The organism is Pseudomonas caricapapayae, from assembly GCF_001400735.1.
In the GTDB taxonomy this organism is placed as follows: domain Bacteria; phylum Pseudomonadota; class Gammaproteobacteria; order Pseudomonadales; family Pseudomonadaceae; genus Aquipseudomonas; species Aquipseudomonas caricapapayae.
In genome coordinates this window covers 1-56,505 of record NZ_LJPW01000139.1, presented here as the reverse complement: position 1 = coordinate 56,505, position 56,505 = coordinate 1, and the positions used below count along the sequence as shown (strand labels likewise).

Here is a 56,505-nt window from a genome sequence, read left to right as displayed (position 1 = left end):
GATACGCTTTCTGTTGCAGGGTCGTGCCCGAGGGACCGGGCACGAACTGCCTGTTCAGTCGATCTTTTCGAACTTCAGATCCCAGACGCCGTGGCCGAGCTTTTCGCCACGGCGCTCGAACTTGGTAATCGGGCGTTCGGCCGGGCGGGGTACGTACTGGTTGTCGTCGGCCTGATTGCGATAACCGGGCGCTACGCTCATCACTTCCAGCATGTATTCCGCGTACGGCCCCCAATCGGTGGCCATGTGGAACACACCGCCAACCTTCAACTTGCTGCGTACCAATGCTGCAAACTCGGGCTGCACGATGCGGCGCTTGTGGTGACGGCTCTTGTGCCACGGATCCGGGAAGAACAGCATCAGGCGATCAAGGCTGTTATCCGCGATGCAACGGTTGAGCACTTCAATGGCGTCACAATCGTAGACGCGTACATTGGTCAGCCCCTGGGTCAGCACGCCATTGAGCAGCGCGCCCACGCCAGGAGAATGCACCTCGACACCGATGAAATCGTGCTCGGGAGCCGCTGCCGCCATTTCCAGCAACGAGTGGCCCATGCCAAAACCGATCTCCAGAGTGCGCGGTGCAGAACGACCGAATACCTGATCGAAATCCACCGGCGCCTCAGTCAGAGAAAGGCCATACAAGGGGCGGCCCTGATCAAGGCCGCGCTGCTGACCTTCGGTCATGCGACCGGCGCGCATCACGAAACTCTTGATGCGGCGGTGCGGGCGCTCTTCGCCCTCTTCTACAGCAGGCGACTCTGGGTGCGGTACGTGCGAATCAGTCATCAACGGGCTCTTACTTGATCAGGCCATCCAGCGGCGAAGACGCGCTGGCATAGAGTTTTCGTGGCATACGCCCGGCAAGGTAGGCCAGACGACCAGCAATTACAGCGTGCTTCATGGCTTCGGCCATCATGACCGGCTGCCGGGCATGGGCGATGGCCGAGTTCATCAACACGGCTTCACAGCCCAGCTCCATCGCGATAGTGGCGTCGGACGCGGTGCCGACACCGGCATCGACCAGCACAGGCACTTGGGTTTCTTCAAGAATGATCTGCAGGTTGTACGGGTTGCAGATCCCCAGCCCGCTGCCGATCAGTCCGGCCAGCGGCATGATCGCGATACAGCCGATTTCCGCCAGCTGGCGGGCGATGATCGGGTCATCGCTGGTGTAAACCATTACGTCAAAACCGTCCTTGACCAGGATCTCGGCGGCCTTGAGCGTTTCGATCACATTCGGGAACAGGGTTTTCTGGTCGGCCAGCACTTCGAGCTTGACCAGATTGCGGCCGTCGAGCAGTTCCCGCGACAGGCGGCAGGTACGCACAGCCTCGGTCGCATCGAAGCAGCCAGCAGTATTCGGCAGAATCGTGTAGCGGTCGGGTGGCAGTACGTCCAGCAGGTTTGGCTCACCCGGGTTCTGGCCCAGGTTGGTGCGACGTACGGCCACGGTGACGATCTCGGCACCCGAGGCCTCGATGGCCAGACGGGTCTGTTCCATATCGATGTACTTGCCGGTGCCTACCAACAGGCGCGACTCGAAGGTCCGACCGGCCAGAACGAAAGGCTTGTCGCTGCGAACATTGCTCATCGGAAATCCTCATTACGGGCAGATTGGGGGTGGGCGCAGTGCGAATTGCCGACTAGCCGCCACCAATGGCATGAACCACTTCGACCTGATCGCCCTCACGCAGGACGGCTGTCACATGCTGGCTGCGCGGCACGATATCCAGGTTCAGCTCCACCGCAACCCGGCGTCCGGCAAGGTCCAGGCGGGTCAGTAATGCCGCGACGGTTTCACCATCGGGCAATTCAAAGGGTTCACCGTTCAACTGAATGTGCATGCGGGAGCAGCCATCATTTTTAGGGGGCGAGCATTCTAGCCCGATCAGCCGGTATGACCAAGGCAAAGCCACGCCATTCGTCTCAAGCACGGCCTGCCGTTCAAGCCTTCACTCAAGGAGCAGAACCCAGCCTCCAGGCCGCCAGCCCCAGCATCGACCAGCCGAACAGAAATGCCAGGCCACCGAACGGGGTGACGATGCCCAGCTTGCTGAACCCGGTGAGGGTCAAGGCATAGAGGCTGCCGGAAAACAGCAGAATACCGACTGCGAAGGAAAACCCGGCCCAGGTGATCAAGCGGCCGGGGATGTGCGTTGCCAGTATCGCCACGCCCAGCAGAGCCAACGCGTGAATCAGTTGATAAAGCACGCCTGTGTGAAACACCGCCAGGTACTCGGCACTCAAGCGCTCCTTGAGACCGTGCGCCGCAAATGCGCCCAAGGCCACACCCGTAAAGCCGAAGAACGCGGCAAGCATCAAAAAGCTACGAAGCATCAGGAACTCCAGTGAAAAATCGTCGAAAGGCGCAGGGTCTGTATAATGGCCCGCTCAACGGGTTCGGCCAAGCCATCTCTATGCTGCAGTCTATTCTTCGTCGCATCGTCAAAGCCCTGCTGTGGTTCGCCGCGAGCAGTGTTTTCGTGGTTTTGATCCTGCGCTGGGTACCGCCACCGGGTACGGCGCTGATGGTCGAGCGCAAGGTCGAATCCTGGGTCGACGGCGAGCCCATCGACCTGCAACGCGACTGGGAGCCGTGGGACAAAATTTCCAATAACCTGAAAATCGCGGTCATTGCTGGCGAAGACCAGAAGTTTGCCGAGCATTGGGGCTTTGACGTCGATGCGATTCAGGCCGCCATTCTGCACAACGAGCAAGGCGGTTCTATTCGCGGGGCCAGCACGTTGAGCCAGCAGGTGTCGAAAAATCTGTTCCTGTGGTCCGGCCGCAGCTACCTGCGCAAGGGGCTGGAAGCGTGGTTCACCCTGCTTATCGAGCTGCTGTGGTCCAAGGAGCGCATCCTTGAGGTGTACCTGAACAGCGTTGAATGGGACGAAGGCGTGTTCGGGGCCCAGGCTGCGGCGCAGCATCACTTCCGCACCAATGCCAGCGCGCTTTCTGCCCAACAGGCCAGCTACCTGGCTGCCGTCCTCCCCAACCCTCGCCAATGGAGCGCCAGCCACCCGAGCAGTTACGTGTCTCGCCGTGCAGGCTGGATTCGTCAGCAAATGCGTCAGTTGGGTGGTGATGAATACCTGCAGGGGTTGAACAGCAGCCGGAGATGGTGAGGGCTTGACGCGCGCTCCGCGTCGCATAGAGGACGCAGAGCGCCGCACGATAGCTGATACACAACCAAAAACGCCCCGATCATCTCGGGGCGTTTTTCGTCCGGGTAGCCTTACGCGGCTATCGACGTCTTGAGCTTGTTCATCGCGCTTTTTTCCAGCTGACGAATACGCTCGGCAGAGACGTTGTACTTCTGCGCCAGGTCGTGCAGCGTGGCTTTTTCCTCTGCCAGCCAACGCTGGTAGAGAATGTCACGGCTGCGTTCGTCGAGCACATCCAGCGCCTGATGCAGATTGGCGGTGGAGTTGTCGGTCCAGTCGGAGTCTTCCAGTTGACGCGCCGGGTCGTAGCGGTGGTCTTCCAGGTAATTGGCCGGCGACTGAAAGGCGCTGTCGTCATCCGCTTCGGCAGCCGGGTCAAAGGCCATGTCGTGGCCCGTCAGACGGCTTTCCATTTCACGGACTTCACGCGGCTCGACGCCAAGGCTTTCTGCGACGCGATGGACTTCATCGTTGTTCAGCCAGGCCAGACGCTTCTTCTGGCTGCGCAGGTTGAAGAACAGCTTGCGCTGCGCCTTGGTCGTGGCGACCTTGACGATACGCCAGTTGCGCAGGATGAACTCGTGAATCTCGGCCTTGATCCAGTGCACGGCAAAAGAAACCAGACGCACGCCCATTTCCGGGTTGAAGCGCTTCACGGCCTTCATCAGGCCGACGTTGCCTTCCTGGATCAGGTCAGCCTGAGCCAGACCGTAACCCGAATAACTGCGCGCGATGTGCACGACGAAGCGCAGGTGAGCGAGGACCATTTGTCGGGCCGCGTCCAGATCCTGCTCATAGTAGAGACTCTCAGCCAGTTCACGCTCCTGCTCGGGCGTCAGCAAGGGGATGCTGTTGACCGTGTGCACATAGGCCTCAAGGTTCGCACCCGGGACTAAAGCATAAGCAGGTTGCAAAGAAGTGGTCATACGAAAAAACCTCCAGCGCACATGTGATGTGCAGTTCAGCACTAGCCAGATTGACCCGGAACCGCTAACCAAGTTCCTTGATTTTCAGAGGCCAGTCTGGTGAAACAATAATTTGGCTCTATCGGGGTGCCAGCTCACGCAAGTGGCGGGCGACCGCAATCCAGGCACCGATATACCCTAACAGAACCGCTCCAAGCAAGAGCGAAAGACCATCGCCCATCGGAACGCCAGCCAGCGCGAAGTCACTTCCATAGAGACCCGCCAGCCCGACGACCGCTCCGTTCAGCCAGTTCAGGCCATAAGCCAGAACGCCCCAGGACAGGATTCCTGCCCCGAAACCATACAGCGCGCCCATATAGAGGAAGGGCCTGCGTACGTAACTGTCAGTGCCACCCACCAGCTTGATGACTTCGATTTCAGTACGGCGGTTTTCAATGTGTAAACGTATTGTGTTACCAATTACTAACAGCAAAGCCGAGACCAGCAGAACCGTCAAGCCGAAGACGAACCGATCACCCAGCTTGAGGATAGCGGCCAGCCTTTCGACCCAGACCAGATCGAGTTGCGCCTGCTCGACTTTAGGCAGTTCCGCCAAACGCGTGCGCAAGGCTTCCAGTGCAGGCTTGTCGACCTCATCCGGGGTTACCAGCACCACGCCCGGGAGCGGGTTTTCCGGCAATTCCTTGAGTGCTTCGCCCAGCCCGGACTGCTGCTTGAACTCACCCAGCGCTTGTTCGCTGCTGATGTACTCAGCGTCTGCCACGCCGGGCATCGACTTGATCTCGTCACGTAAGCGAGTGCCATCAGCGGTACTTGCATCCATTTTCAGGTAGATGGAAATCTGCGCTGCGCGCTGCCATGAACCGCCCAGGCGCTCGACATTGCTCAACAGCAACGACAAGCCCATCGGCAGGCTCAAGGCAATCGCCATAACCAGGCAAGTGAAGAAGCTGCCAATGGGTTGCTTGCCCAGACGTCGCAGGCTGTCCACCAGACTGGACCGATGGCTTTCCAGCCAGGCCGACAACAACGCGTTGAAATCCGGGCCGTCATCATCGTGATCGTGGCGCTGCTTTTTCTTTTTCGGCGGCACTGGATCGGCGGCTTTGGGCGCAACGCGCTCCGACACCTTGGGGCTGCGTGTAGCACTCATACTCCGGCCTCCCCGTCACCGATCAGACGACCGCGCTGCAGGGTCAGCATGCGATGGCGCATGCGGGCGATCAAGGCAAGGTCGTGACTGGCAATCAGCACGCTGGTCCCCAGCCGGTTAATATCTTCAAACACACCCATGATTTCCGCTGCAAGGCGTGGATCGAGGTTACCAGTCGGTTCATCGGCCAGCAGCAGGGCCGGGCGATGAACAATGGCGCGGGCGATCCCGACACGCTGTTGCTGCCCCGTGGAAAGATCACCTGGATACAGCTCGGCCTTGTCGGACAGTGCCACGCGCTCGAGGGCCGAATCGACCCGCTTGGCGATCTCGGGTTTGGACAGGCCGAGGATCTGCAAGGGCAATGCGATGTTGTTGAACACCGTGCGATCAAACAGCAGTTGATGGTTCTGGAACACCACGCCGATCTGACGACGCAGAAACGGGATCTGTGCGTTGCTGATCTGCCCAAGGTCCTGACCGGCCAGCATCAGCTTGCCGGTGGTCGGACGCTCCATGGCCAGCAACAGGCGCAGCAGGGTGCTTTTACCTGCACCGGAATGACCCGTGACGAACAGAAATTCGCCGCGACGTACTCGAAAGCTCAGTTCATGCAGCCCGACATGTCCATTCGGGTAGCGCTTACCGACCTGCTCGAATCGAATCATGAACGCTCCCGCTCCGCAAACAGTGCCTGAACAAAAGGTTCGGCCTCAAAGGTACGCAGATCATCGATACCTTCACCGACGCCGATATAGCGAATCGGCAAGCCGAACTGCTTGGCCAGGGCGAAAATCACGCCGCCCTTGGCGGTGCCATCCAGCTTGGTCAGCGCCAGCCCGGTCAGCGTGACCGTCTGGTTGAATTGCCTGGCCTGGTTGATAGCGTTCTGTCCGGTGCCTGCGTCGAGGACCAGCAACACCTCATGGGGGGCGTCGGCGTCCAGCTTGCCGATCACACGGCGAACCTTCTTCAACTCCTCCATCAGGTTGTCTTTGGTGTGCAGACGGCCGGCAGTGTCGGCGATCAGCACGTCGATACCGCGAGCCTTGGCGGCCTGCACAGCATCGAAGATGACCGAAGCAGAGTCGGCACCGGTGTGCTGGGCGATGACCGGTATGTGATTACGCTCACCCCAGACCTGCAATTGCTCGACGGCTGCAGCGCGGAACGTGTCACCCGCCGCCAGCATGACTTTCTTGCCTTCCAGTTGCAGCTTCTTGGCCAGCTTGCCGATGGTCGTGGTCTTGCCCGCACCATTGACGCCGACTACCAGAATCACGAACGGCTTGTGTTCGGACTTGATGACCAGGGGCTGCTCGACAGGCTTGAGCATCGCGGCCAGCTCGCCCTGCAACGAGGTGTACAGCGCCTGGGCATCGGTCAGCTGCTTGCGGGCGACTTTCTGGGTCAGGCTCTGAATGATGACCGACGTGGCTTCAACGCCGACATCTGCCGTCAGCAGGCGGGTTTCGATTTCTTCAAGCAGGTCATCATCGATAGCTTTCTTGCCCAGAAAAAGGCTGGCCATGCCTTCACCGATGCTGGCGCTGGTTTTCGACAACCCCTGCTTGAGGCGCGCGAAGAAACCGACTTTGGCGGCTTCAGGCTCTTGTACCGGGACCGGGGCTGGGACCGCAGGCACCTCCGGAACAGCTTGCACAGGCTGTGGCACTGCCTGCGCAACGACTGGCTCCGGTGCAGGCCGGACCAGCACAGGCTCAGGAATATCGACCGGCACGATATCGACTGCGGGTTCCGATGCGACGGGCACAGGTGCTGTGGTTGCGGGTGCGGGTGCGGGTGCGGGTGCGGGTGCGGGTGCGGGTGCAGCATGACTCTGCGCTGGAATAGGCGGAGTAACATGCGGCTCGCGCTCGTCACTCAGTGCTACCGGCTCTTCAGTTACCGGCAAGGTCAGCCAGGGCTGAGGCGACGGCGCACCAGGCTCGACAGGGGCTTGCGGCGCAGGTGCAGCCGCCTGGGCGGTGCTCCCGGATGCGGATTGCGAGGCAACAGGAGGCTCAACCTGCGGCGTTGTCACAACCTGGTCAGGGACCGGATCGGGTTGCGTCGGGGATGATTCTTGCGGCGCTGGCTCGGTTTGCTGCGGTTTCTTGCGCAGCCACCCGAACAGGCCTTTCTTCTCTCCAGCCTCGGCTGGGGTCTTCTTGTCGTCGTTGGAACCAAACATGGAGGACGGCTATCTCAAGGTTGCGGGACGCCAGAGGGCGACCCGGAAAAATTCTGACATGCAAAACAGACTGCGTTTAGGACTTCTTGTTCACTCAACGGCCGCTTGTCCAGCTACCTTTACCTGCGTTTCAGACAGGTTTCACTCGCAATTGGCCAGTGAAGGCTGTCTCTGAAGCAAACGGATCAGTATCCTAACACCCCCGCGCCCGCCGACGCTAAGTTCACGCGGGCCGTTCTACAGGTTCAAACTACGAATGAATGCTTTAGCCCGCCGCGCCGCAGGCCTGCTGCTCAGCACAGTTTGTCTGCCTTTGACAGCATTGGCTGCCGATCCGCAACCGACCCATGAATTTACCCTCGACAATGGCCTGAAGGTTATTGTCCGCGAAGACCACCGCGCCCCGGTGGTGGTTTCGCAGATCTGGTACAAGGTCGGCTCCAGCTACGAAACGCCGGGCCAGACCGGCCTGTCCCACGCGCTTGAACACATGATGTTCAAAGGCAGCAGCAAGACCGGCCCGGGTGAATCCTCGCTGATTCTGCGCGATCTGGGCGCTGAAGAGAATGCGTTCACCAGCGATGACTACACCGCCTACTATCAGGTGCTGGCCCGTGATCGCCTGAGCGTCGCGCTGGAACTGGAAGCCGATCGCATGGCCACCCTGAAATTGCCTGCCGACGAATTCAGCCGCGAGATTGAAGTCATCAAGGAAGAGCGCCGTCTGCGCACCGATGACAAGCCGATAGGCAAGGCGTTCGAGCGCTTCAAGGCAATGGCCTACCCCGCCAGCGGCTACCACACGCCGACCATTGGCTGGATGGCGGACCTGGAACGCATGAAGGTTGAAGAGCTGCGCCACTGGTACGAATCCTGGTATGCGCCGAACAACGCAACGCTGGTGGTGGTCGGTGATGTGCAGCCGGACGAAGTCAAAGCCCTGGCAGAACGCTTCTTCGGGCCGGTCCCGCGCCGCGACATACCGCCTTCGAAAAAGCCACTGGAACTGGCAGAGCCGGGTGAGCGCAAGATCACCCTGCACGTCAAGACCCAACTGCCCAGCCTGATTTACGGCTTCAATGTGCCGAGCGTCGCGACCGCTGAAGATCAGCGTTCGGCAAACGCCCTGCGCCTGATTGCAGCACTGCTCGACGGCGGTTACAGCGCACGCATCCCCTCACGCCTGGAACGTGGCGAAGAACTGGTCTCCGGCGCCTCGTCGCGCTATGACGCCTTTGCTCGCGGCGACAGCCTGTTCATGATCAGCGCCACACCCAACCAGCAGAAGAAGAAGACCCTGGCCGATGTAGAAGCCGGTATCTGGCGTCTGCTCGATGAGCTGAAAACCAAGGCACCGTCCGCAGAGGAACTCGAGCGCGTGAGAGCCCAGGTCATTGCCGGCGTGGTCTATGAGCGCGACTCGATCACCAGCCAGGCAACCATGATCGGAGAACTGGAAACCGTCGGCCTGTCCTGGAAGCTGATGGACAACGAGCTGGAAGCGCTGCAGAGCGTGACCCCGCAAGACATCCAGAAGGCTGCCAACACTTATTTCACCCGTGAGCGCCTCAGCGTTGCACACGTTCTGCCTGAGGAGAAAGCCAAATGATCACGCGCAATGCTCCACGTCATGCGCTGCTTGGCCTGATCCTGGCCGGTTCGCTCGGTGCCCTTGTCGCCCTGCCAGCCGCTGCCGACACTGCCACACCTGCCGAGCCGGGCGCTCCGGCGCTGGGCAGCAACCTGCAAACCCTCAAGGAACTGGACGGCAAGGCTCCGGCCCGTCGCGCCCTGAATATCCAGACCTGGAACACCGCCGAGGGCGCCAGGGTGCTGTTCGTGGAGTCCCGCGAATTGCCGATGTTCGACATGCGCCTGACATTTGCCGCAGGCAGTAGCCAGGACCAGAAATCCCCCGGCATTGCCCTGCTGACCAACGCCATGCTCAACGAAGGCATCAAAGGCAAGGACGTCAGCGCCATCGCTCAGGGTTTCGAAGGTCTGGGAGCCGACTTCAGCAACGGTTCCTACCGCGACATGGCCGTGACGTCCCTGCGCAGCCTGAGTGCTGCCGACAAACGCGACCCCGCCCTGAAGCTGTTCAGCGAAGTCGTGGGCAAACCCACCTTCCCTGCCGACTCTCTGGCGCGCATCAAGAACCAGTTGATCGCCAGTTTCGAGAGCCAGAAGCAGAACCCCGGCGCTATCGCCAGCAAGGAACTGTTCAACCGTCTGTACGGCGACCATCCCTACGCTCACCCGAGCGAGGGTGACGCCAAGAGCATCAACGCCATTACTCTGGCTCAGCTCAAGGCTTTCCACGCCAAAGGCTATGCGGCTGGTAACGCAGTGATCGCACTGGTGGGCGACCTGTCGAGAGACGAAGCACAAGCCGTCGCCGCCCAGGTATCCGCCTCGCTGCCCAAAGGCCCGGCCCTGGCCAAAGTCGCCGACCCTGTCGAACCCAAGGCAGGTGCCACGCACATCGAGTTTGCATCCAACCAGACCCACCTGATGCTCGCGCAACTGGGCATCGACCGCAACGATCCGGATTACGCGGCGCTGACCGTGGGTAACTCGGTGCTGGGCGGTGGCGGCTTTGGCAGCCGACTGATGACCGAAGTGCGGGAAAAACGTGGCCTGACCTACGGTGTCTCGTCCGGTTTCACCGCCATGCAGGTTGCCGGACCGTTCATGATCGGCCTGCAAACGCGTGCGGAAATGAGTGAAAACACCCTCAAACTGGTGCAGGACATCGTTCGCGACTTCCTCGCCAACGGCCCGACCCAGAAAGAAGTCGACGATGTGAAACGCGAACTGACCGGTAGCTTCCCGCTGACCGCCGCCAGTAATTCGGCCATCGTCGGCCAACTGGGTGCCATCGGCTTCTATAACCTGCCGCTGACCTACCTTGAAGACTACATGGCCGCTGCCCAGAGCGTGACCGTCGAACAGGTGAAAGCGGCGATGAGCAAGCATCTGAGCGCCGACAAGATGGTCATTGTCACCGTTGGCCCGACCGTGGAGCAAAAACCACTGCCAGCGCCCACCGACAAGCCCGCCCGCCAACCTGCAGGGGTCCCGGAACACTGATGGCCAATCCACGTCCGAAGGGCCATAACGGCCTGGGTCAGCTTCGTATCATCGGCGGAGAATGGGGCAGCCGCAGGCTGACCTTCCCCGACGCCCCCGGCCTGCGCCCGACGCCTGATCGCGTGCGCGAGACCCTGTTCAACTGGCTGGCCCCCTATATTGCCGGAGCCAGAGTGCTGGACGTCTTCACCGGCAGCGGCGCGCTGTATTTCGAAGCCCTGTCCCGAGGTGCCAGCATGGGCCTGGCACTGGACAGCAACGCGGCGGCCATCGCCAGCCTGCGCCAGAACCTCAACGCACTGAACTGCACCAGTGGCCAGGTCTCGCAGACTGACGCCCTGCGCCATCTGGAAACCGCCGCTGCATCGCCCTTCGACGTGGTCTTTCTCGACCCGCCCTTCCATCAGGGCCTGCTGGCTTCAGCCTGCAACCTGCTGGAAAGCCACGGCTGGCTGGCAGATACCGCCTGGATCTACACCGAAAGCGAGACACCGCCATCGACCACCGGCTTGCCGGGCAGCTGGCGATTGCACCGCGAAAAAAAGGCTGGTCAGGTGTATTACGCGCTGTGGCAGCGGGGGTAATCAATACGGGAGCGTGCGGGACGATAACCTCGACTATCGCGCAACGCTCCGCATCCTCTTTTGCAATGCGAAGCGTCACGAAATGCAGCTCCACGCGCAATGGATACCGTCAGGCCACTTACATCCCGACCCACTTGGTGGCAACGTACAGCGTCAGCCCCTGAATTGATCGTTGAGCAAGCCCGTGCCCACACAGCCTCCCTTCCTGCCCCATCTCAATCCATTCGTACCGGCCGTCGGCATGGGCAATCCGCATCTGCAGACGCTGTGGGGCCCGCTGTTGCGCAAACCCACGTTGCTGGCGCGTACTCGCGAGCGGTTGTGGTTGAAGGACGGGGACTTTCTGGACATGGATTGGCACGGTCCGATTGATGCCGACAAGCCTCTTGTGCTGGTGCTGCATGGCCTGACCGGGTCGTCCAATTCGCCTTACGTAGCCGGTCTGCAAAAAGCGATGGCAGCACAAGGCTGGGCCAGCGTAGCGCTGAACTGGCGCGGGTGCTCGGGAGAGCCGAACCTGCTGTCGCGCAGTTATCACTCCGGTGCCAGCGAGGATCTGGCCGAAGTGATCGCTCATTTACGCTCACTGCGTCCGTCGGCACCCTTGTACGCCGCAGGATATTCGCTGGGCGGCAATGTGTTGCTCAAGTACCTGGGAGAGTACGGCGCAGACAGTAACCTGCTGGGGGCCGTTGCGGTGTCTGTACCGTTTCGTCTGGACGAATGCGCCAATCGTATCGGCCAAGGGTTTTCCAGGGTCTATCAGCGGCACTTCATGCGCGAAATGCTGGCTTATATCCGGGACAAACAGAACCGCTTCGAGCATGAAGGCATCAGCGAGGGGCTTGCCGAACTCGCCGCACTGGGCTCACTGGAGAACATGCGCACGTTCTGGGACTTCGACGGCCGGGTGACTGCGCCGCTGCATGGTTTTACCGATGCCACGGATTACTACCGCAGAGCCTCGAGTCGCTATTACCTTGGCCAGATCAGGACACCGACGCTGATTATCCAGTCCAGCGACGACCCGTTCGTATTCCCTCACAGCCTGCCCGAGCCGAGCGAGCTGTCGTCCTGCACCGAATTCGAACTGCACAGCAAAGGCGGGCATGTCGGTTTCGTCGATGGCTCGCTACACAATCCGGGTTATTACCTCGAACGTCGCATCCCGCTATGGCTGACCGCCGCACAGGAACGGGCAAGCGCCTGCGCGGACTGACGACGGATCAACTGGCGCCAGTGGCGATTTCATGCTCAGGATCGTTGATCCACTCACTCCACGAGCCTGCATAGAGCGTTGCCAACGGATAGCCGGCCAGGCAAAGGGCGAACAGGTTATGGCAGGCAGTGACCCCCGAACCGCAATAGGACACCAGACTTTCCGGTGGACGGCCCTGGAGCTTTTCGGCGAAACGCTGCCTGAGCCGATCAGGCGGTAAAAAGCGTCCATCCGGCCCCAGGTTGTCAGTGCATGCCGCACACTGAGCGCCGGGGATGTGCCCGGCAACCGGGTCCAGAGGCTCTACGTCGCCTCGAAAGCGCGCTTCGGCGCGGGCATCGATCAGGGTCATTTCCGGGCGTCCGAGACGGCCATGCAGGCGACTGCCACTGAGCACCATCGACATGTCCGGTTCTCCGCTGAAACGACCCGGCTCATGATTCGGCGCATCGAGGCTCAACGGCAATCCGGCCGCATGCCAGGCCTTCAACCCGCCATCGAGCAGATAAACACCTTCGCGCTTGCCCATCCAGGCCAGCAACCACCAGGCACGTGCGGCATACATTCCCGGCCCGTCGTCATACAGCACGACATCGCTGTCAGCATTGATGCCCCAGGTCTGAAAGCACTGTAACAATGCCTGGGGCTCCGGTAGCGGGTGGCGTCCCGTTTTGCCCTTGACCACTGGTCCGCTGAGGTCGCGCTTCAGATCGGCAAAGGACGCGCCCTCGATACGCCCCTGGGCGTAACTGCGCTGACCGTAGTCGGAATCTTCAAGCGCATAACGACAATCGAGAATCACCAGGCCTGGGGTTTTCTGGCGTGCAGCCAGTTGCTCGGGGCTGATCAGTTGCGCAATGGACATGACACACTCCTGTGGCAGAGAACCGACGAGCAGGCTGCTCATCGGCTCTGAAATTCACATCAGAACCTCGGGCAGCGGCGAATGAAACGTTGCGCACAACGCGTCGAACGCTTCGCGAGCCTGAGGCGCGACAAAGACAGATTCGAGCATAAGAACCTGATAGACGCCACGTCGAATCGCTGATTGGTTCAACTCGGTAGAGTTTTCCCGATTGGTGCACAGAAAACGCACCCACGACGTCAACACGATCCAGGTGTTGAGACTGGTCCACTCGATCTGCGACTCATCCATTTTCAGGATGCCCGCCTTGATGAACCCGCGATAGATGGTCATCGCCTGCATCAGGCAGCGGTACGAAAAGCGCCGGTAGCGTCTTGCCAGCTCGGCATCCGAGGTCAGCAGATGTTCAAGGTCACGATGCAGGAACCGGTAGCGCCACATCGCATCGATTATCGCCAGGAAATAATCGCGCTTGTCCTCAATGGTCGGCAGGCGATCTGTCGGCAAGGTCAGAAAACTGCCCACCAGCATCTCGTACTCAGTGAACAGCTCGGCAATGATCGCCTGCTTGTTGGCGAAATGGTAATAGAGATTGCCGGGCGAGATTTCCATGTGCGCAGCAATATGATTGGTGGTCACGCTTCGCTCACCCTGCTGATTGAACAGCTCCAGACTGGTTTGCACGATGCGTTCACGGGTTTTGGTACGGGATGCCATGCTGGGCCAGGCCACTCTAATTGCTGATCAGATGATGGCAATCTTATCGCAGGCAGATGCTGCAATGGTGGCAGAATCGAGGCAGTGGCAGTGTCAAGTCGACGCAGGCAATGTGCAGCCGCGTGGTGATACCTCACCCAAAAACCGTTTGTCGCAAAACCCGAATACCCGCCTGCTCGCCGGAATCATGCCTCGGCAGGCCGATTCGAGGCTCGATAGGACCCAGGCTTGTTTTGCCACGCCGTGCACAGAATCTGCACCCACTACCAAGCCCTGAACATTATTCCCATCACGGTAAATAACCCCGAATTTGCGGGTTTCGGCTGAGACATGGCCGATAATCGGCACAATACGACGCGTGAGACCTGCTGCGCAGCTTGGCCCATCGGGAAGGCTGCGATACCATCCGAGTCCCACAACGGACTCCGACCAGGACGACGCGATGAACCGAGTGTTGTACCCAGGCACCTTCGACCCGATTACCAAGGGCCATGGAGATTTGGTCGAGCGCGCCTCGCGCCTGTTCGACCAAGTGGTCATTGCGGTTGCCGCCAGCCCGAAGAAAAATCCGCTGTTCCCTCTGGAGCAACGCGTCGAGCTGGCCCGCGAAGTCACCAAACACCTGCCTAACGTGGAAGTTGTCGGTTTTTCGACGCTGCTCGCGCACTTTGCCAAGGAACAGAACGCCAATGTCTTTCTGCGCGGCTTACGCGCGGTATCGGACTTTGAGTACGAGTTTCAACTGGCCAACATGAATCGCCAATTGGCACCGGACGTCGAAAGCCTGTTCCTGACGCCGTCGGAGCGCTACTCGTTCATTTCCTCGACGTTGGTGCGTGAAATCGCGGCGTTGGGCGGCGATATCACCAAATTCGTTCACCCTGCCGTCGCTCAGGCGCTGACCGAGCGCTTCAAACTCTAGACGCACTGCATGTGAAGGTGCATCCCGAAGCCTAATGCGGCACAATTCGCCGCATTGGTTTTAATGTGCCCCGGCGTCGGCCGCGGCAGGAGCAATTCATGTCCCTTATCATCACTGACGATTGCATCAATTGCGACGTCTGCGAACCCGAGTGCCCAAACGAGGCGATTTCACAAGGTGAGGAGATCTACGTGATCAACCCGAACCTGTGCACCGAATGCGTGGGGCACTACGACGAGCCTCAATGCCAGCAGGTCTGCCCGGTCGACTGCATCCCTCTGGATGAAAACCACGTCGAGAGCAAAGAGCAATTGATGGACAAGTACCGGATCATCACCAGCAAAGCCTGATACAGGTTTACTGCTGCTTGCCGTACCCGTCGCCGGTACAACCCAGACAACGCACGAAGGCCGCCTTGCCTGGATCGACGACCAGCGCCTTGCCCGTTGCACCGAGGTTGCCGCCAGCCGCGGCAAAGGGCGCTGCAATCACAAACAGTCCCGTGCCGATAACCGTGGCCGCGATCAACAGCGGACGAGCAATCAGCAAGTCGCCGATCATCGCGAACGCTGGCGGGTTTTGAATCGTGTAGACCGGATCGCCGCTGCCCGTGGAGACGTCGGCAGCAATCGCAGGCAGCGCTTGCAGGCCAATGAACAGCGTCAGCGTGGCAGCGAGAATACGAAACGGGCTCATGGCTTGGTCCTTCAGGCGTAGCGGATTAAGGTGCCATCACTATAAACAGGGACGCGGGTTAAGCAAGTGGCCCAGGCACCGGGTCAGGGGTATTTCAGCGCTGGCATTTTGCACAGTAGACACTGGCGCGCTGACCCAGCTTGACCTCACGCAACGTCGTACCGCACACCTTGCATGGTTGACCGCCACGTCCGTAGACGAATAGCTCCTGCTGGAAATACCCTGGTTTACCGTCGCCGCCGATGAAGTCCCGGAGTGTGGTGCCACCACGCTCTATAGCGTAGGCCAGAATCCGCTTGATCTCGATGGCGAGCTTCAGATAACGCGCACGTGAGATGCTGCCAGCATCACGGCGCGGGTCGATACCCGCCGCGAACAGTGCTTCGGTCGCATAAATATTGCCCACCCCGACCACCACGGCGTTGTCCATGACGAACGGTTTGACCGCAATCGACTTGCCACGCGAGCGCTCGTAAAGGCGCTGACCGTCGAACAGGTCGGTCAGCGGCTCCGGTCCCAGACGAATCAACAGCTCGTGGTTATGCGGATCGAGACTCCAGAGCATCGCCCCGAAGCGACGCGGGTCGGTGTAGCGCAGGGCCAGTCCGGACTCCAGCTCAATATCGACATGTTCGTGCTTGAGCGCCGGAAGCCCGGCTTCAACGAGGCGCAGATTGCCCGACATGCCCAGATGGCTTATCAAAGTGCCTGCTTCGGCCTGAATCAAAAGGTACTTGGCGCGCCGATCCACCTGCACGATGCGCTGCCCGGACAAACGGATGTCCAGGTCTTCAGGGACGGGCCAGCGCAGACGGCTATCGCGCACGATCACGCGACTGACACGCTGACCTTCAAGATGGGGCGCAATGCCACGACGGGTGGTTTCGACTTCGGGTAATTCAGGCATGGGTAACTCGGTTGTGCAGACAGGACAGCCTGGCGGCGCGCAGGATCAGCGCGCACCCAGCTCACGGATGCTTTCCCTCAGGTATTCAAAGTCATATTCGGACAAACCCACGTAATCCAGCACCAGCGCACCAATGCATTCCCATTCGTGATCTTCGTCCTGGTTGCCCAATACCTGATAAGACTGACAGATATGCTCAGCCATCTTCAGGGGAGCCAAAAGGTTCTTGAGTGGAGCATTTCGACTGGTATCGTCCTGAAAAATCGCCAATGCGTTGTGATGATTGGCGATCGCGTCGGTAACGTGCGCAGGCAAGCGCCATGACTTGGCAGTGTAGTAGCCGACGACCGAGTGGTTGGTATCGAACGCGTTGTTTTCGGTATCGACGACGCGGCAATCGGGTCCTGCGTTGGCGTAGGCATCTTCCAGCACGGGCATGTAATTCGGGAAACGCTTGAGCATCAACGGAATGCCACAGTCATGGAACAGGCCCAGCGCGTAGGATTCATCCACAGTCTGCGAGCCGATGCGCTTGGCCAGCGTGAGACTGGTCATTGCAACATCCTGCGCCGTATCCCAGAAGCGGTTGAGCGCGACGATGGTTTCATCGGTCATCTCGCCTCTGATCGACTGCGCGTTGATCAGGTTGATGACGGTGCGGCTGCCAAGCAGATTCACGGCCTTTTCGATCGAGGCGATCTTGTTGGACAGGCCATAGTGAGCAGAATTTACAATCTTCAGCAACGCCCCGGACAGCCCTGGATCCTGCGCAATCAGTCGGGCAATTGCTCCCAGGTCCGGATCGGGCATGTATTGCTCCATCTGCAGATCCACCATGATCTGCGGCTGCGGGGGCACGCTGATGCCCTGCAACGCTTGCTGGATCTGTTCTGGACTTAGCTCTTCGGACATAGAATTTTACTCACGGTAATGTCTGGATTCTGACCCCTTGCGGGGAAACGGTCCATCACCCGAGACGAAGATATTCTCGGAACTTTGCCAAACGCCAGGCTTCGGACCTTGTGTTGACGGCGTGAATGGCGACCGCAAAACGGCCCGCCAGACGCCACACCATAGCCCGACACTGGAGGATCCCATGTCCAAAGCACTGACTGGCAAACACATCGCAATTCTTGTAACCGACGGTTTCGAACAGGTCGAACTGACCGGCCCGAAGGAAGCGCTGGAACAAGCAGGTGCCACCGTGGAAATCCTTTCCACCGACGAGGGCAAGGTCAAAGGCTGGAATCACGACAAACCTGCCGACGATTTCAAGATCGATCGCACGTTCAAGGCTGCCAACGCCAACGACTACCACGGCGTGGTCCTGCCGGGCGGCGTACAGAATTCCGATACGATCCGCATAGACACCGATGCACAGAAGCTCGTCAAGGACATCGAGGCCTCCGGCAAGCCGGTGGCCGTCATTTGCCACGGTGGCTGGCTGCTGATATCGGCGGGGCTGGTGAAAGGTAAAACGCTGACCAGCTTCAAGACGCTGAAAGATGACCTGGTCAACGCAGGCGCGAAGTGGGTTGATCAGGAGGTGGTAACCGACGGTACGCTGATCAGCAGCCGCCAGCCGGATGATATCCCTGCTTTCAACAGCAAACTGATCGAAGCGCTGTCAGCGTAATCGGCTGCGATTATTGCAGTCATCCCGGCGCATGACCGGGATGACGCGCTATAATCCCGCTCTTTTTTCAGGAGCGACGTCATGTCCCTGCCTAGCTTGCGCCTCAAAGCCAATGCCGACCGCCGCCTGCGCGCCGGTCATCTGTGGGTCTACAGCAACGAGATCGACGTAGCCGCCACCCCGCTGCATGGCTTTGCAGCCGGTGATCAGGCAATCCTCGAAGCTGCGGGCGGCAAGCCGCTGGGCATCGTCGCGATGAGCCCGAACAACCTGATCTGCGCACGCTTGCTGTCGCGCGACATCAAACTGCCACTCGACAAATCCCTGCTCGTGCATCGCCTCAACGTCGCACTGTCGCTGCGCGAGCGCCTGTTCGACAAGCCTTTCTACCGTTTGGTCTACGGCGATTCAGACCTGATGCCGGGTCTGGTGGTGGACCGGTTCGGTGACATTCTGGTGGTTCAACTGGCCTCGGCCACGATGGAAAACCACAAGGACGATATCATTGCGGCGCTGGTTCAGGTCATCAAGCCAAGCGGCATCCTGTTCAAGAATGATTCGGCCGCTCGTGATGCGGAAGGCCTGAATCGTTATGTCGAGACCGTGTTCGGTCTGGTTCCTGAATGGGTTGCGCTGGAAGAGAACGGCGTCAAGTTCGAAGCGCCGGTCATGGCCGGACAGAAGACCGGCTGGTTCTACGACCATCGCATGAACCGCGCGCGCATAGCGCCTTACGTTAAAGGCAAGCGTGTGCTGGACCTGTACAGCTACATCGGTGGCTGGGGGATTCAGGCAGCAGCCTTTGGTGCCAGCGACGTGACCTGCGTCGATGCCTCGTCTTTTGCACTGGATGGCGTGGAGCGCAATGCGGCGCTGAACGGCTTTGCAGAAAAAATGACCTGCATCGAAGGCGACGTCTTCGAAGCGCTCAAGGAACTGAAAGCCGCTGAAGAGCGTTTCGATGTCATCGTCGCCGACCCGCCTGCGTTCATCAAACGCAAGAAAGACATGAAAAACGGTGAAGGCGCCTACCGCCGCCTGAACGAGCAAGCCATGCGCCTGCTCAGCAAGGACGGCATTCTGGTCAGCGCATCGTGCTCGATGCACCTGCCGGAAGACGACCTGCAAAACATCCTCCTGACCAGCGCCCGCCATCTGGACCGCAACATCCAGCTGCTGGAACGCGGTGGCCAGGGCCCGGACCACCCGGTACACCCGGCCATTGCCGAGACGCGGTATATCAAGAGCATCACCTGCCGGTTGCTGCCTAACAGCTGATGCCTGAAGGGGCGCTCTGCGTTGCAAGAGGACGCAGAGCGTCCATAACTATCGTGCGACGCGGAGCGTCGCACGATAGTTATGGTTCCAGCACCGCCCGCGCGCCCAGCAGTACCAGAAAATGCAGCGGGTAGATCGCATAGGCCCAGCGCCGCATCGGGATCACTGCAAACTTTGGTTTGCTACGCAGTAGCACCATGCCCAGCGCGGGAGCCAACAGGCAGGCGACTATCGAACCGATGGAAACCGGATCGCCCCAGCTCGCGCCGGCAATCATCTGTGGCCAGGCATTGCCTGCCAGACAGAAAGCCGCCGGAAACACCGAATACCAAAGCCGCTTTTCCAATACCAGTACAAAGACCAGTGGCAGCAGCACACCGGCAAAACCAAACATCAATTGCTGCTGAAAAACCGCGCCCAGCAGCAGCGCGACGATGGCCATGGTCCGGGTTGTGACATTACGGTGCCGCCAGCCTTGAGCAATCAGCAGCCCCAGCAGCAGGGTCGGCATCACGTTCAGGACGGTCGTGTCCGCCATGAACAAGCGATACGGGATCTCCGATAACACAGCAAATACCAGCAGCCAGCCCAGGTAGCGCCATTGCACGCGCGGGGCCACAATGGCGGCGCTGCGTCGTGAAAGGTTTACGGCAATCGCCAGACAGAACCAGGGAAAAGCGAAACGCCCCGGCACGTAAAGAAAATCAACTGACCAACCCACGTAGCGGAGATGATCGAGCACCATGCTCAGCATCGCCAGCCACTTGAGCAGGTCCAGCGCCTTGTTGCGTCCGGGCAGAAAAGGCGGGTTGGAAAGATCCATATTGCTCCTGAATGCGGAATTGCGTCGTGCAGCCAACACATGACCGCACCTTATATTGTCGCTACAGTGCGCACCATAATCGCCCATAAGGAATCGGACATGACAGACCAAAGCCAACAGTTCGCCAGCGACAACTATTCCGGTATCTGCCCTGAAGCGTGGGCGGCCATGGAGCAGGCGAACAAAGGGCATCAACGTGCCTATGGCGACGATCAATGGACTGCACGCGCTTCAGATGATTTCCGTCGTCTGTTCGAAACCGACTGCGAAGTGTTTTTTGCCTTCAACGGCACGGCGGCCAACTCGCTGGCGCTGTCATCGCTGTGCCAGAGTTACCACAGTGTCATCTGCTCGGAAACGGCTCACGTCGAAACCGATGAGTGCGGAGCGCCAGAGTTTTTCTCCAATGGTTCCAAGCTGCTGACGGCTCGCAGCGCGGGCGGCAAGCTGACCCCGGAATCGATTCGCGAAGTAGCGCTCAAGCGCCAGGACATTCACTACCCCAAGCCGCGCGTCGTAACCCTGACTCAAGCGACCGAGGTCGGCGGCGTGTATCAACCCGCAGAGCTCAAGGCGATCAGCGCGACCTGCAAGGAACTGGGCCTGCATCTGCACATGGACGGTGCGCGGTTCTCCAACGCCTGTGCCTTTCTGGAGGCGTCTCCGGCTGAACTGACCTGGAAGTCCGGCGTTGATGTGTTGTGCTTCGGCGGAACCTAGGCGAAGCCATCCTGTTCTTCAACCATGACCTGGCCGAAGACTTCGATTATCGCTGCAAGCAGGCCGGGCAACTGGCGTCGAAAATGCGCTTTCTGTCTGCGCCGTGGGTCGGTCTGCTGGAAAACGACGCCTGGCTCAAACACGCACGCCATGCCAACCGTTGTGCACAGCTCCTGGCCGAACTGGTCAGGGATATTCCGGGCGTAGAGCTGATGTTTCCGGTGCAGGCCAATGGCGTCTTCCTGCAATTGTCGGAACCGGCCATTGCCGCATTGACCGCCAGAGGCTGGCGCTTCTACACCTTCATCGGCAACGGCGGCGCACGCTTCATGTGCTCATGGGACACCGAGGAGGCGCGCGTGCGCGAACTGGCCGCCGATATCAAGCTGGTAATGCAGGGCTGAAGCGTCTAAATCAAGCTTGCAGGTGCAGCCGGGCAATCTACGGGGTAATCTCTTTCTCAAAGGCAAACGGCTCACAAGGCCGTCCGGACTTTACCGACCGCCCTCAAGAAGGAACTTGTCTGCATGTTCGACTTCTCCGCCCGGCTCAAACAGCACTTCGCTGCTCTGCAGAGTGAAGCGCAATTCTTTTCCGTACGTTATGTGCACCGCTCCGGCCAACGTCTCTGCGTACGCAAGAATGTGGCCGAGCCGCCCTCGCTGAGCCGCGACGAAGGCGCGATGCTAACCGTGCGCCTGAACGGCGTTGAAGCCTACGCCGCCACCAATGACATTTCCCGACAGGGTTTGCAGGCAGCCTTGCATCAGGCCGAAGCGCTGGCTCGTCGCCTGGCACCGCATGCGCTGCTGAACCTGAGCGATCAAGCCGTTTCGACCGCCAAAGCGGACTATCTGTCACCGCACATGGATCAAGCCTTCCCGCCGCTGAGCGACTGCATCGGCCTGCTGATGGCGGAGTCCAGCGCTGTCCCGCACGACCAGCGGCTGGTCAACTGGCAGGCCGTACTGGGACTGGAAACGGTCGAACAGATTTACCTGAATAGCGCGGGCGCGGAGCTTCGTCAGGCGCAGCGCTTCGTGTTTCCCGGCATGAGCGTGACGGCCTACGACGGTCGCGACAGCCAGACGCGCAACCTGAGCGGCGACAATTTCGGCCAGCAGGGCGGCCTCGAGGTGCTGAGCAGTTGCGGCCTTATCGGGTCTGCGGCCAGAGTGGCCGATGAGGCCTTGCAGCTTATCCTCGCACCCAATACGCCATCAGGCCCGCGCGATCTGTTGCTGATGCCGGACCAGATGGTTCTGCAGATTCACGAGTCCATCGGTCATCCGCTGGAACTGGACCGGATTCTCGGCGACGAACGCAATTACGCTGGCACCAGCTTCGTCAAGACCACTGATTTCGGCACCCTGCAATACGGCTCAAGTCTGCTGAACGTGACGTTCGACCCGGACATTCCCGAACAACTGGCCAGTTACGCGCACGACGATGACGGGACGGCTGCCAGCAAGCAGTTCCTGATTCGTGACGGCCTGCTGCAACGCCCGCTGGGCGGCGCGCTGTCGCAATACCGAAGCGGCCTGGACGGGGTTGCCAACAGCCGCGCCTGCGGCTGGAACCGCGCGCCCATCGACCGCATGGCCAACCTGAACATCGAACCGGGCGACCAGACGCTGGACAGCCTGATCGGCAACATAGAACACGGCATTCTGATGTCGAGCAATCGCTCCTGGTCCATTGATGACGCGCGCAACAAGTTCCAGTTCGGCTGCGAATGGGGCCAACTGATTGAAAACGGTGAACTCAAGGGCGTGGTGAAGAATCCCAACTATCGAGCGATCTCTGCACAGTTCTGGAAGAACCTCAGCGCAGTCGGTGATGCCAGTACCTTCAAGGTGCTGGGCACGCCCAACTGCGGCAAGGGCGAACCCAATCAGGTCATTCGTGTCGGTCATGCCTCTCCGGCGTGTGTTTTTGCCAATGTCGATGTGTTTGGAGGGGATGCCTGATGTCGCACCAACAGCAATTCGAGGCGCTGGTCGCCGTGCTCAAGGCTGGCATCAGCCCTACAGAACACTTCACCTTGGCCTACGACGCCGAAGCGTCCGATTTTATTCGATTCAACCACGGCCAGGTTCGACAGGCCGGGAGCGTGCAGCAAGTCATTGCGACCTTCAAACTGATCGATGACGGGCGGCATGCCAACCTGGAACTGACCCTGTCCGGAGACGAGGAGACCGACACCCGCCGCCTCGCCGAAGCCTTGCAGCAATTGCGCGAAACGTTGCCTTCGCTGGCGAAAGACCCTTATCTGTTGCCCAACACCCAGGCGTGGCAAAGCAGCAACGTGCAAGACCTGCCCCTGCCTGACAGTGCGCTGGTCGTCGAGCAGATCAGCGGATTGTCAGAAGGTCTGGACCTGGTGGGCTTTTACGCGGCAGGCCCGCTGTATCGTGGCTTCGCCAGTTCGTGGGGCGCGCTGGGCTGGCACCAGGCCAACAGCTTCAATTTCGAATGGAGCCTGTTCCATGAAAACGGCCAGGCCGTAAAAGCCAGCTACGCAGGTCACGACTGGAACAACGCAGCCTTTGTGCAGCGTTTTCAGCAGGCCCGTGAGCAACTGGAATTTCTCGGCCGTCCACTGCATATCCTTCAACCCGGTCAATACCGCGCCTATCTGGCTCCGGCAGCACTGGACGAAGTCATCGGTATGCTCACCTGGGGCGGGTTTTCCGCGCAGGCACTGGCCAGCAAACGCAGTCCGCTGCAGCGACTGTATGACGGCGAGACTCGTTTCAGCCCACTGATCAGCTTCGACGAGCAGGTCAGCGGTTCGCTCTCGCCAGCCTTCTCACGCGAAGGCTACCCGCGCAAGGACCTGACCCTGATCGTCAACGGTCAGGCCCGCGAGCGTCTGGTGGACTCGAGCAGCGCCGCCGAATACGACCTGCCCGCCAACGGCGCGGATTACGGTGAAGGTCCCAGCGCGTTGAGCATTGCCGGCGGTGCGCTGGAGCTGGATCAGATCCTTGAAAAGCTCGGCACAGGCCTTTACATCAGCAACCTGTGGTACTTGAACTTCTCGGACCGCGCCGCCGCACGTCTGACCGGGATGACACGTTTCGCAACGTTCTGGGTCGAAGACGGCAAGATCGTCGCGCCGGTCAGCACCATGCGTTTCGATGACAGCGCCTACAGTCTGCTGGGTAGCGCACTGGAGGGCCTGACACGCGAGCGGGAACTGATTCTCCAGTCGAGCACCTACACTCAGCGCCAGACGGGGTCGATCCAGCTGCCTGGTGCGCTGATCAGCCAACTCACCCTTACCCTGTAGCAGGAGCCTAATGTCGAACTCAGCAGCGCCGCTCATGGATGAAAAGACCCTGCGCTGGATGCCGTGGGTCATCGCCATTGCGTTCTTCATGCAAAGCCTGGACGGTACGATTCTCAATACCGCTCTGCCGTCCATGGCCAGCTCCCTGGCACAAGACCCGCTGCGCATGCAGTCGGTGGTCATTGCCTACATGCTGACCATCGCACTGCTGATCCCGGCGTCGGGCTGGATTGCCGACCGGTTCGGGATCAAGCGCATCTTTTTCAGCGCCATCCTGCTGTTCAGCTTCGGATCATTGCTGTGCGCACTGTCCTGGTCGCTCAACGTACTGGTGGCGGCACGGGTGATCCAGGGGCTGGGCGGCGCGCTGATGCTGCCCATCGGGCGCCTGATTGTCTTGCGTGCGTATCCGCGGTCGGAGCTGGTTCGGATCATGGGTTTTATCACCGTGCCCGGTCTTTTGGGGCCTTTGCTGGGCCCGACGCTCGGCGGCTGGATGGTCGAGTACCTGAGCTGGCACTGGATTTTCCTGCTCAATATTCCGGTCGGGATACTCGGCTGTTATGCCGTCAAACACTTCATCCCCGACCTTCCCGGAGGCGGCCGAACGCGGTTTGACGGCGTCGGATTCATCCTGTTTGGCGCAGCGATGGTGCTGATCACCATTGCTCTGGAAGGGCTGGGCGAGCTGCACCTGCCGCACATGCGCGTGGTGCTGTTGTTGTTTGCCGGAACGGGCTGTCTGGCGGCTTACTGGCTGCGCGCCGGGCACATCGAATCGCCGTTGTTTGCCCCTTCGCTGTTTCGCACCCGAACATTTGCCGTGGGTATTCTGGGCAATCTGTTCGCCCGCCTGGGCAGCGGTGCCCTGCCGTTCCTGATCCCATTGCTGTTGCAGGTTGCGCTGGGGTATTCGCCCTCTGAGGCGGGTATGAGCATGTTGCCCCTGGCAGCTGCGGGAATGTTCGCCAAGACCGTCGCACGTTGGCTGATCGAGCATCTGGGCTATCGCGTCATTCTGACCGGTAACACACTGCTGCTGGGTATCCTGCTGGCAAGTCTTGCGCTGGTGGACGTGCAGACGCCCTACTGGGTATTGCTGGTGCACCTGGGGCTGCTGGGTGCCGTCAACTCCTTGCAGTTCACAGCGATGAACACCGTCACCCTGATCGATCTGGACGATGCCAGCGCGGCGAGCGGCAACAGCCTGCTCTCGGTAGTGGCTCAACTGTCGCTGAGCCTTGGGGTTGCAAGCGCTGCGGCATTGCTGGGCGGGTTCAGCGAAGAAGTTGCCACTGGCGAAGTCAGCAATGTTCTGGAAGCATTTCAGCTGACCTTCCTGAGCGTCGGAGTGCTGGCCATGTTTGCGGCCGGGATTTTCCTGCAATTACCGGCAAAGGACGCCGAGTCAGCCAGGACCTGATTGACAACCCTGCCCGACGGGCGCAAATCTGCAGGGCGAATACCCTCTTTAAAACAGGGGCTTTGCCCGAAAAACAGGCCGTTTCAAGTATCCGACCAGATACATTGAAGAACCTGGGCAATCGGCCGACACTTTTATAGCACTAAGCCACTGTGGTCTCTTGTAAGCACGGGCCGCATGATGCAACCTTGCCATACGCGAAAGTGGGCTTTACGCCTGTCGCGACTAGTATTCCGGAAGCGAGTTTGTTCATGAAAAGCCAAACCGATGCTGCCGGTAGATCCGCAGCCGAGGTAGTGACGCAATTGCCAGTGCCTTCGCGCCTGGGAATGCTGCGTTTCGAGCGGCTGAATGAAGCCAATTGGGCGCTATTGTTTCTTGATCCGAATTGCGAAAAGCAGTTCGGCTTGCCCGCCGTCGACCTTTGCGCCTTGATTGGATCCCCTTATGCCAGCCTCATGGAGCCGGAAGCACGTTATCAACTGCACGATGACATCCAGCTGCAACTGGCCTCGTCTCCGAATTACCTGATTCGCTACACCCTGCACAGCCCCAAGGGCGCGCTTGGCTTGCTGGAGATCGGCGAAGCCTACAAGCAGCACAACCGTCATCTGTTACGTGGTTATTTTCTGATCGTCGATGATCTTGTCACAGAAGGCGAGCCGGCCACTGATTCCGATCTAGAAACGCGTAACCTGCGCCTGCAGATTGCCCTGGAGCTCAACCAGCGCGCCCAGCGTGATCAGTTTGCGCATCTGGAGCGCGTGCGTGCCCAGCAGGACCTGATCCTGCGCCTGACCCGCCATCGTTACACCACGGCCAACACCTTGCTGGAAGCGGCAAAACTGATCACCAAAAGTGCCTGTGACATCTACGATGTCGACCATGTCAGTATCTGGAACCTTATCGACAAGCGTCTGGAGCCGATCACTGACTACCGTCGGGAAAGCGGCGACTATCAGTCGCGTACGCCGATTGATATCAGCCCTTATCCCACCTATCTGCAAGCGCTCAATACCAGCAGGGCAATCGACGCCAGCAATATCCAGACCGACCCGCGCACCCGCGAAATGGCCGAAATCCTTACGCCTGGAGAACACAAGGCTGTCCTCGATGCCAGTATCCGCATTGATGGACAGGTCATTGGCGTGCTCTGCCTGGAGCAATCCGCTTCTTCACGTGAATGGCAGTCCGATGAAATCGCGTTCGCCGGCGAGCTGGCCGACCAGTTTGCCCAGGTCATCAACAACCACAACCGTCGGGCTGCGACCAATGCACTGCACCTGTTTCAGCGTGCAGTCGAACAAAGCGCCAACGCCTTTCTGCTGGTCAACTGCAACGGCGTAGTCGAGTACGTCAATCCCAGCTTTACAGCGATCACCCAGTACAGTTCCGATGAGGTCTCCGGGCACAAGCTTTCGGAATTGCCTGCGCTGGAAAATCTCAATCAGTTGCTGCTGGAAGCGAACTCCAGCCTGACCAATAGCAACAGCTGGCAGGGCGAGTTCAAGAGTCGACGCAAGAACCTCGAACCCTACTGGGGCCAGCTGTCGATTTCCAAGGTGTATGGCGATAATCGCGAGCTGACCCACTACATCGGCATTTATGAAGACATCACGCAGAGCAAGCTGGCCCAGCAGCGTATCGAGCGCCTGGCTTACACCGACAACCTGACCAATCTGGGCAACCGTCCGGCGTTCATTCGCAATCTGGACGAACGTTTTGCCCGCGATACCGACACACCGATGAGTCTGTTGCTGGTCGACATCGACAACTTCAAGCGCATCAATGACAGCCTCGGCCACCAGACCGGCGACAAACTGCTGATCAGTCTGGCACGACGCCTGCGCAACACGTTGAGCCCGTCCGACGTACTGGCACGCTTTGCGAGTAACGAATTCGCCGTTCTGCTCGACAACACCGATCAGGAGGCTGGACAGGCCACCGCCAGCCAGGTCCTGGCCACCCTGGACAAACCGATGTTCGTCGACAATCAGTTGATCAGCGTCACCGGCTCGGTGGGTCTTGCCTGCGCGCCGCTGCATGGCCGTGACCCGCAGACCCTGATGAAAAACGCCGGCCTGGCCCTGCACAAGGCCAAAGCCAACGGCAAACATCAGGTTCAGGTATTTACCGAAGCCTTGAATGCCGAGGCCAGCTATAAGCTGTTTGTGGAAAACAACCTGCGCCGTGCCCTGACCCAGAACGAGCTGGAGGTGTTCTATCAGCCCAAGCTGTGCCTGCTGACCGGCCGTCTGCTGGGCATGGAAGCGCTGCTGCGCTGGAATCATCCTGAAAAAGGCATGATCCGCCCCGACCAGTTCATCAGCGTGGCAGAAGAAACCGGCCTGATTATCCCCATCGGCAAATGGGTTGCTCGTCAGTCCTGCCGCATGAGCAAGGACCTGACCGCCGCCGGCTTCGGCAACCTGCAGGTGGCGATCAATGTGTCACCCAAGCAGTTTTCCGACCCCGAGCTGGTGTCGTCGATTGCTTCCATCCTCAGGGAAGAAGAGCTGGACCCTTCGCTGCTGGAACTGGAACTGACCGAAGGTCTGCTGCTGGAAGCCACCGAAGACACCCGCCAGCAGCTGGATTCGCTGAAGAAACTCGGTCTGTCGCTGGCCATGGATGACTTCGGCACTGGCTACTCGTCGTTCAGCTACCTGAAAAAATTCCCTATCGATGTGATCAAGATCGATCGCAGCTTCATTCGCGATATTCCGGATGATGAAGACGACATGGAAATCACCTCGGCCGTCATCGCGATGGCTCACAACCTCAAGCTCAAAGTGGTCGCCGAAGGCATTGAAACCGCCGCCCAGCTGGCATTTCTGCGCCGCCATCGTTGCGATGTAGGCCAGGGCTATCTGTTCGACAGGCCTATCCCCGGCGAAGAGCTGATCGAGAAACTGAATCGCTACCCTCGTCGCCCGTCCGCCTGACCACCTTCCCTGCACCCTGCTCTCTCGGGCACACTGTCGGTCTGTTATTACACGGCAGCCCTTGTTTCTGCGTGTAACGGGACTTATCTACTCCATTCATCCGTCCTGGCCACCGCTGCCTGTCTCTAAACGAGAGGATATGGTTCATGACTCTGCGCTCGGAAATTCTAGTGAACAAAAACGTATTGCCTACCGCCGAACAAGCACTGCCAGGTCGCGAAACGCCTATGGCGCTTCCGGAAACTCACTTCGTCAACGGTAATCCGCTGCTGGGGCCGTTTTCGAGCAATGTCGAATTCGCCATCTTCGGCATGGGTTGCTTCTGGGGCGCAGAGCGCCGCCTGTGGCAACAGGAAGGTGTGGTGAGCACTGTCGTGGGGTACGCGGGCGGATTTACGCCGAACCCGACCTACGAAGAAGTCTGCTCCGGTCTGACCGGCCACACCGAGGTCGTGCTGGTCGTCTACGAGCCTGAGAAAATCAGCTACGCGTCGCTGCTCAAAGTATTCTGGGAAGCACACAACCCGACCCAGGGCATGCGTCAGGGCAACGACATCGGCACGCAGTACCGCTCGGTCATCTACTGCACCACACCCGAGCAGCTCGACGTCGCCAAGACCAGTTCTGCGGCCTTCCAGGCGGAACTGAGCAAGGCCGGGCTAGGCGAAATCACCACTGAAATCGAACAAGCCCCGACGGTCTACTTCGCCGAGGCCTACCACCAGCAATACCTGGCCAAGAACCCCCAGGGTTATTGCGGCCTGGGCGGCACGGGTGTGTGCATGCCGGCCTGAGACACTCCCCCTGGAGCGTGAGGAAACGGGCTGCTGCCCGGAGGGCGCGGGAGCGCTTGTGTGGGAGCGGACTTGTCCGCGAAGGCGATGGTGGGGGCGACAGTTTTTTTGCGGATGGACGACCCTCTTCGCGGACAAGCGAAGCGTCGCCCGGTCCGCTCCCACAAAACACACAGATCGCGGACGAGCGAAGCGTCGCCCGGTCCGCTCTACACCGTATTCTAAAGCCTGTCAGGACCTGTGTGTCACGTTGAGCGCTATGCGTGGGCGCGCAGTGACGGATGCAGGCGCGCCTACTCTGCGATCAACCAGTCCATTTTCCAGCCGCCTTGGGTCTGGCCCAGTTTTTCAGCCAGATAGGGCATCAGCTCACGCAGTTCTTCTTCCAGACCCCAGGGCGGATTGGCGATGGCCAGGCCCGAGCCGTTAAGGCTGGCCGGGGTGTCCAGCGGGTGGACGTACAGCTCGACACGCAGCAGTTTGGGCGCGCCGGTTTCTGCCAGGTCCTGATAGAAGCGGCGCAGCTGGCGTGGATCCTTGATCGGATACCAGATCGCGGCCACCGTCTGGCGCATGCGCCCGATGGTTTCCTTGAGCGCGACGGCGCAACGTTTCATTTCGTCGAGCTGCTCGAACGGCGGGTCGATGAGCATCACGGCCCGCTTCTCCGCCACCGGCAACAAGGCACGCGGCACGTGCCAGCCTTCCCCCAGATGCACCGCAACGCGGCGGTCGCCCTTCATGTTTTCCTTGAGCAGGCGCCCGTCTTCGGGGTGCTTTTCATTGAGCAACACACGCTCGCGCTCACGCGTCAGGCGGCGGGCCAGTTCCGGCGAGCCGGGGTAGTAGCGCAGCTCGCCATCGGGGTTCATCTCGTGCAGCACTTGCAGATAAGCAGAGGTCAGCGCAGGCAGGTCTGACGCGTTCCACAGACGGCCGACACCTTCCAGCCATTCTCCGGTACGGGTGGCCTGATCGCCCTTGAGGTCGTATAACCCGAGCCCGGCGTGAGTGTCGAGATAGGCGAACGGTTGCTCCTTGCGCGCCATAAGGGCGATCAAGCGAGTCAGTGTCAGGTGTTTGAACACGTCGGCGTGGTTGCCGGCATGGTAGGCGTGACGGTAATTCATGGCAGCTCCTGGCAAGCTGCGCAGTTTAGCAAACCTGAGCAATTAACAAGAATTTGTAACGAATTTGCGGGACCCGTCTCTTTCGTTTGAAGGAAATTTCCGAGAAACTCCCGGCCTCTTGTGCCTGCCGATTTCGATCACTACTCTGCGCCCGTCGCTGCATATTCAGCGATGAGGATTAGTAGCCCTCGTTATCCAGGCGCATTGCGCCACCTTGTGCAGGTGCCCTTTCACGGCCTGCGCTTTTATGGTGGTCGTGCGTGGGGCATCCTCGGATGCACCGGGGTTCCTGGACCGGGCTACTACCTGCGCATGATCACCACCCTCGCTTGGTAGCCGACGGTGATGGTCTTCTAAAACTCCAGGAGATACATCACATGTTGAAAATCGTCCCCGACCCACCCCTTTACAGCGCCAGCCCCGACGTCAGCCACGAAGACGCCCTGATGCATGCCAGCGATCTGCTGCGCTGCGCCGCCACCAGCGCCTATGAATTCAGCGACAGCATGACCGGCGCACAGCGCGACATGACGCTTACCATCATGCATCTGGTGGAAATGGCGAAAGTCATGGTCGACAACACGATAGAAAACCTGCAAACCCAATGACCGCGAACTGAACTGAAAACGACGCACCTGTAGTCAATCCTGCCATGCACGACGTACAGGACTTGCCCTTGGCAGGTTGCCCTACCAGAATCGGAAAAAAGCCCGATCACAGGAACAGACGCCATGATGCATGCAGATTTGATAGACCAGGAAGACCTGCTCGGCCAACTCAGAGCCCTGGGCTTCGAAGCACCCGGTGGCGCAACCGCTGAGCAAGCCTGCGCGAACGCCGTCTGCGGCCTGAATGCGGAACGTGCTACAGCCTTGCGACGTCTGGTAGAACAGCTCCTGACCGGCAGCGCCACCCTCCTCCCCGCCGTACGCCAGGCCATCGACCAGCAACTGCTGCCCGCACTGGCGGCTTACAGGCAGAGTCACAGTGGATCATGACCTTGTTGCTCATGAGCTGAAAAAAGCCGCTGCCCTCTCCCCAGGTTTGCGCCGAGGCGAAGATTTGTGACGCAGAGCGTCACGAGAGGCATTCCGCTCCGGAGCGTGCGGAACGATAAATGTCCGAGAGAACGCTATCGTGCCCATGCTCCAGCGTGGGCATGCAGTTTCCGGACGCTCTGCGTTCTGTCCTGAACGTGCAGTGCGTCAGACGCGCTCAATACTCGATCCGTACGTCCCCTTTCGGAACGCTGCAGCAGGACAGAATGTACCCCTCCGCGACGTCCTCGTCGGTAATGCCGCCGTTGTGTTCCATCTCTACTTCGCCGCTCAGTTTCATCACCTTGCAGGTCCCGCAGATGCCCATGCCGCAGGCTTTGGGGATCATCAGGCCGAGTTTGGCGGCGGCGGCATGGACGGTTTCGCCCGGTGCCACGCGGATGCTCTTGCCGGTGTCGGTGAACTCCACCTGATGCAGATCGGCGGCATCGATGTCTGGCGCGTCGGCAGCGATTTCGGCCTGCTCGACAGCATCGGCTCTGGCTTCAGGCGGCGTCGCGCCGAACGACTCTTCATGGTATTGCGCCATGTTGAAACCGTTTTCCTGCAGCAGACGCTTGACCGCTGTCATATACGGCGTCGGGCCGCAACAGAACACCTCACGGTCCATGAAATCCGGCGCCATCAGCTCGAGCATTTTCTGGTTCAGGTAGCCGCGATAGCCGGCCCACGGCTCGCCCAACCCGTGCTTTTCACACACAAGGTGCAGGCTGAAGTTGTCGATCCGCGACGCCATGTGCTCCAGCTCGCGATGGTAGATGATGTCCTTGGGTGAGCGAGCGCTGTGCACGAACACCATGTCGACGTTGGCGTTGGTGTCATAGAACCAGCGCGCCATGGACATCACCGGCGTGATGCCGACGCCGCCGCTGAGGTAAAGAATCTTCGGGTTCGGGAAGTCGATGGCATTGAACAGCCCGACCGGCCCGTGCACCGCCAATTCCTGCCCTTCAGTCAGCGTGTCGTGCAGGTAATTGGAGACCTTGCCACCCGGCACGCGCTTGACGGTGATCGAAAAGCTGTAGGGCACCGACGGCGAGCTGGAGATGGTGTACGAGCGCATGATCGGTAAGCCGTCGACTTCCAGCTCCAGAGTCACGAACTGCCCTGGCTTGAAGAAGAACATGATCGGCTGATCGGCCATGAAACAGAAGGTGCGTACGTCCCAGGTTTCCTGGATGACTTTGACGACACGTACCAGGTGGCGACCGTTGGCCCATGTCTGGGTTGTCACCGGGCTCAGGAAACTTTGGGACATACTCGATCTCCACGGCCGACTGTCGGCCTCTCATGCTGCGGATTCTGCGTAACGCGCAAGGCGACCATTTACCTATCAACGACATTCACGTACTTACCGCGACCAGCCCCGTCCAACAAGGCCCGTCGCGTCGGGAACGGATGCGGCCATGTCGCCCATGGATAAGGTTCACTGCGCGCCCGGCTCCACACTCGCCCTCAAGGGTCATGAGCATGATCGACTGATTCATCGTCAAGCGCGCAACGCAATCAGACCCGTATCAGCCACATTCGCAGGCCGCCCATGACGCGGTCATGAGGGATTTAATCGATGGACGTCACCGCAACCTTGAGCCTGGGCGATCCGCTGGAACCTGCACGCAAGGCCACTGCCGAGATGCTGCAGAATCGTGAGCGCACGTACTCGCTGCCGCAGCCTTTCTACAGTGATGACCGACTGTTTGAAATCGACATGCAGGAGATCTTTCACAAGGAGTGGCTGATTGCCGGGATGACCTGCGAAATCCCGACCAAGGGCAATTACCTGACATTGCAGATCGGCAAGAACCCGATCCTGGTCGTGCGCGGTCCGGACGGTGCAGTCAATGCGTTCCACAACGTCTGCCGCCATCGCGGCTCACGGCTGTGCACTGCCGAGAAAGGCAAGGTCGCCAAACTGGTTTGCCACTACCACCAGTGGACGTATGAGCTGGACGGGCGCCTGCTGTATGCGGGCACTGAAATGGGCGACGACTTCGACATGAAGCAGTTCGGGCTCAAGCCGGTGCACGTGAAGACAGCAGGCGGGTACATATTCATCAGTCTTGCCGAGAATCCGCCTGCCATCGATGAGTTCCTGGCGACACTGCGGCATTACATGGAACCCTATGATATGGAGAACACCAAGGTGGCTGTGCAGACCACCTTGATGGAAAAAGCCAACTGGAAGCTGGTACTGGAGAACAACCGCGAGTGCTACCACTGCGGCGGCTCGCACCCCGAGCTGCTCAAGACACTGCTGGAATGGGACGATGTCACAGACCCGCGTGCCGATCAGGCTTTCAAGGATCACGTCGCCGCCTCCGCCGCGGCGTGGGATGCAGAGAAAATCCCCTACGCCCACGCCAGCTTCGGCCTGCGTAACCGTATCGTGCGCATGCCGCTGCTCAAGGGCACAGTGTCGATGACCCTGGACGGCAAGGTCGGCTGCAAAAAACTGATGGGCCGCATCCAGAACCCGGACCTCGGGTCGATGCGTATTCTGCATCTGCCGCACTCCTGGAACCACTGCATGGGCGATCACATCATCGTGTTCACGGTGTGGCCAATCAGTGCACAGGAGACCATGGTCACCACCAAATGGATCGTCCACAAGGATGCGGTCGAGGGTGTGGATTACGACGTTGAACGCATGCGGCAGGTCTGGGATGCCACCAATGATCAGGACCGTCGCCTTGCCGAAGAAAACCAGCGCGGCATCAACTCAACGGCCTACCAACCCGGGCCTTACTCGAAGACCTATGAGTTCGGCGTGGTCAACTTCGTCGATTGGTACAGCTCACGCATGCTGGAAAATCTTGGCGCGGAGCCTGCACCGTATCTGAAGGGCGTGGCGGTCAATCACGAGTAGGAAGTTGTCCCGCCAACGCGCCCGTTCCTCCAGGGCAGACTCATTTCATTCACGAAGTGAGTCTGCCCTGGCCACGCCTGCACAAATAGCTTCCCGCCGACACCGTCATTTCTGACAGTTACGTGAAAAAAAACTTCGTGATCAACTCCCGTTGAAGTCAATCCAACGGACGGAGACACGAACCATGCTCGACAAGAAAGTCATCGCGCAATACAAGAACCCCAACATCGACGCAGCCTCGGACATGACGGATATATCCGGGAAAAACATCCTCATGGGGTTTTGGCATAACTGGGCACCTCAACCAGGCCAGGGTTACCAGCAGGGTCTGTTCAAAGAGATGGCCCTGACAGACATCAAGGAAGCTTATAACGTAGTGGCGGTGGCCTTCATGACAGGCGCCGGCATCCCGACCTTCAAGCCTTACAACCTGAGTGATGACGCATTTCGCGCCCAGGTGGCAGCGCTGAATGCACAAGGCCGTGCGGTGCTGATCTCTCTTGGCGGGGCTGATGCGCATATTGAGCTGCATGCGGGCCAAGAGGAACCCTTGGCCTATGAAATTATTCGTCTGGTCGAAGTCTACGGTTTTGACGGCCTGGACATCGATCTTGAACAGTCCGCTATTACCTTTGCGGATAATCGGACGGTATTACCCGCTGCACTGAGAATGGTGCGTGAATATTACAAGACCGAAGGCAAGCACTTCATTATCAGCATGGCCCCAGAGTTTCCTTATCTGAGGGCTCCTGCTCGCGATACTCCTCTGCTGACGCCGCTGCTGAAAGAAATCATCATCTTCTTTCCTTTTCTGAAAGAAGCCTTAGCCTTGCTCACGTCCTTTAGAAGTGGCGGCGCATACCTTGCTTACATCGATGCACTGGAAGGGGTCTACGACTTCATCGCACCTCAATACTACAATCAGGGCGGCGATGGCATATGGGTTGACGAGCTCAATCTATGGGTGACGCAAAACAATGATGCGCACAAGAAAAGCTTCCTCTATTACCTGACCGATAGCCTGATCCACGGTACGCGCGGCTTCACGAAAATTCCGGCAAACAAGTTTGCTATCGGTTTACCCTCCAATAATGACGGTGCCGCAACCGGCTATGTGATCAACGCCGAGGACGTGAAATACGCCTTGGACAGACTGGAAGCCGAAGGCAACCCGATTCGCGGTCTGATGACCTGGTCAGTCAACTGGGATGCTGGCAAGGACAAGACCGGCAAGGAATACGACTGGGAGTTTGCGAACCGCTACGGCTACCTTACCGGGGGCGAAACGCCTGCGCCCGAGAAACCTTCAGCACCTGCTGATCTCACATTGTCAATGCATACAAGGGATTCGGTAACGCTGATATGGCGCCTTTCAGAAGGTGCACACCAGATCCGGGTCTATAATCTGTTCAAAAACGACAAGCTGATAGGCAATCCAGCGGCACCACCGTTTGTCGATAGAGATGTCTCATCTGGCGCTGTCTACGAGTATCGGATCAGCGCGACTGACACCGAAGGGAACACATCAGACCTGTCCCCAGTGCTGAAGGTATACATGGATCAGGATCAAACGCCATCAAAACCCACTGATCTTAACGCAACGGCGATCACTCCTTACAGCGTGTCCTTTGAGTGGAAAGCCCCTGCGGGGCGCATCAGGCAGTATCTTGTTTACCGGAATGAGATGCGGATTGCTATTGTCGTCGCGCCACAAACCACTTATACCGACGCTGGACTCGCTCCTTCAACTGAGTACAGTTACAAGATTATCGCGCAGAGCCCAAATGACCGTTTTTCCGATGCAAGCGACCCTCTGACCGTCACGACTGAATTCGCGAGCGGCGGTGATGTTACGGTGTGGGCACCAGGCGTGCAGTACCAGAAGAGCCATCGGGTGATCCATCATGATTTTATCTACGAGTGTCTTCAAGCCCACCCATCAATACCTGAATGGGCGCCAGACCAACCTAACATTGAGGCATTGTGGAAATTGATTGGGGAGGTCGACTGGTTCTAGACACTCACTGCTCAAACGGCATTACCGGGGAGCAACTAATCTTCCCGGTAATAAAGCATACTTGCATGAATGATTAAGCAACTCATCCAGGTGACTGAATAGGGCATACAGATGAGCTGGTTACTTTTCAACCAACTCACTGTACAGCCCGTATTTCAAAGGCTGCAGGCAGACACCAACACTTTATCCACAGAGGCACCAACAAGCATTGGGGATAACGCTGCTCAGCAGAGTAACGCTCTGGAGAAATCCTGAATCCACACCCCTGCGCCGCTTTGAGAAGCCTCTGCCAAACCATACGCCAAGCTTTGATCGTTTTTCGTACAAACCTCTAAAGGCCTCGTAAACAAAGGCGTTCAGGCAATCATGAACAACTTACCCACAGGCACACCAACAGAGATTGTGGGCAATTACGTAATGTCTCTCCAGAGAGGGCCTGTTTATCCACACTCAGGGTCAAATACTGTTAATCAAATCTGATCATTTTATGATCACCGCCTTCAGAGCCACGTAATTCGCGGGGTCGAGCGATCAGCAAACACGTTATCCACAACTGCACGCACACATAATGTGTGTAAGTCTGCTGTGTCACCGCACCACACCCTCATCGACCAGTAGCTTCAGGATCGCCGCTGCACTTTCCTCGGACGACAAGCCCTTCAGCACAAGCCCTGTCCCCGTGCTGGCTTTGGCGGTAGCCGCTTTCATACGGTCTGCACCGCTCTTGGCCTTGATCACCTTGAGACGCTTGGGTCGCGGTTTGGCGGGCTGTAGCGATTGGGCTGTGAACAAGTCATCCATGATTACCTCTGGCTTGTCTACGGCCAGCCCTCCACGTTGCGCCGGCCCGAATGCACTTTGCCGGGGTTTGGGAGCCGCGTTATCCACAGTGGCTATAAACGGCAGACGAACCTGAAGGCGACGACGCTGGCCACGAGGGAGAGCCTGCAGCACCAGGGCGGTGCCATTATTCAGCGACTCGACTTCGGCCAGGCCAGTTACCAGTGGCCAGCCCAGCCTTTCAGCCAGCAAAAACGGCAACATGCCCGATCCTTCTCCCGTTTCCGCCTGGCTGCCGCTCAACACCACCTGTGCGGCAGAACCACGGATATAGTCCGTCAAAGCGACCAGCGCATCGGCACCGTCCGGCTGCTCCAGTACATGCAGCTCACTCAAGCCCATTCCCAGATAAGCCCGTAATGCTGGCTCTTCAGGATTACCGGCGTGCAACACCTGCAAGTTATCCCCAGCCAGTTGCAGGCCCAGCTCGACAGCGCGTGCATCCTGTTCGGCGCGACGTGCGCGACCCGATGTCGGGTGCGCCCCAATGGACACCAGACTGATGATCTGCAAAACAGGTTTATCCACAGATAAATTCCCGGATTCAAGCCGCATCACGTTTCTCCCCGCTACGCCAGGCTTCAACCGCTGCGATCAACGCGGTGAGGATCTCGGCACCATCACCGATGACCGAAAGATCAGCGCGCTTGATCATGTCGCACCCCGCATCCAGATTGATCGCAATGACCTTGTCACAGGCACCGATACCTTGCAGGTGCTGAATGGCCCCGGAGATACCGATCGCGACATAAACCCTTGCCGTGACCCAGGTGCCACTGGCTCCGACCTGACGTTCGCGGCCCATGAACCCATCGTCTACCGCTACCCGGGACGCACCCTCGGTAGCGCCGAGAACCGCAGCGGCGCGATGAAAAAGGTCCCAGTCCCTGACTCCGTTGCCGCCGGACAGGATAAATTCGGCTTCGGCCATAGGGATAACTCCAGGATCGACGGCTACAGCCCCTAGATCCTCGATACGCGGCAGGCTGCGCGCCACCCGTGTGGATAACTCGACGGACACAACCTCGTGTCGAGTTTCGCTGACCGGTTCGGCGCATTCCACGGCGGCCAGAATCAAGCGTGCCACAGGCCGAGTCAGGTCTTCGCGGCCTGCACCTGCGCGGCTTATGCACAGCTGATCCTTGACCTGCCAGACCCGCGTTGCGGGTCGCTCGCCGATGCTGGCGGCAAAACGTCTTCCCAGTTCGCCACCGCCGGTACGGCTGTCCGGCAGCAGCCAATGGCGCGGGCTGAACTGGTTATCCACAGCGCGCAGGCCCTGTACGCGTTGCTCCGGTGAATAACCGTCGAATTCGGTGCCGTTGATGAGCAGCAGGCGATCCACCCCGGCCGTGTCGAATCCAGTTTCTTTATGCTCGCCGAACACGATCACCAGCACAGCCCCCTCGGCCCCCGCCAACTGACGCGCAAGCCCAAGCAGATCGCGATCGTGGCTGCTCAGGCGGCCGCCGACCATGTCGGGAACCACACTGATATAAAATGCCGGCTCACTGATGATATGCAGCGGCAATTGCACAGCTGCGGTCGCCGAACGCTTGACCGCCCCGCCCTGCTGCGCGCCGCTGCGGTCGATGCGCTTGATTCCGCCGGGGCCGATGAACCCAAGGCCATGCACGTTCTTGCGCATAAGGCCATTCGGTCCCATCCAGGTAGTTTGTGCAGGTTGCATGGCCGCATGCAGCGGGTGCAGTCGATTGCGGGCGATCCATTCGGCGCGAGGGTCACGGCGGATTACGTCACTCATCAATTTACCTCCGCAGGTTCACGTCTGGCGGGAGCGGATGGGCTGGGGATAACTTCCGCAACCAGCGCATCGGCTACCAGTTCAGCGATGTCCTTGATCAGCGGTCGCGGTTCGACAACGCCTTCAAGCATTGCCGTGCACTGTGGACAACCTACAGCCACCAGCTCGGCAGCAGTTTCACGGATGTCGTCCATGCGCATGTCGGGAATCCGCTGTTTGCCGGGGATATCCGTAATGGGCGCGCCGCCACCGCCGCCACAGCAGCGGGAACGAAAACCCGAGCGCTGCATTTCCCTGATCTCGATCCCCAGTGCACGCAGCACTTCACGGGGAGCCTCGTATTCGCCGTTGTAGCGGCCCAGGTAACAGGGGTCGTGATAAGTCACGCTGGTGCCTTTGTGCTGGCCCAGCTTCAAAGCGCCGCCGCGCACCAGCTCGGCCATGAAGGTGCTGTGATGCTGCACCTGATAGTCGCCGCCAAACGCGCCGTATTCGTTTTTCAGCACATGGAAACTGTGCGGGTCGCAGGTGACGATGCGTTGGAAACGGTAATTTGCCAGGGTTTGAATGTTACGTCGGGCAAGCATCTGAAAGGTTGCCTCATCACCCAGACGCCTCGCTACATCACCGCTGTCGCGCTCTTCGAGGCCCAATACGGCGAAATCTATCCTGGCCGCCGTGAGGACTTTGACGAAGGCGCGCAAGGTTCGTTGATTGCGCATGTCGAATGCGCCATCGCCCACCCAGAACAATACGTCCACAGTCTTTCTTTCACTGAGCAGGTTCAGGTTCAGATCGGCCGCCCAGTTCATTCGTCCGCCCGGTGCAAAACCGCCGGGGTTGTCGGTGGCGATCAGGTTGTCCAGCACTTCGGCACCCTTGTTCGGCGTCGCGCCCTTTTCGAGGGTCAGGTGACGGCGCATGTCGACGATGGCATCGACATGCTCGATCATCATCGGACACTCTTCGACGCAGGCACGGCACGTGGTGCAGGACCACAGCGTTTCGGCGTCCACCAGCCCGTTGACGATGGGCTGATGCGGATTACCACCATGCTCGCCCAGCGGCTTGCCTTTGCCGTCCAGCGATGGATACGGACTGCCGGCAAATGTTGCATCGGTGCCACCGGCAAGGCCGACCACCATGTCCTGGATCAGCTTCTTGGGGTTCAGCGGCTGGCCTGCCGCAAACGCCGGGCAGGCCGCTTCGCATTTGCCGCACTGCACGCAGGCATCGAAACCCAGCAGCTGATTCCAGGTGAAGTCCTTGGGTTTTTCCACGCCCAGTGGCGCAGTGCGATCATTCAGGTCCAGCGGCTTCAGCCCGGTGGAGCGTCCGCCACCGAAGCGCTCGGCACGACGGTGCCAGGCCAGGTGCAAGGCTCCGGCGAAAGCGTGCTTCATCGGGCCGCCCCAGGTCATGCCGAAAAACAGCTCGCTCACGCCCCACAAAACGCCAAGCCCGAGGACCGCGACCACCAGCCATCCGCCGAAGTGCTCCGGGAGAAACCCGGCGACCGGAAAGGTGACCAGAAAAAAACTTGCGGAAAACGCCATGAGGCTTTTCGGCAGGCGCATCCACGGCCCCTTCGACAGACGCGCAGGCGGATTGAGACGACGGCGATAGACAAACACCGCGCCGACAAACATCACCGCCGTCATCAGCAGCAACGCATAGCCGAGCACGCGATTATGCAGACCGAAACCGTGCACCAGAATCGCCAGCACAATCGAAGCTACCGCGCCGCCTGCTGTGGCAACGTGGGTATTGGCAATGTATTTGTCACGCGCAACCACGTGGTGCAGATCGACCATATAGCGTTTGGGCATGGCCAGCAGCCCGCCGAGCAAATCGACTTTAGAAGGCCGACCGTTGCGCCACAGGGTTACCCGACGCCAGGCACCCAGCGCCGCAAGGGCCATGGCGCTGAACAGCAGGATCGGAAGAAGGGTGTCTAGCATTGAGTTGCCCTCAAGACGCGAGCTGCAGGCTTCAAGCCGCCAGAAAAAGCACTGAGAAGGCTTTTACTGGCCGCCTGGAGTCAAGAACCTGAGCTGCCGTCAAAAATCCTTGCACAGCCGCAAGCCGTCATAGATCGCCGCGTGGGTATTACGCTGCGCCACGCAATCGCCGATACGAAACAGCAAGTAACCGTCACCCGGCTGGCTCAACGAAGGCTGTGGCTGGATGGCGAACAGCGCGTCGATGTCGATCTGGCCCTTGTTGCGCGATCCTTCCTTGAGCGCGTAGTAGATCGCCTCGTCAGGACGCACACCGTTTTCCACCACCACCTGATCGACCACTCGCTCTTCCCTGGCACCGGTGTATTCGTTTTCCAGCACCGCCACCAGCTTGTCGCCCTCGCGATAGACCTTTTCCAGCATCATGTCGCCGGTCATGATCACTTCCTTGGGGTACATGCTGCGGTAGTAGGTCGGGAACGAGGTACCGCCAATCGCCACGCCCGGCTTGATATCGTCGGTGACGATCTCGACCTGGCTGCCTTTGTCGGCCAGAAAATCGGCTACCGACATGCCGGTGAATTCGCAGATCGTGTCGTAGACCAGCACATTCTTGCCCGGCGCAACGTTGCCATCCAGCACATCCCAACTGCTGACTACCAACCCTTCTGCCGCGCCCCAGTGTTCGTTCTGCTCCAGAAACGGATGTCCGCCTACCGCCAGCACCACGATGTCCGGACGCAGGTCGAGGATGGTTGCAGCATCGGCTGCGGTCCCCAGACGCAGATCGACCTTCAGGCGCGCCAGCTCCAGTTGGAACCAGCGCGTAATGCCCGCGATCTGGTCGCGCTGTGGTGCCTTCGACGCGGTAGTGATCTGCCCGCCGATGAAGTCCTTCTTTTCGAACAGGGTTACGTCATGCCCGCGTTCGGCAGACACCCGTGCAGCTTCCATCCCGGCAGGACCGGCACCGACCACCACGACTTTGCGCTTCGGCCCGGCGGATTTTTCGATGATGTGCGGCACGCCCATGTATTCGCGGGAGGTGGCGGCGTTCTGGATACAGAGCACGTCCAGCCCTTGGTACTGACGGTCGATGCAGTAGTTGGCACCGACGCACTGCTTGATCTGATCGATCTGCCCCATCTTGATCTTGGCGATCAGGTGCGGGTCGGCAATGTGCGCTCGGGTCATGCCGACCATATCGACATAGCCGCCTTCCAGAATCCGCGTTGCCTGATTCGGGTCCTTGATGTTCTGCGCGTGGAGCACAGGAGCCTTGACCACTTCCTTGATCCCGGCCGCCAGATGCAGGAACGGCTCCGGTGGATAACTCATGTTCGGAATGACGTTGGCCAGGGTGTTGTGAGTGTCGCAACCCGAGCCCACCACACCGATGAAGTCGATCATGCCGGTCTCGTCGTAATACCTGGCGATCTGCTTCATGTCCTCGTGGCTCAAACCATCGGGGTGGAACTCGTCGCCGCAGATGCGCAGCCCTACACAGAAGTCGGGGCCGACCTCCTTGCGCACTGCCTTGATGACTTCCAGACCGAAGCGCATGCGGTTCTCGAAACTGCCGCCCCACTCATCGGTACGCTTGTTGACCCGCGGGCTCCAGAACTGGTCGATCATGTGCTGGTGCACCGCCGACAATTCGACGCCGTCCAGGCCACCGGCCTTGGCGCGGGCCGCAGCGCTGGCATAGTTGCCGATCACGCGCCAGATTTCCTCCGGCTCGATGGTCTTGCAGGTCGCCCGGTGAACCGGCTCGCGAATGCCGGATGGCGACATCAGGGTAGGCCAGTGATCGCCATCCCAACGCGAGCGACGACCCATGTGGGTAATCTGGATCATGATCTTGGCGCCATGCTTGTGCATGGCATCGGCAAGGTTCTGGAAATGCGGGATGATTCTGTCGGTCGCCAGGTTGACCGACTTCCACCAGCCTTGCGGGCTGTCGATGGCAACGCTTGAAGAGCCGCCGCAAATGGCCAAACCGATGCCGCCCTTGGCTTTCTCCTCGTAATACTTCACATAACGATCCGTGGTCATGCCGCCGTCGGTGGCGTACACCTCGGCGTGCGCGGTGCTGAGCACACGATTGCGGATAGTGAGCTTGCCGATCTGGATCGGCTGGAACATCGCTTCGAAAGCCATAACGCGATCCTCGATTTACAGCGGCTTGACGACAAACAGTCCGTCGTCATGACCTTCTTCGGAGCCACCGTAGACCTGCTCGGCAACCGTGCGAATCGAGCTGCCACTGGCTGCAAGGATCTGATCCATCGCCCCGGCGAACCAGCCGGTGAACATGTAATCGACCTTGCGCCCGACCTTGCCGTAGACATACACGAAGCAGGAGTGCTCCAGCTTCACGCTGGCAGTGCCTTTCTCGATGTCGATGTCCTGAATGCTGAACAGTCCCCAGCCACGCTGCGACAGACGCTTCATGTAGTGTTCGAACACGGCTACGCCTTGCAGGCCGTGGCATTCAGCTTCCTTTTCGCACCAGTGCCAGGCTGATTTGTAACCCGCCTTGTAGAGGATGTCGGCGTAGGCATCAGCGCCCAGAACCTCTTCGATCCCCATGTGGTTGTTGACGAAGAAATGTCGGGGCACATACAGCATCGGCAACGCATCGGAGGTCCAGACGCCGGTTTCGCTGTCGACTTCGATGGGCAGTTGCGGGGCGATTTTAGCCATGGGGTCAAACTCCAGATGATTCGGGTTACACCCACCGCCTCAAGAGCCGTGGGGGTTCAATTCGATAAGGTATGGCTGGCGGGTTATTCGCCCCAGACGTCGGCCAGAACGTTGACCCAGTTCTCACCCATGATCTTGCGCACCACGCGTTCGGGATGACCCCGTTTGAGCAGCGTTTCAGTCAGATTGGGAAATTCGCCCACGGTGCGGATGCCCAGCGGGTTGATGATTTTGCCGAAGTTGGTCAGGCGACGGGCATAGCCCTTGTCGTGGGTCAAGTATTCGAAAAAATCCTGGCCGTGGCCCTGGGTGAAGTCAGTACCAATGCCGATAGCGTCCTCACCTACGATGTTCATCACGTATTCGATGGCTTCGGCGTAATCGTCGATGGTCGATTCGATGCCCTTGGCCAGAAATGGCGCGAACATGGTCACCCCCACAAAACCGCCGTGGTCGGCAATGAACTTCAACTCGGCGTCGGACTTGTTGCGCGGATGTTCCTTGAGGCCGGACGGCAGACAGTGGGAATAGCAGACCGGCTTTTTCGATTCGAGAATGACCTCTTCCGAGGTTTTCGAACCGACGTGGGACAAGTCGCACATCACCCCGACCCGGTTCATTTCAGCAACGATTTCACGACCGAAACCCGACAGTCCGCCGTCACGCTCATAGCAGCCGGTGCCTACCAAATTCTGGGTGTTGTAGCACATCTGCACGATGCCAACGCCCAGCTTCTTGAAGATCTCGACGTAGCCGATCTGGTCTTCATAAGCATGTGCATTCTGAAAGCCGAAGAGAATCCCGGTCTTACCCAGTTCCTTGGCCTTGCGAATGTCGGCGGTGGTGTGCACCGGCATGACCAGATCGCTGTTTTCACGCATCAGCTTCTGGCTGGTGCAGATGCTGTTGATGGTGGCCTGAAAGCCTTCCCATACCGACACGGTGCAGTTGGCCATGGTCAGGCCACCCTTGCGCATGTCTTCAAACAGCTCGCGATTCCACTTGGCGATGATCAGCCCGTCAATAACGATGCTGTCGGCGTGCAATTCGGCTGGGCTCATCAGGCTGTCCCCTTTTTGATTCTGGCGCACCGAATCGGCTGTCGGCGCTAATGGGGTCAGCATATGCCGGAGGGTCGGGAGAACCGGGTGCAAAAACGACAGGGGGTTTGCCGAAAGCGTCAAGATGCGACAAAGGGTGACGGCGCATCGTCTTGCAGTGTCGTAAACCTGTTCATTGTCTCGCGCTTGAGACAGAATCCAGCCTATCAATGGATCGGAGCGACTCGATGAAAACGTTTTTCCTGACCCTGGCCCTGATGACGACAGCCGTGACAGGCGCGCATGCAGCTCAGAATCCGGATGCATCGCCGTGCGACGGTGTAGAGGACGACAAGCAGACACTGGAATGTTCGGTTTACAGCCGCACTACGGCCGAGCAGTTGCTCAAGGAAAACTTCGACAATCTGCTCAAACGGGTTCAGTCCCAGTTCGTCGCCAACAAGACTCAGTTCAACGACTTTACCAGCAAACTCAAGACTGCCCAGCAAGCCTGGGAGAAGCTGCGTGATGCCGATTGCGCCGTCGAGGTGTTTCCCTCTGCTGCGGGCAGCAAGGCATTCACCATCAGTGAGAATGACTGCATTGCGCGCATGAGCGATGAACGCTCGGAGTATCTGGAGTCGATAGCGCAGGAATAACGTCTACGATGAGATAACCTGCCTCTTTTATGAACGAGCTCATCAGGTTTTCTCATGATTATTTGCGGTGTAGAAATCAAAGGCAGCGAAGCCATCTTCGCCCTCGCCACTCGACGTAATGGCGACATCGAGCACTTGCCGCTCGCCACGAAGAAGCTTGCACTGGAGGACGATGACGAGGCCGCCAACGTCAAAGCCTTCTCCACGCAACTTGCCGGTTTCGTGCGTGAAAACGGCATCAGCCATGTGGTTATCAAGAAGCGCAGCAAGAAAGGCGAATTCGCTGGCGGCCCGACCACCTTCAAGATCGAAACCATCTTTCAACTGATGTCCGATTGCAACGTGGTGCTGATCTCACCGCAGACCGTCAATGCGCAGAACAAGAAACACACCTTCGCCCTGCCCGACACCCTGAACAAGTATCAGCACGAAGCGTACAAGGCGGCGTGTGCGGGGATGATGAAGAGCGTTTAAGCGCTTCAAGAGAGGACGCAGGGCGTCTGCACGATAGCGGGGATTATCGTTCCTCACGCTCCAGCGTGGGAATGCAGTTCGTGACGCTCCGCGTCACATTCATTCGCCGCGCAGTTACTTCTGACCCGACATAAAAAAACCCGCATTTCTGCGGGTTTCTTCAGTGCCTGGTCAACTCAGTTGACCTTGGCATCCAGTTCGCCACGCGCGTAGCGCTCGAACATGGCGTCCAGGGAGATCGGTTTGATCTTCGAGGCGTTGCCGGCAGTGCCAAACGCTTCGTAACGCGCGATACACACATCACGCATGGCCACGACAGTCTTGGCCAGGTATTTGCGCGGGTCGAACTCGCTCGGGTTTTTGGCCATGAATTCGCGGATTGCACCGGTGGACGCCAGGCGCAGGTCGGTATCGATGTTGACCTTGCGCACGCCGTGCTTGATGCCTTCGACGATTTCTTCGACCGGCACACCGTAGGTTTCTTTGATGTCGCCGCCGAACTCGTTGATGATCTTCAGCCATTCCTGCGGAACGGAAGAAGAACCGTGCATCACCAGGTGAGTGTTCGGGATTCGCTTGTGAATCTCTTTGATGCGCTCGATCGCCAGGATGTCGCCGGTAGGCGGCTTGGTGAACTTGTAAGCACCGTGGCTGGTGCCGATAGCGATGGCCAGAGCATCGACCTGGGTACGCTTGACGAAGTCAGCGGCTTCTTCAGGGTCGGTGAGCATCTGGCTGTGATCCAGAACACCTTCCGCACCAACGCCGTCTTCTTCACCGGCCATACCGGTTTCCAGCGAACCCAGCACGCCCAGCTCACCTTCCACAGAAACGCCGCAGGCGTGAGCAAAGGATACGACGCGACGGGTAACGTCGACGTTGTAGTCATAGTCGGCCGGAGACTTGCCGTCTTCGCGCAACGAACCGTCCATCATGACCGAGCTGAAGCCCAGCTGGATCGAGCGTTGGCAGATGTCAGGACTGGTGCCGTGGTCCTGGTGCATGACCACCGGGATGTGCGGAAACTCTTCGATGGCGGCGAGGATCAGGTGACGCAGGAACGGCGCGCCGGCGTATTTGCGGGCACCGGCAGAAGCCTGGACGATCACCGGGGAGTCGGTCTTGTCGGCCGCTTCCATAATGGCGCGCATCTGTTCCAGGTTGTTTACGTTGAAAGCTGGAACGCCATAGCCGAATTCGGCTGCGTGGTCCAACATCTGGCGCATGCTGATAAGTGCCATTGTCTGTCTCTCTCCCGGTAGGGTCGTTAATCGAGCAAGCCTGCCGTAGTGGCGGCTGCCATTCAAGTTATAAGCTCAGCCACGAAGGCCGTGCGTGTGTGCCCGAGATCCGAATTATCTGGCCTTGCAGCCGCGACCGATCAGATCGTTGGTAGCGTCCCAGTAGATCAGGCCTTCGCTACCCTTGTTGACGAATGCCAACACGTTGTTGCTGTAAAGCGTTCCGCTGGCAGCGCCGGGTTCAGCCTTGAGCCTGAACACCTGATCGCTCTGATTCAGACGCACATCGACTTCCTTTTTGGCCGAATCGATGTAACGCCAGTTGACCTCTGCATTGCTGTCACACACCCAACGATTCCACGGGTCATTCTGTTGCGGTGTGCTCATGCTTGAACAACCGCCGAGCACTGCCAAAACCCCGAGGGCAATCACGCCTTTCATTACGTCTCCTGGCTGCCCTGCGAAATACGGCATATGCCGGTCATTTCAACGCTCAGGGGCAGTTCTGTTCCTGTTTACGGTCGTCGGCCGGCTCGCCGGTGACATGCGCTTCGACCCGCTGACTGTTCTCGGTCGTCGGCACATTCACGGAGGCCGGGCTGAATATCTGACAGGTCTTGGCACGCGAACCAGAACCGGTACAACCAGCCAGTACAACGCAGCTCATCAGAGCCAGGGCAGCGATCTTCATGGCGAAACTCCTTTCCCCGGAAATATATCCACTCTTTAAAGACCGCCGAAGCCCGTCAATGTTGCCAACGGGTTTCAGACCTGACTCACAGACACCCTACGTTGCCTGTTCTGGGCATGAATTCATAACGATCCCACACCTCCGGGCCACCGCGCTTGTAAACCACAGGCACGGTTTCGGCCTGCCAGCCCGCCTGATAGCAACTCAACTGGAGCGGTTGGGTCGGGGAGTCGCTCTCCACCTCTTCAGCCACAGGCCTGCCCGCGCAACCGGCCAGTAAACCTGCGATGAGAAACCACGGTAACGCCCTGACCATTGACCACTCCTTGTCCAAAGCTTTCATTCAAGCCTTGGCGCGTTGTTCGAGCACTTCCACCGCTGGCAGAACCTTGCCTTCCACGAACTCGAGGAACGCACCGCCACCGGTCGAAATGTAGGAAATCTGTTGTGCAACACCGTACTTGTCGATGGCCGCCAGCGTGTCGCCACCGCCCGCGATGGAAAACGCCTGGCTTTCGGCGATGGCCTTGGCCAGCGTCCTGGTGCCTTCACCGAACTGATCGAACTCGAACACGCCGACCGGACCGTTCCACAGGATAGTCCCGGAAGATTTCAGTAATTCGGCGAAATGCGCAGCAGTTTGCGGGCCAATGTCGAGAATCATGTCGTCCTCGGCAACCTCACCGATCAGTTTGACGGTAGCGGCAGCGCTCTCGGCGAACTCTTTGGCGACCACGACATCGGTCGGCAATGGCACGCTGACCTTGGCAGCGATGGAACGTGCAGTGTCGAGCAGATCAGGTTCATACAACGATTTGCCGACCTTGTGACCAGCAGCAGCCAGGAAGGTGTTGGCAATGCCGCCGCCTACGATCAACTGATTGCAGATCCCGCTCAGGCTGTTGAGTACGTCCAGCTTGGTAGAGACCTTGGAACCGGCAACGATGGCGGTCATTGGCTGGGCCGGCGCGCCCAGAGCCTTGCCCAGCGCTTCAAGCTCTGCAGCCAGCAACGGACCGGCAGCGGCAACCTTGGCAAATCTGGCTACGCCGTGAGTGGAACCCTCTGCGCGGTGAGCGGTGCCGAAAGCGTCCATCACGAACACGTCGCACAGAGCCGCATATTTCTGCGCCAGCTCGTCGGCGTTCTTTTTCTCGCCCTTGTTGAAGCGAACGTTCTCGAACAGGACGACATCACCCGCTTTCACGTCGACACCGTCCAGATAATCCGCCACCAGCGGAACGTCACGACCCAGCGCCTTGCTCAGATAGTCGGCAACCGGTTTCAGGCTGTTTTCGGCAGAAAATTCGCCCTCGGTCGGACGGCCCAGGTGCGAGCAGACCATGACGGCCGCGCCTTTTTCCAATGCCAGCCTGATGGTCGGCAGCGAAGCAAGAATACGTGCATCACTGCTGACAACGCCGTCCTTTACCGGGACATTGAGGTCTTCGCGGATCAGTACACGTTTACCTTGCAGATCGAGGTCGGTCATCTTCAAGACGGTCATGAGCATTCCTGTTTTTTTACTGTTATTGGTCAGCGACGCGCAGAAAGTGATCGGCGACGTCGAGCATTCGATTGGCAAAACCCCATTCGTTATCGAACCAGGCCAGCAGATTGACCAGCCTGGGACCGGAAACGCGGGTCTGACTCGCATCGACAATCGCCGAATGCGGGTCATGGTTGAAATCGCAACTGGCGTGCGGCAGCTCAGTGTAGGCCAGCAAACCCTTGAGCGGGCCGCTGGTGGCGGCCTCGCGCAGGATGCGGTTGATCTCGACCGCATCGGTGTCTCGCGACATCTGCAAGGTAATGTCCAGACACGACACATTCACGGTCGGCACACGAACAGCTTTGGCCTGAATTCGGCCGGCAAGTTCCGGAAGCAGCCGCTCGATTCCGCGCGCCAGACCGGTGGACACCGGAATGATCGACTGGAACGCCGAGCGGGTACGGCGCAGATCCTCGTGATGGTAAGCGTCGATCACCGGCTGATCATTCATCGCCGAGTGGATGGTCGTAATGGTGATGTACTCAAGGCCGATGGCCTGATCCAGCAAGCGCAGCAGCGGCACACTGCAATTGGTGGTGCACGAGGCGGCAGAGACCAGCAGCTCGTGGCCGGTGAGCCTTTGCTGGTTGATGCCGAACACCACGGTGGCATCGACATCCCGCTCGCTGGCCATCGGCTGGGAGAACAGCACCCTCGGCGCACCGGCATCCAGAAAGCGCTGACCGTCTTCGCGCGTGTTGTAGACACCGGAACACTCAAGCACAAGATCGACTTCCAGCCCGGCCCAGTCGATGTCTTCCGGCGTTGCGCTGCGCAAGACCCTGATGCGATGGTCATTGATGTGCAGATATTGCCCTTCGACCCGCACTTCGCCGGGGAACCGGCCATGTGTGGAGTCAAAACGCGTGAGGTATTCGAGACTGGCCATGTCGGCCAGATCATTGATGGCAACCACTTCAAACCCGGCCCTGGCCCCGCGCTCGCACAATGCACGAACGACACAACGACCAATCCGGCCGTAACCGTTCAGAGCAACTTTATAAGGGCGGGGCTGGGGCATGAAATTTTCGCCAGGAAATAACAATCATGTGGGAGCGGACCGGGCGAAGCTTCGCTTGTCCGCGAATGGGAGCACTCGGTGTAGCTGATTTACCGAGTTGCTGCATTCGCGGACAAGTCCGCTCCCACAAAATCAAACACAAACCATCAAACACAAACCATCAAGCAGCTGATCAGTCTTCCAGCAGCTCGTCAGCAATGCTCAGGACGTTTTCCAGCGTGAAGCCGAACTCTTCGAACAGCGCTGATGCAGGTGCCGACTCGCCGAAGGTGGTCATGCCGATCACGCGACCTTCCAGGCCCACGTATTTGTACCAGTAGTCGGCGTGAGCCGCCTCGATGGCAATACGCGCGCTGACCTGTAGCGGCAGAACAGCTTGCTTGTACGCAGCGTCCTGAGCTTCGAAAATGCTGGTGCACGGCATGGAGACCACACGAACGTTGCGCCCCTGCTCGGTCAGCTTGTCATACGCCTGCACAGCCAGACCGACTTCAGAACCGGTTGCGATGAGGATCAGCTCAGGCTCGGCAGCGCAGTCACGCAGCACGTAGCCGCCACGCGCGATGTAGGACAGTTGCTTCTCGTCACGCGCCTGATGAGTCAGGTTCTGACGCGAGAAGATCAACGCCGACGGGCCATCGTTGCGCTCGATAGCGTGTTTCCAGGCCACTGCCGATTCCACGGCATCCGCCGGACGCCAGGTGTCGAGATTCGGCGTGGTGCGCAGGCTGGTCAATTGCTCGATTGGCTGGTGAGTCGGACCGTCTTCGCCCAGGCCGATGGAGTCATGGGTGAACACGTAGATCACGCGCTTCTTCATCAACGAAGCCATACGCACCGCGTTGCGAGCGTATTCCATGAAGATCAGGAAGGTTGCGCCGTAAGGCACGAAGCCGCCGTGCAGGGCGATACCGTTCATCATGGCGCCCATGCCGAACTCGCGAACACCGTAATGCAGGTAGTTGCCGTTAGGGTCTTCGCCGGTAATGCTCTTGCAGCCTTTCCAGATGGTCAGGTTGGACCCGGCAAGGTCGGCCGAACCGCCCAGAATTTCCGGCAGCAACGGGCCCAGTGCGCTCAGCGCGTTCTGGCTGGCCTTGCGGCTGGCGATGGTCTCGCCCTTGGCGTTGACGTCGTTTACGTAGGCTGCTGATTTTTCGGCAAAATCGGCAGGCAATTCGCCGCTCATGCGACGGATGAAATCGTTGGCCAGCTCGGGGAACGCGGCGGAGTACGCGGCAAAACGCTGATCCCACTCGGCTTCGGCAGCCAGACCTTTTTCTTTCGCATTCCACTCGGCGTAGATATCAGCCGGAATTTCGAAAGGACCGTGGGTCCATTTCAACGCCGCACGGGTCAGGGCGATTTCGTCGGCACCCAGTGGAGCACCATGGGACTCTTCCTTGCCCTGCTTGTTAGGCGAGCCAAAACCGATGGTGGTCTTGCAGCAGATCAGGGTTGGCTGATCGCTCTTGCGTGCGGTATCGATGGCCGTCTTGATTTCTTCGGGGTCGTGACCGTCGACATTGCGGATGACCAGCCAGCCGTAGGACTCGAAGCGCTTCGGCGTATCGTCGGTAAACCAGCCTTCCACTTCGCCATCGATGGAGATGCCGTTGTCGTCATAGAACGCGATCAGTTTGCTCAGTTGCAGCGTGCCCGCCAACGAAGCGACTTCGTGGGAAATGCCTTCCATCATGCAGCCATCACCCATGAACACGTAGGTATGGTGATCAACGATGGAATGGCCTGGACGGTTGAACTGCGCGGCGAGGGTCTTCTCGGCAGCGGCGAAACCCACAGCGTTGGCAAACCCCTGACCCAGCGGACCGGTAGTGGTCTCGACACCAGGCGTATAACCGAACTCCGGGTGACCCGGTGTGCGGCTGTGCAGCTGGCGGAAGTTTTTCAGGTCGTCGATGGACAGGTCATAACCGGTCAGGTGCAGCAGCGAATAGACCAGCATCGAGCCGTGGCCATTGGACATGATGAAACGATCACGGTCGGCAAATGCAGGGTTTGCGGGGTTGTGCTTCAGATAATCGCGCCATAGAACCTCGGCGATATCCGCCATGCCCATAGGGGCACCCGGATGGCCGCTGTTGGCTTTTTGCACGGCATCCATGCTGAGGGCACGAATAGCGTTGGCACGCTCACGACGGCTTGGCATCGCTGATCTCCTGGGAATTAAGAAATAGGACTGAGAAAAAAGAAGGTCATTTTCCCTCAGGGACGGGCCGGGGGCAATGACAGATAATCGACCATAGGCTTTTTTCCCGCGTTACGGACATTATTTGGCCTGCAAAGACTTGATCGTCCGTCAGCGCGACAAGTTCACAATGGCTGACCGGTGCCATCCATCCAGCAATATCAAAACTTTTTGATATTGCCCTTGCGGCACTCCGGATCGCTCTCTAGACTGCGCAGCTATGAACCTGCGTGTACCTGCAATTCGCCATGATGCATGCGACGACCTCTCTGCATTGTGCAAGGCCGGCGGCGACCCTCTGCGGCTGAACGTGCTGCGTGTGCTGACCAATGATTCGTTCGGCGTACTTGAACTGGCGCAGATCTTTGCCATTGGCCAGTCCGGCATGAGTCACCACCTCAAGGTGCTGGCGCAGGCTGATCTGGTAGCCACACGGCGCGAAGGCAACGCGATTTTCTACCGCCGCGCCCTGCCTCATACCGATTTACCGGGCGGCAGACTGCATGCGGCGCTGCTTGATGAAGTGGATACGCTGGACCTGCCGGACGATGTACGGAGCCGAATCGGTCTGGTGCATCGGCAACGTGCCTTGGCCAGTCAGGATTTCTTTGCCCGCACCGCAGAAAAGTTTCGCGCCCAGCAGGACCTGATCGCCGGTTTGGCGCAGTACAGCGAGAGCCTGCTGACATTGCTCGACAAACTGAGCTTCGGCGCGCAGGCCACGGCTCTGGAAGTAGGCCCCGGTGACGGCGGCTTTCTGCCAGAGCTGGCTCGACGCTTCCGGCAGGTCATCGCGATGGACAACAGCCCGGTGATGCTCGACCTGGCACGTGGCGTCTGCGAGCGCAAGTCACTGGCCAACGTCGAATTGCGACTGGCCGATGCACTGACAGACGCTAAAGTCAGTGCCGACTGCGTCGTCCTCAACATGGTGCTGCACCATTTCGCAGTACCGGCCGAAGCCCTGAGGCAACTGGCCGAACACGTAAAACCCGGCGGTAGCTTGCTGGTAACAGAATTGTGTAGTCATGACCAGAGCTGGGCCAGGGAGGCCTGTGGCGATCTCTGGTTAGGTTTCGAGCAGGAAGACCTGGCCCATTGGGCCATCGCTGCGGGGCTAGTTCCCGGGGAAAGCCTCTATGTAGGCTTACGTAATGGTTTCCAGATCCAGGTTCGCCATTTTCAGCGACCGGCTGGCGACACTCACCATCGGTAAAATGAAGGAAACCCGTAGAGATGAGCGAATACTCACTTTTCACCTCCGAGTCCGTGTCCGAAGGGCATCCGGACAAGATCGCCGACCAGATTTCCGACGCGGTTCTGGACGCCATCATCGCTGAAGACAAATACGCCCGTGTAGCGTGCGAAACACTGGTCAAGACCGGTGTCGCGATCATCGCTGGCGAAGTGTCGACTTCGGCCTGGGTCGATCTGGAAGACATCGTGCGTAACGTCATCCTCGACATCGGCTACAACAGCTCCGACGTCGGTTTCGACGGCGCGACCTGCGGCGTGATGAACATCATCGGCAAGCAGTCGGTAGACATCGCTCAGGGCGTTGACCGCAGCAAGCCTGAAGATCAGGGCGCTGGCGATCAGGGCCTTATGTTCGGTTACGCCAGCAATGAAACCGACGTGCTGATGCCAGCGCCGATCACCTTCTCTCACCAGCTGGTGCAGCGCCAGGCTGAAGCCCGCAAGTCCGGCCTGCTGCCGTGGCTGCGCCCGGATGCAAAATCCCAGGTCACCTGCCGTTACGAAAACGGCAAGGTTGTCGGCGTCGACGCCATCGTGCTGTCGACTCAGCACAACCCGGATGTGTCCTACAAGGACCTGCGTGAAGGCGTGATGGAGTTGATCGTCAAGCACGTCATCCCGGCGCACCTGCTGCACAAGGACACCCAGTTCCACATCAACCCGACCGGCAACTTCATCATCGGTGGCCCGGTAGGCGACTGCGGTCTGACCGGCCGCAAGATCATCGTCGACACCTACGGTGGCATGGCCCGTCACGGTGGTGGTGCCTTCTCCGGCAAGGACCCATCGAAGGTTGACCGTTCGGCCGCCTACGCAGGTCGTTACGTTGCCAAGAACATCGTGGCTGCCGGCCTGGCCGAGCGTTGCGAAATCCAGGTTTCCTACGCCATTGGCGTTGCTCAGCCGACCTCGATCTCGCTGAACACCTTCGGCACCGGCAAGCTGTCCGACGACAAGATCATCAAGCTGGTTCGCGACAACTTCGACCTGCGTCCCTACGCGATCACCACCATGCTCGACCTGCTGCACCCGATGTATCAGGCCACTGCGGCCTACGGCCACTTTGGTCGTACGCCGGTCGAAATGACTGTTGGCGATGACACCTTCACCGCCTTCACCTGGGAAAAAACCGACCGCGCCGACGCCTTGCGCGCAGCTGCCGGCCTGTAACACCCTGCAAAAAGCCCCGGACGACCTGGTCGTCCGGGGCTTTTTTTCGTCTGTCCGAGGGCGTGCGGAACGATAGTCCCGTAACTATCGTGCCGACGCTCCGCGTCGATACACCGTTCTGGACGCTCCACGTCCGGTTTCAAATGCGCCGCCCGGTGCGATGGCAAAACCCGGTAACCAGGCCATTCGTCTGCACAGCGCATCAGCAACTAGCCTCATCGAGCCCATTCCTAACGCAAGGATGCTTCGATGCCGTTTGCCTTACGCCTGATGACCTGCGCCTTTCTGATACTCCTCACCCCTCTCGGCCATGCCAGCCAGTGCCCCGACTGGTCCCCCGCCAGGGCAGACATCGAGATCGCGGCCCTGCAGCAGCAGATCGCAGAATGGGACGACAGTTACCATCGCCGTGGCATTTCGCAGATCCCGGACGCGCTTTACGATCAGTCACGACTGAAGCTGGACGCCTGGCGATTGTGCTTTGCCGTTGCGGCGATTGACGATCACCCTTTGAAAACCGCGTCTGGCCCGCTGGCGCATCCTGTTCCGCACACGGGCGTCAGCAAGCTGGCAGATGATAAAAGTGTCATGGGATGGCTCAAGGGCCGAAGCGACGTGTGGGTTCAACCCAAGGTCGATGGGGTAGCCGTTACGCTGGTCTACGACAAGGGCAGACTGACCCAGGCGATCAGCCGGGGGGATGGGCTCAAAGGCCAGGATTGGACCTCGCAGGCGCGATTCATAAAGGCCATTCCCAAGCACTTGCCCCAGCAGGACGCTGTGATTCTGCAAGGCGAACTCTATTGGCGGCTGGCCGATCATGTGCAGGCAGCAGCAGGCAGCGTCAATGCGCGCAGCAAAGTCGCAGGGCTATTGGCGCGGCAGACGATCAGCCCACAGCAGGCCGATGCCATCGGCCTGTTCGTCTGGGACTGGCCGAGCGGGCCTGCCGACATGCCGCAACGACTCGCAGGCCTGCAAGCCATGGGTTTTGAGGACAGCGAAGCTTACACGCACCCCTTGGAAAATCATGCCCAGGCCGCGCAATGGCGCGAGCACTGGTATCGCAACCCACTGCCATTCGCTACCGATGGCGTGATCATCCGTCAGGGCCAGCGACCACCCATGCAGCGCTGGCAAGCCACTGCGCCTTACTGGATCGCGGCCTGGAAGCATCCTTACGCCCAGGCGCTGGCCGAGGTGCGCAAGGTCAGCTTCAATATCGGTCGCAGTGGCCGGATTACGCCGGTCCTGGAACTGACGCCAGTGCGCCTCGACGACCGTATCGTCAGTCGCATCAGCACCGGTTCGCTGCAGCGCTGGCAAAAACTGGATATCAGGCCCGGCGATCAGATCGCCGTGAGTCTGGCCGGGTTGACGATTCCAAGACTTGACGGAGTGATATCGCGGGCCGCCGAACGCGCTGAAATGATCATCCCGAACGCCGAAGACTTTCATGCGTTGAGCTGCTGGCAAGCCACGCCGGGC

At 59.2% G+C, this 56,505-nt stretch carries 52 protein-coding genes and 1 pseudogene; 24 read left to right on the top strand and 29 right to left on the bottom strand.

Features of this window, described 5'->3' with window-relative positions; translation table 11 throughout:
• Nucleotides 1–54 precede the first annotated feature (54 nt).
• The 4 genes from trmB to ALO80_RS19330 form a co-directional block, all read right to left on the bottom strand.
• Nucleotides 55–702 carry a tRNA (guanosine(46)-N7)-methyltransferase TrmB gene (trmB, locus tag ALO80_RS19345; RefSeq protein ID WP_217997881.1) on the bottom strand — a complete coding sequence of 216 codons (648 nt, stop codon included), beginning with the start codon at nt 700–702 and terminating at the stop codon, nt 55–57.
• Nucleotides 703–799: 97 nt separating this feature from the next.
• Nucleotides 800–1,594, bottom strand: coding sequence for a thiazole synthase (locus ALO80_RS19340; protein WP_055010152.1), 795 nt, complete (start codon nt 1,592–1,594; stop codon nt 800–802).
• 52 nt (nt 1,595–1,646) lie between these two features.
• Nucleotides 1,647–1,847 carry a sulfur carrier protein ThiS gene (gene thiS, locus ALO80_RS19335; protein ID WP_054987823.1) on the bottom strand — a complete coding sequence of 67 codons (201 nt, stop codon included), beginning with the start codon at nt 1,845–1,847 and terminating at the stop codon, nt 1,647–1,649.
• A 112-nt stretch (nt 1,848–1,959) separates the two neighbouring features.
• Complete coding sequence (locus tag ALO80_RS19330; protein WP_055010151.1) at nt 1,960–2,340, bottom strand: DUF423 domain-containing protein; 381 nt, start codon at nt 2,338–2,340, stop codon at nt 1,960–1,962.
• A gap of 80 nt (nt 2,341–2,420) precedes the next feature.
• On the opposite strand from ALO80_RS19330, the gene mtgA reads away from it, so the two are divergent.
• Nucleotides 2,421–3,131: a monofunctional biosynthetic peptidoglycan transglycosylase gene (mtgA, locus tag ALO80_RS19325; RefSeq protein ID WP_055010159.1), complete on the top strand. Its 711-nt coding sequence runs from the start codon at nt 2,421–2,423 to the stop codon at nt 3,129–3,131.
• A 110-nt stretch (nt 3,132–3,241) separates the two neighbouring features.
• Here the strand turns inward: mtgA and rpoH are convergent, their stop codons facing one another.
• The 4 genes from rpoH to ftsY all read right to left on the bottom strand — a co-directional run bounded on the left by rpoH (nt 3,242) and on the right by ftsY (nt 7,443).
• Complete coding sequence (rpoH, locus tag ALO80_RS19320) at nt 3,242–4,096, bottom strand: RNA polymerase sigma factor RpoH (RefSeq protein ID WP_002555629.1); 855 nt, start codon at nt 4,094–4,096, stop codon at nt 3,242–3,244.
• Nucleotides 4,097–4,214: 118 nt separating this feature from the next.
• The gene (gene ftsX, locus ALO80_RS19315) at nt 4,215–5,249 is read right to left on the bottom strand and encodes a permease-like cell division protein FtsX (RefSeq protein WP_054987825.1); all 1,035 of its coding nucleotides are present in this window, start codon (nt 5,247–5,249) and stop codon (nt 4,215–4,217) included.
• Entirely contained in the window at nt 5,246–5,917 is a 672-nt protein-coding gene (gene ftsE, locus ALO80_RS19310) for a cell division ATP-binding protein FtsE (RefSeq protein ID WP_002555631.1), read from the bottom strand. Before ftsE ends, ftsX begins: the two co-directional genes overlap by 4 nt.
• Complete coding sequence (gene ftsY, locus ALO80_RS19305; RefSeq protein ID WP_055010150.1) at nt 5,914–7,443, bottom strand: signal recognition particle-docking protein FtsY; 1,530 nt, start codon at nt 7,441–7,443, stop codon at nt 5,914–5,916. Before ftsY ends, ftsE begins: the two co-directional genes overlap by 4 nt.
• 256 nt (nt 7,444–7,699) lie before the next feature.
• On the opposite strand from ftsY, the gene ALO80_RS19300 reads away from it, so the two are divergent.
• The 4 genes from ALO80_RS19300 (at nt 7,700) to ALO80_RS19285 (ending at nt 12,339) form a co-directional block, all read left to right on the top strand.
• On the top strand, nt 7,700–9,052 hold the full coding sequence (locus tag ALO80_RS19300) for a M16 family metallopeptidase (RefSeq protein WP_055010149.1): 1,353 nt from the start codon (nt 7,700–7,702) through the stop codon (nt 9,050–9,052).
• Entirely contained in the window at nt 9,049–10,536 is a 1,488-nt protein-coding gene (locus tag ALO80_RS19295; protein WP_055010148.1) for a M16 family metallopeptidase, read from the top strand. The genes ALO80_RS19300 and ALO80_RS19295 overlap by 4 nt, the downstream gene beginning before the upstream one ends.
• A complete protein-coding gene (gene rsmD, locus ALO80_RS19290; protein ID WP_054987829.1) occupies nt 10,536–11,120 on the top strand; it encodes a 16S rRNA (guanine(966)-N(2))-methyltransferase RsmD in 585 nt (194 codons plus the stop codon). Before ALO80_RS19295 ends, rsmD begins: the two co-directional genes overlap by 1 nt.
• A gap of 184 nt (nt 11,121–11,304) precedes the next feature.
• Complete coding sequence (locus ALO80_RS19285) at nt 11,305–12,339, top strand: hydrolase (protein ID WP_055010158.1); 1,035 nt, start codon at nt 11,305–11,307, stop codon at nt 12,337–12,339.
• A gap of 7 nt (nt 12,340–12,346) precedes the next feature.
• Here the strand turns inward: ALO80_RS19285 and ALO80_RS19280 are convergent, their stop codons facing one another.
• Together ALO80_RS19280 and ALO80_RS19275 are read right to left on the bottom strand one after the other, a co-directional pair.
• Complete coding sequence (locus ALO80_RS19280) at nt 12,347–13,204, bottom strand: sulfurtransferase (RefSeq protein WP_055010147.1); 858 nt, start codon at nt 13,202–13,204, stop codon at nt 12,347–12,349.
• Between the two features lie 54 nt (nt 13,205–13,258).
• Complete coding sequence (locus tag ALO80_RS19275; protein WP_055010157.1) at nt 13,259–13,921, bottom strand: TetR/AcrR family transcriptional regulator; 663 nt, start codon at nt 13,919–13,921, stop codon at nt 13,259–13,261.
• A gap of 442 nt (nt 13,922–14,363) precedes the next feature.
• Here ALO80_RS19275 and coaD point away from each other — a divergent pair, with 442 nt between their 5' ends.
• Nucleotides 14,364–14,843, top strand: coding sequence for a pantetheine-phosphate adenylyltransferase (coaD, locus tag ALO80_RS19270; protein WP_055010146.1), 480 nt, complete (start codon nt 14,364–14,366; stop codon nt 14,841–14,843).
• A gap of 98 nt (nt 14,844–14,941) precedes the next feature.
• The gene (locus ALO80_RS19265; RefSeq protein WP_003316325.1) at nt 14,942–15,193 is read left to right on the top strand and encodes a YfhL family 4Fe-4S dicluster ferredoxin; all 252 of its coding nucleotides are present in this window, start codon (nt 14,942–14,944) and stop codon (nt 15,191–15,193) included.
• Nucleotides 15,194–15,200: 7 nt separating this feature from the next.
• Here ALO80_RS19265 and ALO80_RS19260 read toward each other — a convergent pair whose 3' ends face one another.
• From ALO80_RS19260 to ALO80_RS19250, 3 genes are all read right to left on the bottom strand, one after another.
• Nucleotides 15,201–15,539, bottom strand: coding sequence for a hypothetical protein (locus ALO80_RS19260; protein ID WP_054987834.1), 339 nt, complete (start codon nt 15,537–15,539; stop codon nt 15,201–15,203).
• Nucleotides 15,540–15,633: 94 nt separating this feature from the next.
• Nucleotides 15,634–16,446 (bottom strand): bifunctional DNA-formamidopyrimidine glycosylase/DNA-(apurinic or apyrimidinic site) lyase, encoded by an 813-nt coding sequence (gene mutM / locus ALO80_RS19255; RefSeq protein WP_054987835.1) that lies wholly within the window; start codon nt 16,444–16,446, stop codon nt 15,634–15,636.
• Nucleotides 16,447–16,491: 45 nt separating this feature from the next.
• A complete protein-coding gene (locus ALO80_RS19250) occupies nt 16,492–17,304 on the bottom strand; it encodes an HDOD domain-containing protein (protein ID WP_174518962.1) in 813 nt (270 codons plus the stop codon).
• A gap of 238 nt (nt 17,305–17,542) precedes the next feature.
• On the opposite strand from ALO80_RS19250, the gene ALO80_RS19245 reads away from it, so the two are divergent.
• Nucleotides 17,543–18,082, top strand: a complete 540-nt coding sequence (locus ALO80_RS19245; RefSeq protein WP_054987837.1) for a type 1 glutamine amidotransferase domain-containing protein — start codon at nt 17,543–17,545, stop codon at nt 18,080–18,082.
• Nucleotides 18,083–18,163: 81 nt separating this feature from the next.
• The gene (locus ALO80_RS19240; RefSeq protein ID WP_055010145.1) at nt 18,164–19,360 is read left to right on the top strand and encodes a class I SAM-dependent rRNA methyltransferase; all 1,197 of its coding nucleotides are present in this window, start codon (nt 18,164–18,166) and stop codon (nt 19,358–19,360) included.
• 79 nt (nt 19,361–19,439) lie between these two features.
• Here ALO80_RS19240 and ALO80_RS19235 read toward each other — a convergent pair whose 3' ends face one another.
• Complete coding sequence (locus ALO80_RS19235) at nt 19,440–20,183, bottom strand: TraX family protein (RefSeq protein ID WP_055010144.1); 744 nt, start codon at nt 20,181–20,183, stop codon at nt 19,440–19,442.
• Nucleotides 20,184–20,282: 99 nt separating this feature from the next.
• Between ALO80_RS19235 and ALO80_RS19230 the strand changes: the two are divergent.
• The 6 genes and pseudogenes from ALO80_RS19230 to msrA all read left to right on the top strand — a co-directional run bounded on the left by ALO80_RS19230 (nt 20,283) and on the right by msrA (nt 29,360).
• Nucleotides 20,283–21,307: pseudogene (locus tag ALO80_RS19230) on the top strand (threonine aldolase family protein).
• A 123-nt stretch (nt 21,308–21,430) separates the two neighbouring features.
• Nucleotides 21,431–22,873, top strand: a complete 1,443-nt coding sequence (locus ALO80_RS19225) for a TldD/PmbA family protein (RefSeq protein ID WP_055010143.1) — start codon at nt 21,431–21,433, stop codon at nt 22,871–22,873.
• The gene (locus tag ALO80_RS19220) at nt 22,873–24,198 is read left to right on the top strand and encodes a TldD/PmbA family protein (protein WP_055010142.1); all 1,326 of its coding nucleotides are present in this window, start codon (nt 22,873–22,875) and stop codon (nt 24,196–24,198) included. Before ALO80_RS19225 ends, ALO80_RS19220 begins: the two co-directional genes overlap by 1 nt.
• A 10-nt stretch (nt 24,199–24,208) precedes the next feature.
• Entirely contained in the window at nt 24,209–25,621 is a 1,413-nt protein-coding gene (gene mdtD / locus ALO80_RS19215; RefSeq protein ID WP_055010141.1) for a multidrug transporter subunit MdtD, read from the top strand.
• 251 nt (nt 25,622–25,872) lie between these two features.
• A complete protein-coding gene (locus tag ALO80_RS19210) occupies nt 25,873–28,566 on the top strand; it encodes a bifunctional diguanylate cyclase/phosphodiesterase (RefSeq protein WP_054988747.1) in 2,694 nt (897 codons plus the stop codon).
• A gap of 146 nt (nt 28,567–28,712) precedes the next feature.
• Nucleotides 28,713–29,360: a peptide-methionine (S)-S-oxide reductase MsrA gene (msrA, locus tag ALO80_RS19205; RefSeq protein ID WP_055010140.1), complete on the top strand. Its 648-nt coding sequence runs from the start codon at nt 28,713–28,715 to the stop codon at nt 29,358–29,360.
• Nucleotides 29,361–29,653: 293 nt separating this feature from the next.
• On the opposite strand, the gene ALO80_RS19200 is transcribed toward msrA, so the two are convergent.
• Complete coding sequence (locus ALO80_RS19200) at nt 29,654–30,490, bottom strand: 23S rRNA (adenine(2030)-N(6))-methyltransferase RlmJ (protein ID WP_055010139.1); 837 nt, start codon at nt 30,488–30,490, stop codon at nt 29,654–29,656.
• A gap of 377 nt (nt 30,491–30,867) precedes the next feature.
• On the opposite strand from ALO80_RS19200, the gene ALO80_RS19195 reads away from it, so the two are divergent.
• Together ALO80_RS19195 and ALO80_RS19190 are read left to right on the top strand one after the other, a co-directional pair.
• Complete coding sequence (locus ALO80_RS19195; protein ID WP_054988744.1) at nt 30,868–31,098, top strand: DUF6124 family protein; 231 nt, start codon at nt 30,868–30,870, stop codon at nt 31,096–31,098.
• A 123-nt stretch (nt 31,099–31,221) separates the two neighbouring features.
• Nucleotides 31,222–31,488 (top strand): hypothetical protein, encoded by a 267-nt coding sequence (locus tag ALO80_RS19190; RefSeq protein WP_054988743.1) that lies wholly within the window; start codon nt 31,222–31,224, stop codon nt 31,486–31,488.
• A gap of 217 nt (nt 31,489–31,705) precedes the next feature.
• Here ALO80_RS19190 and gbcB read toward each other — a convergent pair whose 3' ends face one another.
• A complete protein-coding gene (gene gbcB, locus ALO80_RS19185; RefSeq protein ID WP_055010138.1) occupies nt 31,706–32,806 on the bottom strand; it encodes a glycine-betaine demethylase subunit GbcB in 1,101 nt (366 codons plus the stop codon).
• 309 nt (nt 32,807–33,115) lie between these two features.
• Between gbcB and gbcA the strand changes: the two genes are divergently transcribed.
• Together gbcA and ALO80_RS19175 are read left to right on the top strand one after the other, a co-directional pair.
• On the top strand, nt 33,116–34,414 hold the full coding sequence (gene gbcA, locus ALO80_RS19180) for a glycine-betaine demethylase subunit GbcA (protein WP_054988741.1): 1,299 nt from the start codon (nt 33,116–33,118) through the stop codon (nt 34,412–34,414).
• Between the two features lie 184 nt (nt 34,415–34,598).
• The gene (locus ALO80_RS19175; protein WP_055010137.1) at nt 34,599–36,431 is read left to right on the top strand and encodes a fibronectin type III domain-containing protein; all 1,833 of its coding nucleotides are present in this window, start codon (nt 34,599–34,601) and stop codon (nt 36,429–36,431) included.
• Between the two features lie 588 nt (nt 36,432–37,019).
• Here ALO80_RS19175 and etfB read toward each other — a convergent pair.
• From etfB to ALO80_RS19145, 6 genes are all read right to left on the bottom strand, one after another.
• Nucleotides 37,020–37,826: an electron transfer flavoprotein subunit beta gene (etfB, locus tag ALO80_RS19170; protein ID WP_055010136.1), complete on the bottom strand. Its 807-nt coding sequence runs from the start codon at nt 37,824–37,826 to the stop codon at nt 37,020–37,022.
• Nucleotides 37,816–39,036: an electron transfer flavoprotein subunit alpha gene (gene etfA, locus ALO80_RS19165; RefSeq protein WP_055010135.1), complete on the bottom strand. Its 1,221-nt coding sequence runs from the start codon at nt 39,034–39,036 to the stop codon at nt 37,816–37,818. Before etfA ends, etfB begins: the two co-directional genes overlap by 11 nt.
• Nucleotides 39,036–40,997, bottom strand: a complete 1,962-nt coding sequence (dgcB, locus tag ALO80_RS19160; protein WP_055010134.1) for a dimethylglycine demethylation protein DgcB — start codon at nt 40,995–40,997, stop codon at nt 39,036–39,038. Before dgcB ends, etfA begins: the two co-directional genes overlap by 1 nt.
• A gap of 99 nt (nt 40,998–41,096) precedes the next feature.
• Nucleotides 41,097–43,157 carry a dimethylglycine demethylation protein DgcA gene (dgcA, locus tag ALO80_RS19155; RefSeq protein WP_054988736.1) on the bottom strand — a complete coding sequence of 687 codons (2,061 nt, stop codon included), beginning with the start codon at nt 43,155–43,157 and terminating at the stop codon, nt 41,097–41,099.
• Between the two features lie 15 nt (nt 43,158–43,172).
• Nucleotides 43,173–43,703: a DUF5943 domain-containing protein gene (locus tag ALO80_RS19150; RefSeq protein ID WP_054988735.1), complete on the bottom strand. Its 531-nt coding sequence runs from the start codon at nt 43,701–43,703 to the stop codon at nt 43,173–43,175.
• An 83-nt stretch (nt 43,704–43,786) separates the two neighbouring features.
• The gene (locus tag ALO80_RS19145) at nt 43,787–44,764 is read right to left on the bottom strand and encodes a dipeptidase (protein ID WP_004880223.1); all 978 of its coding nucleotides are present in this window, start codon (nt 44,762–44,764) and stop codon (nt 43,787–43,789) included.
• 227 nt (nt 44,765–44,991) lie between these two features.
• Here ALO80_RS19145 and ALO80_RS19140 point away from each other — a divergent pair, with 227 nt between their 5' ends.
• Both ALO80_RS19140 and ALO80_RS19135 read left to right on the top strand, forming a co-directional pair.
• Entirely contained in the window at nt 44,992–45,402 is a 411-nt protein-coding gene (locus ALO80_RS19140; protein ID WP_054988734.1) for a lysozyme inhibitor LprI family protein, read from the top strand.
• Between the two features lie 54 nt (nt 45,403–45,456).
• Nucleotides 45,457–45,876: a DUF3010 family protein gene (locus tag ALO80_RS19135; RefSeq protein ID WP_055006026.1), complete on the top strand. Its 420-nt coding sequence runs from the start codon at nt 45,457–45,459 to the stop codon at nt 45,874–45,876.
• Between the two features lie 176 nt (nt 45,877–46,052).
• On the opposite strand, the gene fba is transcribed toward ALO80_RS19135, so the two are convergent.
• From fba to tkt, 7 genes are all read right to left on the bottom strand, one after another.
• Nucleotides 46,053–47,117: a class II fructose-bisphosphate aldolase gene (fba, locus tag ALO80_RS19130; RefSeq protein ID WP_003372623.1), complete on the bottom strand. Its 1,065-nt coding sequence runs from the start codon at nt 47,115–47,117 to the stop codon at nt 46,053–46,055.
• A 114-nt stretch (nt 47,118–47,231) separates the two neighbouring features.
• On the bottom strand, nt 47,232–47,558 hold the full coding sequence (locus ALO80_RS19125; RefSeq protein WP_054988733.1) for an MliC family protein: 327 nt from the start codon (nt 47,556–47,558) through the stop codon (nt 47,232–47,234).
• Nucleotides 47,559–47,610: 52 nt separating this feature from the next.
• The gene (locus ALO80_RS19120; RefSeq protein WP_054988732.1) at nt 47,611–47,808 is read right to left on the bottom strand and encodes a hypothetical protein; all 198 of its coding nucleotides are present in this window, start codon (nt 47,806–47,808) and stop codon (nt 47,611–47,613) included.
• Between the two features lie 85 nt (nt 47,809–47,893).
• Nucleotides 47,894–48,124, bottom strand: coding sequence for a putative periplasmic lipoprotein (locus ALO80_RS19115; protein ID WP_055010133.1), 231 nt, complete (start codon nt 48,122–48,124; stop codon nt 47,894–47,896).
• 27 nt (nt 48,125–48,151) lie between these two features.
• Entirely contained in the window at nt 48,152–49,315 is a 1,164-nt protein-coding gene (locus tag ALO80_RS19110) for a phosphoglycerate kinase (protein ID WP_055006027.1), read from the bottom strand.
• A 22-nt stretch (nt 49,316–49,337) separates the two neighbouring features.
• The gene (gene epd / locus ALO80_RS19105) at nt 49,338–50,381 is read right to left on the bottom strand and encodes an erythrose-4-phosphate dehydrogenase (protein WP_055010132.1); all 1,044 of its coding nucleotides are present in this window, start codon (nt 50,379–50,381) and stop codon (nt 49,338–49,340) included.
• Nucleotides 50,382–50,553: 172 nt separating this feature from the next.
• Nucleotides 50,554–52,551, bottom strand: coding sequence for a transketolase (tkt, locus tag ALO80_RS19100; RefSeq protein ID WP_055010131.1), 1,998 nt, complete (start codon nt 52,549–52,551; stop codon nt 50,554–50,556).
• A gap of 259 nt (nt 52,552–52,810) precedes the next feature.
• Between tkt and ALO80_RS19095 the strand changes: the two genes are divergently transcribed.
• The 3 genes from ALO80_RS19095 to ligB form a co-directional block, all read left to right on the top strand.
• On the top strand, nt 52,811–53,806 hold the full coding sequence (locus tag ALO80_RS19095) for an ArsR/SmtB family transcription factor (RefSeq protein ID WP_055010130.1): 996 nt from the start codon (nt 52,811–52,813) through the stop codon (nt 53,804–53,806).
• Between the two features lie 20 nt (nt 53,807–53,826).
• Nucleotides 53,827–55,017: a methionine adenosyltransferase gene (gene metK / locus ALO80_RS19090; protein ID WP_002555698.1), complete on the top strand. Its 1,191-nt coding sequence runs from the start codon at nt 53,827–53,829 to the stop codon at nt 55,015–55,017.
• Between the two features lie 249 nt (nt 55,018–55,266).
• Nucleotides 55,267–56,505 (top strand): NAD-dependent DNA ligase LigB (ligB, locus tag ALO80_RS19085; RefSeq protein ID WP_055010129.1); only part of this gene is annotated, 1,239 nt, incomplete at its 3' end.

What these genes read in the sequence shown, in the direction of transcription:
- trmB (WP_217997881.1), bottom strand. Translation starts at nt 702, where the DNA reads ATGCGCGCCGGTCGCATGACCGAAGGTCAGCAGCGCGGCCTTGATCAG.
- ALO80_RS19340 (WP_055010152.1), bottom strand. Translation starts at nt 1,594, where the DNA reads ATGAGCAATGTTCGCAGCGACAAGCCTTTCGTTCTGGCCGGTCGGACC.
- thiS (WP_054987823.1), bottom strand. Translation starts at nt 1,847, where the DNA reads ATGCACATTCAGTTGAACGGTGAACCCTTTGAATTGCCCGATGGTGAA.
- ALO80_RS19330 (WP_055010151.1), bottom strand. Translation starts at nt 2,340, where the DNA reads ATGCTTCGTAGCTTTTTGATGCTTGCCGCGTTCTTCGGCTTTACGGGT.
- mtgA (WP_055010159.1), top strand. Translation starts at nt 2,421, where the DNA reads ATGCTGCAGTCTATTCTTCGTCGCATCGTCAAAGCCCTGCTGTGGTTC.
- rpoH (WP_002555629.1), bottom strand. Translation starts at nt 4,096, where the DNA reads ATGACCACTTCTTTGCAACCTGCTTATGCTTTAGTCCCGGGTGCGAAC.
- ftsX (WP_054987825.1), bottom strand. Translation starts at nt 5,249, where the DNA reads ATGAGTGCTACACGCAGCCCCAAGGTGTCGGAGCGCGTTGCGCCCAAA.
- ftsE (WP_002555631.1), bottom strand. Translation starts at nt 5,917, where the DNA reads ATGATTCGATTCGAGCAGGTCGGTAAGCGCTACCCGAATGGACATGTC.
- ftsY (WP_055010150.1), bottom strand. Translation starts at nt 7,443, where the DNA reads ATGTTTGGTTCCAACGACGACAAGAAGACCCCAGCCGAGGCTGGAGAG.
- ALO80_RS19300 (WP_055010149.1), top strand. Translation starts at nt 7,700, where the DNA reads ATGAATGCTTTAGCCCGCCGCGCCGCAGGCCTGCTGCTCAGCACAGTT.
- ALO80_RS19295 (WP_055010148.1), top strand. Translation starts at nt 9,049, where the DNA reads ATGATCACGCGCAATGCTCCACGTCATGCGCTGCTTGGCCTGATCCTG.
- rsmD (WP_054987829.1), top strand. Translation starts at nt 10,536, where the DNA reads ATGGCCAATCCACGTCCGAAGGGCCATAACGGCCTGGGTCAGCTTCGT.
- ALO80_RS19280 (WP_055010147.1), bottom strand. Translation starts at nt 13,204, where the DNA reads ATGTCCATTGCGCAACTGATCAGCCCCGAGCAACTGGCTGCACGCCAG.
- ALO80_RS19275 (WP_055010157.1), bottom strand. Translation starts at nt 13,921, where the DNA reads ATGGCATCCCGTACCAAAACCCGTGAACGCATCGTGCAAACCAGTCTG.
- coaD (WP_055010146.1), top strand. Translation starts at nt 14,364, where the DNA reads ATGAACCGAGTGTTGTACCCAGGCACCTTCGACCCGATTACCAAGGGC.
- ALO80_RS19265 (WP_003316325.1), top strand. Translation starts at nt 14,942, where the DNA reads ATGTCCCTTATCATCACTGACGATTGCATCAATTGCGACGTCTGCGAA.
- ALO80_RS19260 (WP_054987834.1), bottom strand. Translation starts at nt 15,539, where the DNA reads ATGAGCCCGTTTCGTATTCTCGCTGCCACGCTGACGCTGTTCATTGGC.
- mutM (WP_054987835.1), bottom strand. Translation starts at nt 16,446, where the DNA reads ATGCCTGAATTACCCGAAGTCGAAACCACCCGTCGTGGCATTGCGCCC.
- ALO80_RS19245 (WP_054987837.1), top strand. Translation starts at nt 17,543, where the DNA reads ATGTCCAAAGCACTGACTGGCAAACACATCGCAATTCTTGTAACCGAC.
- ALO80_RS19240 (WP_055010145.1), top strand. Translation starts at nt 18,164, where the DNA reads ATGTCCCTGCCTAGCTTGCGCCTCAAAGCCAATGCCGACCGCCGCCTG.
- ALO80_RS19235 (WP_055010144.1), bottom strand. Translation starts at nt 20,183, where the DNA reads ATGGATCTTTCCAACCCGCCTTTTCTGCCCGGACGCAACAAGGCGCTG.
- ALO80_RS19225 (WP_055010143.1), top strand. Translation starts at nt 21,431, where the DNA reads ATGTTCGACTTCTCCGCCCGGCTCAAACAGCACTTCGCTGCTCTGCAG.
- ALO80_RS19220 (WP_055010142.1), top strand. Translation starts at nt 22,873, where the DNA reads ATGTCGCACCAACAGCAATTCGAGGCGCTGGTCGCCGTGCTCAAGGCT.
- mdtD (WP_055010141.1), top strand. Translation starts at nt 24,209, where the DNA reads ATGTCGAACTCAGCAGCGCCGCTCATGGATGAAAAGACCCTGCGCTGG.
- ALO80_RS19210 (WP_054988747.1), top strand. Translation starts at nt 25,873, where the DNA reads ATGAAAAGCCAAACCGATGCTGCCGGTAGATCCGCAGCCGAGGTAGTG.
- msrA (WP_055010140.1), top strand. Translation starts at nt 28,713, where the DNA reads ATGACTCTGCGCTCGGAAATTCTAGTGAACAAAAACGTATTGCCTACC.
- ALO80_RS19200 (WP_055010139.1), bottom strand. Translation starts at nt 30,490, where the DNA reads ATGAATTACCGTCACGCCTACCATGCCGGCAACCACGCCGACGTGTTC.
- ALO80_RS19195 (WP_054988744.1), top strand. Translation starts at nt 30,868, where the DNA reads ATGTTGAAAATCGTCCCCGACCCACCCCTTTACAGCGCCAGCCCCGAC.
- ALO80_RS19190 (WP_054988743.1), top strand. Translation starts at nt 31,222, where the DNA reads ATGATGCATGCAGATTTGATAGACCAGGAAGACCTGCTCGGCCAACTC.
- gbcB (WP_055010138.1), bottom strand. Translation starts at nt 32,806, where the DNA reads ATGTCCCAAAGTTTCCTGAGCCCGGTGACAACCCAGACATGGGCCAAC.
- gbcA (WP_054988741.1), top strand. Translation starts at nt 33,116, where the DNA reads ATGGACGTCACCGCAACCTTGAGCCTGGGCGATCCGCTGGAACCTGCA.
- ALO80_RS19175 (WP_055010137.1), top strand. Translation starts at nt 34,599, where the DNA reads ATGCTCGACAAGAAAGTCATCGCGCAATACAAGAACCCCAACATCGAC.
- etfB (WP_055010136.1), bottom strand. Translation starts at nt 37,826, where the DNA reads ATGCGGCTTGAATCCGGGAATTTATCTGTGGATAAACCTGTTTTGCAG.
- etfA (WP_055010135.1), bottom strand. Translation starts at nt 39,036, where the DNA reads ATGAGTGACGTAATCCGCCGTGACCCTCGCGCCGAATGGATCGCCCGC.
- dgcB (WP_055010134.1), bottom strand. Translation starts at nt 40,997, where the DNA reads ATGCTAGACACCCTTCTTCCGATCCTGCTGTTCAGCGCCATGGCCCTT.
- dgcA (WP_054988736.1), bottom strand. Translation starts at nt 43,157, where the DNA reads ATGGCTTTCGAAGCGATGTTCCAGCCGATCCAGATCGGCAAGCTCACT.
- ALO80_RS19150 (WP_054988735.1), bottom strand. Translation starts at nt 43,703, where the DNA reads ATGGCTAAAATCGCCCCGCAACTGCCCATCGAAGTCGACAGCGAAACC.
- ALO80_RS19145 (WP_004880223.1), bottom strand. Translation starts at nt 44,764, where the DNA reads ATGAGCCCAGCCGAATTGCACGCCGACAGCATCGTTATTGACGGGCTG.
- ALO80_RS19140 (WP_054988734.1), top strand. Translation starts at nt 44,992, where the DNA reads ATGAAAACGTTTTTCCTGACCCTGGCCCTGATGACGACAGCCGTGACA.
- ALO80_RS19135 (WP_055006026.1), top strand. Translation starts at nt 45,457, where the DNA reads ATGATTATTTGCGGTGTAGAAATCAAAGGCAGCGAAGCCATCTTCGCC.
- fba (WP_003372623.1), bottom strand. Translation starts at nt 47,117, where the DNA reads ATGGCACTTATCAGCATGCGCCAGATGTTGGACCACGCAGCCGAATTC.
- ALO80_RS19125 (WP_054988733.1), bottom strand. Translation starts at nt 47,558, where the DNA reads ATGAAAGGCGTGATTGCCCTCGGGGTTTTGGCAGTGCTCGGCGGTTGT.
- ALO80_RS19120 (WP_054988732.1), bottom strand. Translation starts at nt 47,808, where the DNA reads ATGAAGATCGCTGCCCTGGCTCTGATGAGCTGCGTTGTACTGGCTGGT.
- ALO80_RS19115 (WP_055010133.1), bottom strand. Translation starts at nt 48,124, where the DNA reads ATGGTCAGGGCGTTACCGTGGTTTCTCATCGCAGGTTTACTGGCCGGT.
- ALO80_RS19110 (WP_055006027.1), bottom strand. Translation starts at nt 49,315, where the DNA reads ATGACCGTCTTGAAGATGACCGACCTCGATCTGCAAGGTAAACGTGTA.
- epd (WP_055010132.1), bottom strand. Translation starts at nt 50,381, where the DNA reads ATGCCCCAGCCCCGCCCTTATAAAGTTGCTCTGAACGGTTACGGCCGG.
- tkt (WP_055010131.1), bottom strand. Translation starts at nt 52,551, where the DNA reads ATGCCAAGCCGTCGTGAGCGTGCCAACGCTATTCGTGCCCTCAGCATG.
- ALO80_RS19095 (WP_055010130.1), top strand. Translation starts at nt 52,811, where the DNA reads ATGAACCTGCGTGTACCTGCAATTCGCCATGATGCATGCGACGACCTC.
- metK (WP_002555698.1), top strand. Translation starts at nt 53,827, where the DNA reads ATGAGCGAATACTCACTTTTCACCTCCGAGTCCGTGTCCGAAGGGCAT.